55 protein-coding genes and 2 pseudogenes (2 of these 57 only partly in view) are annotated in these 57,671 nt (G+C 41.4%); 49 read left to right on the top strand and 8 right to left on the bottom strand.

The features are described from left to right. The 10 genes from pyrR to pyrE all read left to right on the top strand — a co-directional run. Positions 1 to 14: the end of a bifunctional pyr operon transcriptional regulator/uracil phosphoribosyltransferase PyrR gene (gene pyrR / locus MUG87_RS06220; RefSeq protein ID WP_247086541.1), read on the top strand. 523 nt of this gene lie to the left of the window's left edge; 14 of the gene's 537 nt are visible here — the last part of the coding sequence; its start codon lies off the left edge, out of view; it ends in the stop codon at positions 12 to 14. A 118-nt stretch (positions 15 to 132) separates the two neighbouring features. Then, on the top strand, positions 133 to 1,413 hold the full coding sequence (locus tag MUG87_RS06215) for a solute carrier family 23 protein (protein WP_247086539.1): 1,281 nt from the start codon (positions 133 to 135) through the stop codon (positions 1,411 to 1,413). Between the two features lie 151 nt (positions 1,414 to 1,564). Continuing rightward, the gene (locus tag MUG87_RS06210) at positions 1,565 to 2,470 is read left to right on the top strand and encodes an aspartate carbamoyltransferase catalytic subunit (protein WP_247086537.1); all 906 of its coding nucleotides are present in this window, start codon (positions 1,565 to 1,567) and stop codon (positions 2,468 to 2,470) included. Continuing rightward, entirely contained in the window at positions 2,454 to 3,737 is a 1,284-nt protein-coding gene (locus MUG87_RS06205; RefSeq protein ID WP_247086535.1) for a dihydroorotase, read from the top strand. Before MUG87_RS06210 ends, MUG87_RS06205 begins: the two co-directional genes overlap by 17 nt. Further along, positions 3,734 to 4,831 (top strand): carbamoyl phosphate synthase small subunit, encoded by a 1,098-nt coding sequence (locus tag MUG87_RS06200; RefSeq protein WP_247086534.1) that lies wholly within the window; start codon positions 3,734 to 3,736, stop codon positions 4,829 to 4,831. Before MUG87_RS06205 ends, MUG87_RS06200 begins: the two co-directional genes overlap by 4 nt. Next, a complete protein-coding gene (gene carB, locus MUG87_RS06195; RefSeq protein ID WP_247086532.1) occupies positions 4,816 to 8,025 on the top strand; it encodes a carbamoyl-phosphate synthase large subunit in 3,210 nt (1,069 codons plus the stop codon). The genes MUG87_RS06200 and carB overlap by 16 nt, the downstream gene beginning before the upstream one ends. Beyond that, on the top strand, positions 8,022 to 8,795 hold the full coding sequence (locus MUG87_RS06190; protein WP_247086530.1) for a dihydroorotate dehydrogenase electron transfer subunit: 774 nt from the start codon (positions 8,022 to 8,024) through the stop codon (positions 8,793 to 8,795). Before carB ends, MUG87_RS06190 begins: the two co-directional genes overlap by 4 nt. Then, positions 8,792 to 9,721 (top strand): dihydroorotate dehydrogenase, encoded by a 930-nt coding sequence (locus MUG87_RS06185; RefSeq protein WP_247086528.1) that lies wholly within the window; start codon positions 8,792 to 8,794, stop codon positions 9,719 to 9,721. The genes MUG87_RS06190 and MUG87_RS06185 overlap by 4 nt, the downstream gene beginning before the upstream one ends. Further along, positions 9,699 to 10,406, top strand: coding sequence for an orotidine-5'-phosphate decarboxylase (gene pyrF / locus MUG87_RS06180; RefSeq protein ID WP_247086526.1), 708 nt, complete (start codon positions 9,699 to 9,701; stop codon positions 10,404 to 10,406). The genes MUG87_RS06185 and pyrF overlap by 23 nt, the downstream gene beginning before the upstream one ends. Then, the gene (pyrE, locus tag MUG87_RS06175; protein WP_247086524.1) at positions 10,403 to 11,029 is read left to right on the top strand and encodes an orotate phosphoribosyltransferase; all 627 of its coding nucleotides are present in this window, start codon (positions 10,403 to 10,405) and stop codon (positions 11,027 to 11,029) included. Before pyrF ends, pyrE begins: the two co-directional genes overlap by 4 nt. A 35-nt stretch (positions 11,030 to 11,064) precedes the next feature. On the opposite strand, the gene MUG87_RS06170 is transcribed toward pyrE, so the two are convergent. The 6 genes and pseudogenes from MUG87_RS06170 to MUG87_RS06145 all read right to left on the bottom strand — a co-directional run bounded on the left by MUG87_RS06170 (position 11,065) and on the right by MUG87_RS06145 (position 16,042). Next, positions 11,065 to 11,364 (bottom strand): ArsR/SmtB family transcription factor, encoded by a 300-nt coding sequence (locus MUG87_RS06170; protein WP_247086522.1) that lies wholly within the window; start codon positions 11,362 to 11,364, stop codon positions 11,065 to 11,067. A 393-nt stretch (positions 11,365 to 11,757) separates the two neighbouring features. Beyond that, positions 11,758 to 12,710, bottom strand: a pseudogene (locus tag MUG87_RS06165) (hypothetical protein); the annotation flags it as partial. Between the two features lie 158 nt (positions 12,711 to 12,868). Then, a complete protein-coding gene (locus MUG87_RS06160) occupies positions 12,869 to 13,420 on the bottom strand; it encodes a hypothetical protein (RefSeq protein WP_247086520.1) in 552 nt (183 codons plus the stop codon). 232 nt (positions 13,421 to 13,652) lie between these two features. Then, on the bottom strand, positions 13,653 to 14,447 hold the full coding sequence (locus MUG87_RS06155) for a hypothetical protein (RefSeq protein WP_247086518.1): 795 nt from the start codon (positions 14,445 to 14,447) through the stop codon (positions 13,653 to 13,655). A gap of 388 nt (positions 14,448 to 14,835) precedes the next feature. Then, a pseudogene (locus MUG87_RS06150) lies at positions 14,836 to 15,288 on the bottom strand (hypothetical protein); the annotation flags it as partial. Between the two features lie 334 nt (positions 15,289 to 15,622). Next, entirely contained in the window at positions 15,623 to 16,042 is a 420-nt protein-coding gene (locus tag MUG87_RS06145) for a TetR family transcriptional regulator C-terminal domain-containing protein (RefSeq protein ID WP_247086516.1), read from the bottom strand. 273 nt (positions 16,043 to 16,315) lie between these two features. On the opposite strand from MUG87_RS06145, the gene MUG87_RS06140 reads away from it, so the two are divergent. After that, on the top strand, positions 16,316 to 16,651 hold the full coding sequence (locus MUG87_RS06140; RefSeq protein ID WP_247086514.1) for a hypothetical protein: 336 nt from the start codon (positions 16,316 to 16,318) through the stop codon (positions 16,649 to 16,651). Between the two features lie 224 nt (positions 16,652 to 16,875). On the opposite strand, the gene MUG87_RS06135 is transcribed toward MUG87_RS06140, so the two are convergent. Beyond that, complete coding sequence (locus MUG87_RS06135) at positions 16,876 to 18,579, bottom strand: Rqc2 family fibronectin-binding protein (RefSeq protein ID WP_247086512.1); 1,704 nt, start codon at positions 18,577 to 18,579, stop codon at positions 16,876 to 16,878. A gap of 392 nt (positions 18,580 to 18,971) precedes the next feature. Here MUG87_RS06135 and MUG87_RS06130 point away from each other — a divergent pair, with 392 nt between their 5' ends. The 16 genes from MUG87_RS06130 to spoVM all read left to right on the top strand — a co-directional run bounded on the left by MUG87_RS06130 (position 18,972) and on the right by spoVM (position 35,795). Further along, positions 18,972 to 21,683: a calcium-translocating P-type ATPase, SERCA-type gene (locus MUG87_RS06130; protein ID WP_247086510.1), complete on the top strand. Its 2,712-nt coding sequence runs from the start codon at positions 18,972 to 18,974 to the stop codon at positions 21,681 to 21,683. Positions 21,684 to 21,861: 178 nt separating this feature from the next. Further along, positions 21,862 to 22,143 (top strand): extracellular matrix/biofilm regulator RemA, encoded by a 282-nt coding sequence (remA, locus tag MUG87_RS06125; RefSeq protein WP_247086508.1) that lies wholly within the window; start codon positions 21,862 to 21,864, stop codon positions 22,141 to 22,143. A gap of 13 nt (positions 22,144 to 22,156) precedes the next feature. Beyond that, a complete protein-coding gene (gene gmk, locus MUG87_RS06120) occupies positions 22,157 to 22,774 on the top strand; it encodes a guanylate kinase (RefSeq protein ID WP_247086506.1) in 618 nt (205 codons plus the stop codon). A gap of 3 nt (positions 22,775 to 22,777) precedes the next feature. Continuing rightward, complete coding sequence (rpoZ, locus tag MUG87_RS06115) at positions 22,778 to 22,984, top strand: DNA-directed RNA polymerase subunit omega (protein ID WP_124563617.1); 207 nt, start codon at positions 22,778 to 22,780, stop codon at positions 22,982 to 22,984. 263 nt (positions 22,985 to 23,247) lie between these two features. Beyond that, positions 23,248 to 24,447 carry a bifunctional phosphopantothenoylcysteine decarboxylase/phosphopantothenate--cysteine ligase CoaBC gene (gene coaBC / locus MUG87_RS06110; RefSeq protein ID WP_247086504.1) on the top strand — a complete coding sequence of 400 codons (1,200 nt, stop codon included), beginning with the start codon at positions 23,248 to 23,250 and terminating at the stop codon, positions 24,445 to 24,447. Then, on the top strand, positions 24,444 to 26,840 hold the full coding sequence (gene priA / locus MUG87_RS06105; RefSeq protein WP_247086502.1) for a primosomal protein N': 2,397 nt from the start codon (positions 24,444 to 24,446) through the stop codon (positions 26,838 to 26,840). The genes coaBC and priA overlap by 4 nt, the downstream gene beginning before the upstream one ends. A 12-nt stretch (positions 26,841 to 26,852) precedes the next feature. Next, positions 26,853 to 27,320: a peptide deformylase gene (def, locus tag MUG87_RS06100; protein WP_247086500.1), complete on the top strand. Its 468-nt coding sequence runs from the start codon at positions 26,853 to 26,855 to the stop codon at positions 27,318 to 27,320. Positions 27,321 to 27,334: 14 nt separating this feature from the next. Beyond that, positions 27,335 to 28,276 (top strand): methionyl-tRNA formyltransferase, encoded by a 942-nt coding sequence (fmt, locus tag MUG87_RS06095; protein ID WP_247086498.1) that lies wholly within the window; start codon positions 27,335 to 27,337, stop codon positions 28,274 to 28,276. Further along, the gene (gene rsmB / locus MUG87_RS06090; RefSeq protein ID WP_247086496.1) at positions 28,273 to 29,607 is read left to right on the top strand and encodes a 16S rRNA (cytosine(967)-C(5))-methyltransferase RsmB; all 1,335 of its coding nucleotides are present in this window, start codon (positions 28,273 to 28,275) and stop codon (positions 29,605 to 29,607) included. Before fmt ends, rsmB begins: the two co-directional genes overlap by 4 nt. A 1-nt stretch (position 29,608) precedes the next feature. Further along, entirely contained in the window at positions 29,609 to 30,682 is a 1,074-nt protein-coding gene (rlmN, locus tag MUG87_RS06085) for a dual-specificity RNA methyltransferase RlmN (RefSeq protein ID WP_247086494.1), read from the top strand. Between the two features lie 4 nt (positions 30,683 to 30,686). Continuing rightward, positions 30,687 to 31,436 (top strand): Stp1/IreP family PP2C-type Ser/Thr phosphatase, encoded by a 750-nt coding sequence (locus MUG87_RS06080; protein WP_247086492.1) that lies wholly within the window; start codon positions 30,687 to 30,689, stop codon positions 31,434 to 31,436. Beyond that, entirely contained in the window at positions 31,433 to 33,391 is a 1,959-nt protein-coding gene (gene pknB / locus MUG87_RS06075; RefSeq protein WP_247086490.1) for a Stk1 family PASTA domain-containing Ser/Thr kinase, read from the top strand. The genes MUG87_RS06080 and pknB overlap by 4 nt, the downstream gene beginning before the upstream one ends. Positions 33,392 to 33,405: 14 nt before the next feature. Beyond that, a complete protein-coding gene (gene rsgA / locus MUG87_RS06070; RefSeq protein ID WP_247086488.1) occupies positions 33,406 to 34,287 on the top strand; it encodes a ribosome small subunit-dependent GTPase A in 882 nt (293 codons plus the stop codon). Between the two features lie 2 nt (positions 34,288 to 34,289). Continuing rightward, positions 34,290 to 34,934, top strand: coding sequence for a ribulose-phosphate 3-epimerase (gene rpe / locus MUG87_RS06065; RefSeq protein WP_247086486.1), 645 nt, complete (start codon positions 34,290 to 34,292; stop codon positions 34,932 to 34,934). Between the two features lie 84 nt (positions 34,935 to 35,018). After that, positions 35,019 to 35,660, top strand: coding sequence for a thiamine diphosphokinase (locus MUG87_RS06060; protein WP_247086484.1), 642 nt, complete (start codon positions 35,019 to 35,021; stop codon positions 35,658 to 35,660). Positions 35,661 to 35,714: 54 nt separating this feature from the next. Then, positions 35,715 to 35,795, top strand: a complete 81-nt coding sequence (spoVM, locus tag MUG87_RS06055; RefSeq protein WP_247087538.1) for a stage V sporulation protein SpoVM — start codon at positions 35,715 to 35,717, stop codon at positions 35,793 to 35,795. A gap of 157 nt (positions 35,796 to 35,952) precedes the next feature. On the opposite strand, the gene rpmB is transcribed toward spoVM, so the two are convergent. Next, positions 35,953 to 36,141: a 50S ribosomal protein L28 gene (rpmB, locus tag MUG87_RS06050; RefSeq protein ID WP_124563629.1), complete on the bottom strand. Its 189-nt coding sequence runs from the start codon at positions 36,139 to 36,141 to the stop codon at positions 35,953 to 35,955. A gap of 716 nt (positions 36,142 to 36,857) precedes the next feature. On the opposite strand from rpmB, the gene MUG87_RS06045 reads away from it, so the two are divergent. The 22 genes from MUG87_RS06045 to ylqF all read left to right on the top strand — a co-directional run. After that, positions 36,858 to 37,220 (top strand): Asp23/Gls24 family envelope stress response protein, encoded by a 363-nt coding sequence (locus MUG87_RS06045; RefSeq protein ID WP_124563630.1) that lies wholly within the window; start codon positions 36,858 to 36,860, stop codon positions 37,218 to 37,220. 23 nt (positions 37,221 to 37,243) lie between these two features. Then, positions 37,244 to 38,923, top strand: a complete 1,680-nt coding sequence (locus MUG87_RS06040) for a DAK2 domain-containing protein (protein ID WP_247086482.1) — start codon at positions 37,244 to 37,246, stop codon at positions 38,921 to 38,923. 265 nt (positions 38,924 to 39,188) lie between these two features. Continuing rightward, positions 39,189 to 39,851, top strand: coding sequence for an L-serine ammonia-lyase, iron-sulfur-dependent subunit beta (sdaAB, locus tag MUG87_RS06035; RefSeq protein WP_247086480.1), 663 nt, complete (start codon positions 39,189 to 39,191; stop codon positions 39,849 to 39,851). An 11-nt stretch (positions 39,852 to 39,862) separates the two neighbouring features. Continuing rightward, positions 39,863 to 40,744 (top strand): L-serine ammonia-lyase, iron-sulfur-dependent, subunit alpha, encoded by an 882-nt coding sequence (gene sdaAA, locus MUG87_RS06030; RefSeq protein WP_247086478.1) that lies wholly within the window; start codon positions 39,863 to 39,865, stop codon positions 40,742 to 40,744. After that, positions 40,741 to 42,777 (top strand): ATP-dependent DNA helicase RecG, encoded by a 2,037-nt coding sequence (recG, locus tag MUG87_RS06025; protein WP_247086476.1) that lies wholly within the window; start codon positions 40,741 to 40,743, stop codon positions 42,775 to 42,777. The genes sdaAA and recG overlap by 4 nt, the downstream gene beginning before the upstream one ends. Positions 42,778 to 42,864: 87 nt before the next feature. Continuing rightward, positions 42,865 to 43,419, top strand: a complete 555-nt coding sequence (gene fapR / locus MUG87_RS06020) for a transcription factor FapR (protein ID WP_247086474.1) — start codon at positions 42,865 to 42,867, stop codon at positions 43,417 to 43,419. A gap of 53 nt (positions 43,420 to 43,472) precedes the next feature. Next, on the top strand, positions 43,473 to 44,474 hold the full coding sequence (gene plsX / locus MUG87_RS06015; RefSeq protein ID WP_247086472.1) for a phosphate acyltransferase PlsX: 1,002 nt from the start codon (positions 43,473 to 43,475) through the stop codon (positions 44,472 to 44,474). Position 44,475: 1 nt separating this feature from the next. Then, positions 44,476 to 45,417 (top strand): ACP S-malonyltransferase, encoded by a 942-nt coding sequence (gene fabD, locus MUG87_RS06010; protein WP_247086470.1) that lies wholly within the window; start codon positions 44,476 to 44,478, stop codon positions 45,415 to 45,417. Positions 45,418 to 45,419: 2 nt separating this feature from the next. After that, positions 45,420 to 46,160 (top strand): 3-oxoacyl-[acyl-carrier-protein] reductase, encoded by a 741-nt coding sequence (fabG, locus tag MUG87_RS06005; RefSeq protein ID WP_247086468.1) that lies wholly within the window; start codon positions 45,420 to 45,422, stop codon positions 46,158 to 46,160. Between the two features lie 96 nt (positions 46,161 to 46,256). After that, entirely contained in the window at positions 46,257 to 46,490 is a 234-nt protein-coding gene (gene acpP, locus MUG87_RS06000) for an acyl carrier protein (protein WP_124563639.1), read from the top strand. A 69-nt stretch (positions 46,491 to 46,559) separates the two neighbouring features. Beyond that, positions 46,560 to 47,297, top strand: a complete 738-nt coding sequence (gene rnc / locus MUG87_RS05995; RefSeq protein WP_247086466.1) for a ribonuclease III — start codon at positions 46,560 to 46,562, stop codon at positions 47,295 to 47,297. Positions 47,298 to 47,347: 50 nt separating this feature from the next. Further along, entirely contained in the window at positions 47,348 to 50,908 is a 3,561-nt protein-coding gene (gene smc, locus MUG87_RS05990; RefSeq protein WP_247086464.1) for a chromosome segregation protein SMC, read from the top strand. Between the two features lie 15 nt (positions 50,909 to 50,923). Further along, positions 50,924 to 51,907, top strand: a complete 984-nt coding sequence (ftsY, locus tag MUG87_RS05985; protein ID WP_247086462.1) for a signal recognition particle-docking protein FtsY — start codon at positions 50,924 to 50,926, stop codon at positions 51,905 to 51,907. Between the two features lie 108 nt (positions 51,908 to 52,015). Further along, entirely contained in the window at positions 52,016 to 52,345 is a 330-nt protein-coding gene (locus MUG87_RS05980; protein ID WP_247086460.1) for a putative DNA-binding protein, read from the top strand. A gap of 12 nt (positions 52,346 to 52,357) precedes the next feature. After that, positions 52,358 to 53,701, top strand: coding sequence for a signal recognition particle protein (ffh, locus tag MUG87_RS05975; protein ID WP_247086458.1), 1,344 nt, complete (start codon positions 52,358 to 52,360; stop codon positions 53,699 to 53,701). Positions 53,702 to 53,816: 115 nt separating this feature from the next. Beyond that, positions 53,817 to 54,089, top strand: coding sequence for a 30S ribosomal protein S16 (rpsP, locus tag MUG87_RS05970; protein ID WP_124563645.1), 273 nt, complete (start codon positions 53,817 to 53,819; stop codon positions 54,087 to 54,089). A 4-nt stretch (positions 54,090 to 54,093) separates the two neighbouring features. Then, positions 54,094 to 54,321 (top strand): KH domain-containing protein, encoded by a 228-nt coding sequence (locus MUG87_RS05965; protein WP_247086456.1) that lies wholly within the window; start codon positions 54,094 to 54,096, stop codon positions 54,319 to 54,321. 141 nt (positions 54,322 to 54,462) lie between these two features. Beyond that, positions 54,463 to 54,975 carry a ribosome maturation factor RimM gene (rimM, locus tag MUG87_RS05960; RefSeq protein ID WP_247086454.1) on the top strand — a complete coding sequence of 171 codons (513 nt, stop codon included), beginning with the start codon at positions 54,463 to 54,465 and terminating at the stop codon, positions 54,973 to 54,975. Beyond that, the gene (gene trmD / locus MUG87_RS05955) at positions 54,975 to 55,706 is read left to right on the top strand and encodes a tRNA (guanosine(37)-N1)-methyltransferase TrmD (protein ID WP_247087536.1); all 732 of its coding nucleotides are present in this window, start codon (positions 54,975 to 54,977) and stop codon (positions 55,704 to 55,706) included. The genes rimM and trmD overlap by 1 nt, the downstream gene beginning before the upstream one ends. Before the next feature lie 245 nt (positions 55,707 to 55,951). Further along, positions 55,952 to 56,296, top strand: a complete 345-nt coding sequence (gene rplS / locus MUG87_RS05950) for a 50S ribosomal protein L19 (RefSeq protein ID WP_247086452.1) — start codon at positions 55,952 to 55,954, stop codon at positions 56,294 to 56,296. A gap of 62 nt (positions 56,297 to 56,358) precedes the next feature. Continuing rightward, a complete protein-coding gene (gene lepB / locus MUG87_RS05945) occupies positions 56,359 to 56,913 on the top strand; it encodes a signal peptidase I (RefSeq protein ID WP_247086450.1) in 555 nt (184 codons plus the stop codon). A gap of 12 nt (positions 56,914 to 56,925) precedes the next feature. Then, positions 56,926 to 57,671, top strand: the 5' portion of a protein-coding gene (ylqF, locus tag MUG87_RS05940) for a ribosome biogenesis GTPase YlqF (RefSeq protein WP_247086448.1). Its footprint extends 112 nt past the window's final position; 746 of the gene's 858 nt are visible here — the first part of the coding sequence; the start codon lies at positions 56,926 to 56,928; the stop codon falls past the right edge of the window.

Here is a 57,671-nt window from a genome sequence, read left to right as displayed (position 1 = left end):
TATTTGAACAATAAGAAGCCCTTTTAAAGGCAGTCCCGTGAGACTGACAAAGGGTCATGTTTCCCCATGCTTTTTGGGAGCAGGACTCTTTGTGCAGCGCACAAAGAGTTTTTTTATTAAGGAGGAAAAATCATGAAACCAGTACTAGATGTACATGAGATACCAAAGCCAGGACAATGGTTACTACTTAGTATACAACACCTGTTCGCAATGTTTGGTGCAACCGTTCTTGTACCGTTTCTAACCGGTTTGAATCCGGCTGTTGCGCTTATCACAAGTGGGATTGGAACGCTTACATTTTTAATCATCACCAAAGGACAAATGCCATCTTACCTAGGTTCATCGTTTGCTTTCATCGCGCCGATTATCGCTGCGAAAGCTGCTGGAGGACCAGGAGCTGCAATGGTGGGAAGCTTCCTAGCGGGACTTGTGTATGCGGTCGTAGCAATTATGATTAAAAAAACTGGGTCTGGCTGGGTCATGAAAATGTTACCGCCAATCGTAGTGGGACCGGTAGTTATGGTGATTGGTTTAGCCCTTGCAAGTACAGCAGTCAGCATGGCTATGAATGATACGGAAGGGAAATATAGTATAACAAACTTCACGGTTGCACTGGTTACACTGACAATAACAATCGTCTGCTCAATTTTTGCAAGAGGATTTTTCAGCATCGTACCAGTACTAATCGGTATTATCGGTGGTTATATCTTTGCCTATTCACAAGGTTTAGTAAACTTAAAGCCGGTTGCTGAAGCAAAATGGTTTACGATTCCGGAGTTCACAATCCCATTCGTAACCTATACACCCTCTGTGACGATGCAGCTTGTTCTCTTGATGGTTCCAATCGCAATTGTAACTATTTCAGAGCACATTGGTCACCAGGTGGTACTCGGAAATGTTATTGAAAGAGATTTATTTGAAAAACCAGGGTTACATCGCTCTTTATTGGGGGACGGAGCAGCAACGATGGTAGCTGCACTGCTTGGTGGTCCACCAAGTGTCACATACGGAGAAAACATCGGTGTGTTAGCAATTACGAGAGCATACAGTGTATATATATTCGCTGGTGCAGCAGCTATGGCCATTGCGTTTGGCTTTATCGGAAAAATTTCCGCACTTATTAGTTCGATTCCGACAGCTGTTATGGGAGGGATCAGTATCCTGTTGTTCGGTGTTATTGCTGCAAGCGGATTGCGCATGATGGTAGAAGATAAAACGGATCTTGGTGACAAGCGCAACTTAATTATAGCTTCTGTCATTCTAGTTCTAGGTATTGGCGGCGCGGTTCTTCACATTGGAAAGTCCTTCGCGGTTGAAGGGATGGCACTCGCTGCTATAATCGGTGTGATTTTAAATATGGTGTTGCCAAAGCATACAAAAGAAAAAGTACACATGCAAAAGAAAATATCATAATCACCTTTTAAATAAGCCCAGAGAGGCTCATAAGGGTGTAAAAATCAAAATGATTTTACACCCCAACTCTAAAAGGTTGGGGTATTTTTATTCAAAGATTGTTATAAAAATTCAAAGGTGTTACAATGAAAAACAGGGATGGGGGATTAAGATGAATCACTTGTTAACGATGGCAGATTTAACAGAACGAGAGATTTTAAACATTCTGCAAGATGCACAAGATTTCGCTGATGGAAAGCAGCTAAAGGCGAAGGAACAAATCTTTGTTGCAAATCTGTTTTTTGAAAACAGCACGCGAACAAGATTTAGCTTTGAAGTGGCTGAAAAACGCCTTGGACTTGAAGTGCTGAACTTTGCAGCAGAATCCTCGAGCGTACAAAAAGGAGAAACTTTGTACGATACAGTAAAAACATTAGAAGCCATCGGAACAAAAGCGGTTGTTATCCGTCATCAACAAGATCAGTATTTTGAAGAGCTGAAGGATAGAGTAGGTATCCCGATTTTAAATGCGGGGGATGGGTGCGGCAACCATCCAACACAAAGTTTGCTTGATCTACTAACAATTCAACAGGAGTTTCATAGATTTGAAGGTTTGCGAATTGTCATTGCCGGTGATGTACGTCATAGCCGCGTTGCGAGGTCTAACGCACAAGCACTTAGAAAGCTGGGCGCACATGTGGATTTTGCAGGGCCGGAGCAATGGAAGGATACAAGCATGGGAGGTCACTTTGCTTCTCTTGATGAACTGCTGCCACAAGCGGATGTTGTGATGTTATTGCGCGTACAACATGAGCGCCATGAGAGACAAGCGGAAATCATGGGATATCTAGAGAAGTACGGTTTAACAAAAGAACGTGAACAACGTATGAAGCCGGGCAGTATCATTATGCATCCAGCCCCTATTAACCGAGATGTTGAAATTGCAGGGGAATTGATTGAATGTGAGCGATCTCGCATCTTTAAGCAAATGGAAAATGGGGTATACGTGAGAATGGCAGTATTAAAGCGGGCTTTATCCAATATATTAGGAGGGGTTGCACATGAATTACTTGTTTAAAAACGGGCGATATATCAATGAGAATGGCGAGATAGAGTCAGGTGATATCTTAATCAAAGATGGGAAAATCGCTGCTGTAGATGCAAATTTACAGGCTGATATGACCGAGACAATAGACCTTGCTGGGAAATTAATTGCACCAGGATTCATTGATGTGCATGTGCATCTGCGTGAGCCGGGCGGTGAGCATAAAGAAACGATTGCGACAGGAACGCTTGCCGCAGCCAAAGGTGGTTTTACTACCATTTGTGCCATGCCTAATACAAAACCTGTGCCGGATTCAACTGAGCATATGGAGAGTTTACAAAAAAAGATTGCAGAAACAGCACATGTACGCGTACTTCCATACGCAGCAATTACAACAAGGCAGGCGGGTAATGAACTAACGAATTTTGAAGAACTGAAACGCTTAGGTGCATTTGCCTTTACTGATGATGGTGTAGGCGTACAGTCTGCAGGAATGATGCTAGCGGCAATGAAACAAGCAGCTAAGCTAAACATGCCAATTGTAGCGCATTGCGAAGATAACACATTAATTAATAAAGGCTGTGTACATGAAGGAAGCTTCTCCGCAGCCAATGGGTTACATGGTATTCCTTCTGTTTGTGAGTCTGTACATATCGCACGGGATATATTACTGGCTGAAGCGGCGCAATGTCACTACCATGTATGTCATATCAGTACGAAAGAATCGGTTCGCGTTGTACGTGATGCAAAACGAGCAGGAATCCGGGTAACAGCGGAGGTAACACCACATCACTTGCTGTTATGCGATGAGGACATTCCGGCACTTGACACAAACTTTAAAATGAATCCGCCTCTGCGCAGTATCAGCGATAGGGCTGCATTAATTGAAGGACTATTGGACGGCACAATTGACATGATTGCAACAGATCATGCACCACATACAGCAGAAGAAAAGAACATGGGGATGCAGCGCGCGCCATTTGGCATCGTAGGGCTAGAGACGGCATTTCCACTTCTATATACACACTTTGTAGAAACAGAGATTTTGACACTGCAGCAACTGATTAGGCTGCTCACTGAAAGACCTGCACAAATTTTTGGCCTAGAAAGCGGGCTTACAGTAGGTAAGGTTGCAGATCTAACTATTATTGATTTAAATACAGAGCAAGAAATCAATCCGGCAAAATTTGCATCTAAAGGAAAGAACACACCGTTTGCAGGCTGGAAATGTAAGGGATGGCCGGTTATGACATTACTAGAAGGTAAGATTGTATGGCAGAAGGAGAGTGTATTCGCATGAAACGACAGCTTATTTTAGAAGATGGAACAGTATTTGTAGGTCAGGCATTCGGGGGAGAAATAGATAAATCTGGTGAAGTGGTATTTAATACAGGAATGACAGGATATCAAGAGATTTTATCAGACCCTTCTTACTGTAGCCAAATCGTCACACTCACATATCCGCTAATCGGAAACTACGGTATCAATCGAGATGATTTTGAATCAATCAATCCATCCATCCATGGGTTAATTGTAAAAGAAATCTGCGATCATCCCTCAAACTTCCGAAATGAGCTGGCGCTTGATACATATTTAAAAGAGCGCAACATTCCGGGTTTATCAGGTATTGATACAAGAAAGCTTACTCGTCTCATCAGAGAGCACGGTGCATTAAAGGGACGTCTGTGCGGTATGGATGCAGATGTTGAGGACACGGTAAACCAATTGAAGGCGACTGTATTCAAGGATCATGTAAAGCGCGTATCAACGAAAGACCCTTACCCAAGTCCAGGGCGCGGATACCGAGTTGTTCTTGTCGACTTTGGAATGAAGCATGGTATTTTGCGCGAGTTGAACAATCGTGGCTGCGATGTCATCGTAGTACCTTACAATACAACAGCAGAAGAAATCTTGCGCCTGAATCCGGACGGTATTATGCTAAGCAACGGACCTGGAGATCCGAAAGACGTACCAGAGGCCATCGAAATGATTCAAGGAGTTCTTGGTAAAATTCCGTTGTTCGGTATTTGCTTGGGGCACCAATTGTTTGCGCTGGCTTGCGGAGCTAATACAGTTAAATTAAAGTTCGGACACCGTGGTTCTAACCATCCTGTTAAGCATTTAGAAACAGGAAAAGTAGCCATTACTGCACAAAATCATGGCTATACAGTAGAAGAGTCGTCTATTGTGGATACATCGCTTGAAATTACACATATTGCACTTAATGACGGTACGGTAGAAGGTCTACGTCATAAAACAATGCCAGCATTCACAGTTCAATATCATCCCGAAGCTTCACCAGGACCAGAGGATGCAAACGGATTGTTTAATCAGTTTTTAACTATGATTGAAAATTGTCAGAAAGAAGGGGAAGTATTATGCCAAAACGCCTAGATATTAACACCATTTTAGTAATCGGATCCGGACCTATCGTCATAGGGCAAGCTGCGGAATTTGATTATTCCGGAACACAAGCATGTCAAGCTTTGAAGGAAGAGGGCTACAAAGTTATTCTTGTTAACTCGAACCCGGCGACAATTATGACAGATACAGCAACGGCGGATAAGGTATATATTGAACCACTTACTTTGGAATTTGTGAGCCGCATCATCCGTAAAGAGCGTCCGGATGCAATCCTTCCAACTTTAGGCGGACAAACAGGTCTAAATATGGCTGTTGAATTAGCAAAATCAGGTATCTTGCAAGAGTGCGGCACAGAAATCTTAGGAACAAAACTTTCAGCCATTGAACGCGCAGAAGATCGTGATTTGTTCCGTACACTTATGCAAGAGTTGAACGAACCGATTCCAGAGAGTGTAATTATCCATACACTAGAAGAAGCGTATGCGTTCGTTGATAAGATCGGATATCCAGTCATCGTTCGCCCAGCTTTTACGTTAGGTGGAACAGGCGGAGGTATTTGCCACGATGAAGAAGAGTTGGTGGAAATCGTCTCAAGCGGCTTGAAGCATAGCCCTGTGACGCAGTGCTTGCTTGAGAAAAGTATCGCGGGCTTTAAGGAAATTGAATATGAAGTAATGCGAGATAGCAATGATAACGCAATTGTTGTATGTAATATGGAAAACATCGATCCAGTGGGTGTGCATACAGGAGACTCCATTGTTGTGGCGCCAAGTCAAACATTGAGCGACCGTGAGTATCAAATGCTACGTAATACATCATTAAAAATTATCCGTGCGCTAGGAATTGAAGGCGGCTGTAACGTACAGTTGGCGCTTGATACAGATAGCTTCCAATACTATGTAATTGAGGTAAACCCTCGGGTCAGTCGCTCTTCAGCTTTAGCGTCTAAAGCTACAGGGTATCCAATTGCGAAGTTGGCTGCAAAAATTGCAGTTGGTTTAACGCTTGATGAAATCGTAAATCCAGTTACGAAGAAAACATATGCGTGTTTTGAACCAGCGCTTGACTATGTTGTGTCTAAAATCCCGCGTTGGCCTTTTGACAAGTTCGAATCGGCGAATCGCTCTCTAGGTACGCAAATGAAGGCAACGGGAGAAGTTATGGCGATTGGACGTAATTTGGAAGAATCCCTGTTAAAAGCAGTACGCTCACTTGAACTAGGTGTCTATCATCTAGAAATGGAACACCTAAAGGCATTAGATAAAGAAACGATGGAGAAGCGAATTGCTAAAGCAGATGATGAGAGATTGTTTGTTGTGGCGGAAGCGTTACGACAAGGTGTTACAAAAGAGGAGATCAATGCTTGGAGTAAAATGGACTTCTTCTTCTTGCAAAAAATTGAGAACATCATTCGCATGGAACAACGCTTGGCTGAAAACAAAGGTTGCATGGAGACGTTGGAAGCTGCGAAGAAAATGGGCTTCAGCGATCGATACATTTCCCAAGCCTGGGACATGAGCGAGCTAGAAATCTATGAAACACGTAAATTAGAACAAATTGTACCTGTATATAAAATGGTAGATACGTGTGCGGCAGAATTCGAATCAGCGACGCCATACTACTACAGTACGTATGAAGAAGAAAATGAATCCATCGTGACAAATCGCAAAAGCGTTATCGTATTAGGTTCGGGCCCAATTCGAATTGGGCAAGGTATTGAGTTTGATTACGCAACAGTGCATTCTGTTTGGGCGATTAAAGAAGCAGGATATGAAGCAATTATTATCAACAACAACCCTGAAACGGTTTCTACAGATTTTAGTATCTCTGATAAGCTTTACTTCGAGCCTCTGACAATAGAAGATGTTATGCATATTATCGACCTTGAAAATCCAGAAGGTGTTATTGTTCAATTCGGTGGACAAACGGCAATCAACTTGGCTGCTCATCTAGAAGCGCGCGGAGTCAAGATTTTAGGAACGTCTTTAGAAGATCTAGATCGTGCTGAAGATCGTGACAAATTTGAAGCAACTCTGACTGCACTTGGTGTTCCGCAGCCGGTTGGTAAAACAGCAACAACTGTGGAAGAAGCGGTCATCATTGCAGATAGCATCGGCTATCCGGTGCTGGTAAGACCTTCTTATGTACTAGGTGGGCGTGCAATGGAAATTGTATATCATGAAAACGAATTGCTGCATTATATGAAAAATGCCGTAAAGGTCCATGCTGAGCATCCAGTGTTGATTGACCGCTACATGGTGGGAAAAGAAATTGAGGTAGATGCGATTTCGGACGGTAAAGATGTATATATCCCAGGCATTATGGAGCACATCGAGCGCGCAGGTGTTCATTCAGGAGATTCCATTGCTGTGTATCCTACCCAAAGCCTATCGCAAACAATCAAAAACAAAATCGTTGAACACACGATCTCATTAGCAAAAGGTCTAAAAATTGTCGGACTGCTAAATATCCAGTTCGTTGTGTACAAAGATGATGTATATGTACTAGAGGTAAATCCTCGCTCAAGCCGTACAGTTCCATTCTTGAGTAAAATTACAGGTGTACCAATGGCAAATCTTGCGACTAAGGTTATACTTGGAGCGACACTGGAGGGCTTGGGATACAGCACAGGCTACCACCCGGAGTGCAAAGAAGTATATGTGAAAGCACCGGTATTCTCCTTCGCGAAGCTTCGCTCTGTGGATACAACATTAGGACCGGAAATGAAGTCCACAGGTGAAGTAATGGGTAAAGACTTAACACTTGAAAAAGCGTTGTATAAAGGTCTTGTCGCATCAGGCATTAATATTCCGACACACGGATCTGTCATTGTTACAGTTGCTGACAAGGACAAGGAAGAAGCTATAGAAATCGCAAGAAGATTCCATGAAATCGGATATAACATTTTAGCGACAGATGGCACTGCAAAGCTGTTAATGCAAAATGGCGTTCCAGTACAAATCGTAAATAAAATCGATTCTGAGGATTATAATTTGCTGGATATCATTCGTCAAGGCAAAGCACAATTTGTAATTAACACATTGACGAAAGGCAAACAACCAGCACGTGACGGCTTCCGCATCCGACGTGAATCTGTAGAAAACGGAGTGGCTTGCTTAACTTCATTAGATACAACAAAGGCAATCTTACGAGTGCTGGAGTCCATGACATTCTCAGCGGTGGAAATGAAAGAAATTCCACGCCATGAGGTGGTCTACTCATGATCAAAAAGGAAATGATGAAGGTTGTTAGTCAACGAGAAATCGCGCAGAGCATCTATGAGCTCGTACTGAAGGGTAAGCTTGTAGAAGAAATGAATGAACCAGGACAATTCGTGCACATCAAGACGGCAGAGGGGAACTCCCCTCTTCTGCGCCGTCCAATCAGCATTTGCAACATCAATAGAGAGAAACAAGAATTTACGATGTTGTACCGTGCTGAGGGACAAGGAACAAAGCTGCTTGCTAGGCAAAGTGCGGGAAGTGAGATTGATGTACTGGGACCTTTGGGGAATGGATTTCCAGTTGAAGAAGCCGAAGCTGGACAAGTAGCCTGTTTGGTAGGGGGGGGAATCGGTGTACCTCCATTATATGAATTGTCACAAAGACTTGTTGCAAAAGGTGTGCGTGTTATCCATGTTTTAGGATTTCAAAGTGAGAATGCCGTGTTTTATGAAGAGAAGTTTGCGGAATTGGGAGAAACCTATATTGCTACTGCAGATGGTACTTACGGAACAAAGGGGTTTGTGACGGATGTGATAAAACAGTACGGTATTTCCTTTGACATATTGTATGCTTGTGGTCCAACGCCGATGCTACAGGCGCTCGCGCAGCAATACGAGGGACGTAAGGCATATATTTCATTGGAAGAAAGAATGGGCTGCGGTATCGGAGCTTGCTTCGCATGTGTATGTGAGACGCCTGCGGGAGGACACTCCTATAAAAAGGTTTGCAGCGACGGTCCGGTATTTAAGATAGGGGAGGTTGTTCTATGAGCTTGGAAGTGAAGTTACCTGGGTTAGCATTAAAAAACCCAATCATGCCGGCATCCGGTTGCTTCGGCTTTGGTAAGGAGTTCGCCAATTTGTATGATCTAAGTATACTGGGATCTATTATGATCAAGGCGACGACGACAGAGCCCCGCTTCGGAAACCCAACACCGCGTGTGGCCGAGACAGCAGCAGGGATGCTCAATGCCATTGGCCTGCAGAATCCGGGGCTTCATAAGGTGATGAACGAAGAGCTTCCTTGGCTGGAACAATTCGATGTTCCCATCATTGCCAATGTTGCTGGCTCCCAGGCTGAAGATTATGTAGCTGTAGCCAAAGAGATTTCAAAAGCGCCGAACGTCCATGCGCTTGAACTTAATATTTCATGTCCAAATGTGAAAACAGGAGGTATCGCTTTCGGAACTGTACCTGAGATCGCAGCGGATTTAACAAGGCAGGTAAAAGAGGTTTCTGAAGTGCCTGTATATGTGAAGCTTTCTCCCAATGTCGCAAACATTGTAGAAATTGCAAAAGCAATTGAAAACGCTGGTGCGGACGGGTTAACAATGATTAACACGCTGCTCGGCATGCGCCTAGATCTGAAAACAGGCAAACCAATTCTAGCAAATCGAACAGGAGGCTTGTCCGGTCCTGCAATTAAACCGGTCGCTCTTCGTATGATTTATGAAGTAAGTCAAGCGGTTAACATTCCGATTATCGGTATGGGCGGCATTGAAACAGCAGAGGATGTCGTGGAATTTTTCTATGCAGGAGCGAGCGCGGTGGCTGTTGGAACAGCAAACTTCGTAGATCCGTTCGTATGTCCAACTATTATAGAAGAATTGCCTGATGTATTGAAAAAGTTGGGGTTTGAACATATTTCAGAATGTCACGGAAGGAGCTGGAAACATGCCGCTTATAGTCGCGCTTGATTTTCCCAATAGGCAAGAAGTAGCAGGCTTTTTACAGCATTTTGGTGATGAAAGGCTGTACGTGAAAGTCGGCATGGAGCTCTTTTATAAAGAAGGTCCCTCTATCATTGCTTATTTGAAAGAAAAGGGACATGATGTGTTTCTTGATTTGAAGCTGCACGATATCCCTAATACGGTAAAAAGTGCGATGCGCAGCTTAGCTGATTTAGGTGTTGATATGGTAAATGTGCATGCTGCTGGTGGTACGGCGATGATGAAAGCAGCGCTGGAAGGTTTACAGGAAGGTACCCAAGGAAAGAAGCGCCCGCTTTGTATCGCAGTAACACAGCTCACAAGCACATCAGAAGAAATGATGAACCGTGAGCTGTGGATTGAAAAATCGCTTATAGATACAGTTTCGCATTATGCGAAACTGGCTAAAGAAAGCGGTTTAGATGGTGTTGTATGTTCAACACTGGAAGTCCCGATGCTTCGAGAGCATTGTGGACAAGACTTTATCACTGTCACGCCAGGAATTCGTATGGGTTCCGATGACACACAGGATCAGGTTCGTGTAGCGACTCCGGCGCGTGCTCGCGAATTAGGGTCTGACTATATTGTGGTCGGCAGAAGTATCACGAAAGCTGAAAATCCGTATCAAGCATATCAAACGATTAAAGAAGAATGGGAGGGACAGCGAGTATGAAACAACAAATCGCTTCACATCTATTAGAAATAGGAGCTGTGTTTTTACAGCCTAACAATCCGTTCACATGGTCATCAGGAATTAAGTCCCCTATTTACTGTGACAATCGTTTGACTTTGTCCTATCCGAACGTGAGAAAAGAGATTGCTAAAGGTTTGGCTGAGTTGATTGAAACACATTTCCCTGAAGCGGAAATGATTGCTGGAACAGCCACAGCAGGTATTGCACATGCCGCATGGGTAAGCGATATTTTAGATAAGCCGATGTGCTATGTGCGTAGTAAAGCGAAAAGCCACGGCAAAAGCAATCAAATTGAAGGTAAGGTAACAGAGGGACAAAAAGTCGTCGTAGTAGAAGATTTAATTTCTACTGGAGGTAGTGCAATTACATGTGTGGAGGCCCTGCGTGAAGCTGGTTGTGAAGTACTAGGCGTAGTAGCTATCTTTACATATGAATTGGATAAGGGGAAGCAGCTGCTTAACAGTGCGAAGATACAATCTCATACACTTAGTGATTATTCTACGCTAGTGGAAGTGGCAGCTGACAAAGGAATTATTTCTAGCGAAGACATTCAAAAACTGCAAGAGTGGAGACAAAATCCATCCGAATGGGCTCTTGTATAATGAAAAAACCTGTCTAGGACAGGTTTTTTTATTTATTATGCAATTGTTTTTAAAATAGTCTTCATTCTGCTTTGCATAGTTTCATCAAAGAAGTGGTAGTAAATTTCTAGACCTTTACGGTTTCCTCTAATAATACGTGCTTGTTTTAGTTTCGCTAAATGCTGGCTGATTGTACTTTGCGGCATTTCAAATTCTTGATATAAAGTAGTTACGTTAGTTGGACCATTTTCAAGAAGGAAATTCAATAAGCCCAAACGAACTTGGTGAGCTGTAACTTTTAAAAACTCAGCTCCATCTACATACTCTTGACTATCTATTGTTTTTTCTTTTTGCATTACGACATGCCCCTTTCAAATCTTTGTTTCTCTCTATATGCTCTTATTGTATAACAAATATCTATAATATTAGATTAAAATACTTTTAAAAGATATTACAGTATTTTTACAAAGAGTATTTTTAAATGAACTGTGTAATATTTTTGTAATAAAAAATCCATCTTAATGGGAAAATTCTATTCTTTTTGATGAGAAACCCCTACTTCAAGTAGTATAAGTATGCAATAGCGTACTTGTAATGACATCGCTTGATAGCGGTGAATGGAGACGTACTGGCAATACATCGCTAGCTGTATGGCATTTATAGAAGAAATAAGAAGTTTTCTAAAGTAAAAAGGCATCGTCTATGTAGTATAGACGATGCCTTTTGAGGATTTGAGGTATGTCGCTTCATTAAATGAGAAACATCGCAACGACAGTAGTTACAAGCAATCCAATCATAACTGGCAGAAAGTTGCGACGGGCAAGATCAAAAGGATCTACTTTACAAATCGCTGCCGCTGGAATAAGCGCCCATGGAATGAGCGTTCCACCGCCTACCCAAATGGCAGCCACTTGCCCAAGTGCAGTCAATGTTGCCACGCCGTGACCAATAGCATTTGCAAATAGGTTTGCAATAGACCCGACTAACGAAATACCAGAAAAGCCTGATCCATCAAGACCTGTAATTGTACCAATTGTGGTTAATGTGACGGCTGCTACATTTTCATTGATCGGCATCGCATGGGAGAGAGCAACACCTAGGTCGTTGATAATTCCATTCGAGCCTTTAGGTAAATATTCCCCAATAATTTTTGGGAATCCGCTATCTCCTAGGTAAAATAAAGCAGCAATCGGAATAACCGGACCAAAATTTTAAAGCCAAATTGTAAGCCTTCAATTAAATAACTTGTTGTTTTTTCAAGCGCTGCTCCTTTATAAGCAAGAAGCATAATGATTAGCATGATGGCAATTGTGGTGCCACCAATCAGTGCAGTGGCATCACCACCTTGTAGATTGAAGCGAACCATGAGATAAATATCAAGTGCATATAAAACAGGAATAAAAATGGCTAAGATACGTTTCCAAGCAGTTGATAAAAGCACTGGTAGTTGCGGCTCGTTAGTAATATCTGTATACGAAGGAGGGCCTAATGTACCGTTTTTCATATCGCGACGCAGAAAGAAAAAAGCAGTAAGTGTTGTTACAATTCCCATTACAATAACAAGGGGAACACTGGCAGCAACTACATCTGCAACAGGAATACCTGCTGCATCCGCCGTCAGCTTTGGTGCACCTTGAATCACAAAGTCTCCGGAGAGCGCTATGCCATGACCAAAGAGGTTCATTGCCATTGCTACTCCGATGGATAGCAAAGGAACCTATTTGTTTTAGCTAAAACTGAATTCTGTAATGGTCCACAGGCGGTGTTTGCCCTCTGCTATGAGAATGGCTTGGAGAGACATTTACAACATTTAACAGATATGCATTAAGGTTCCATCCATTGTTTAGAGCCTTGAATTTTCTAAAAAAGCACCGCCTCTAAAGAATGGAGTTGCTGTAAATTCTTTTTGAGTGCATCTTTATTAGGTAAATCATAGCTAATGAGTAAAGAGAAATACTCTTTCCCGGAGGAAATTAAATGTTTAACTAATATTTGCCCAACTAGTTCAAAGGATTTTGTTCTATCTTCCTCAAACTCATATATAACCTGCCAATTTACTTTTTCACTATTGATAGGTGTAATTTTAAGGATAACAGGAGTTGTTCCAAGAACCACCTCAGCCTCCTGATAGTCAGCATACTGCTGTAGAAGATTGATTATGTCTTCCCATAAATTTAAGCTACGTACATCCAATCCTAATACTGTAACATCTCGCAATTTCATCAAGATAGATGTATTAAGGTACTCAGGTGTTATTACTCCATTTTTTAAATACTCTTTAACTTCCCTCTCATTTCTAATATTTACGTAGCAAATATCAGGATGCTCAATGAAGCTGGTGTCGGAGTAAAACCCTAAAGCTTCTTCAATTTGCTTCTTAGGTCTTGCTAAATAAGTAGCTATTGTAAACAAATTATCTTCCTCCCAAATAGAATATGGCCCCGCTTTGTGGAGCCATATCAAGGTGTATTGGAATACGTTGATGCTTCTCATAAAGTACATACAAAGAGAGTTGAAGTAAAGTTTTCCGTAAGAATGCCCTGTTTAAGAAACGGGTATGATGATGCATTTTAGGGGACAATTGAAGTGCTAATATCTATAATGTTCGTCTCTATGCGCAAATTTCTAGCTAGAGAAAAGCATTTTATTGAGAAATTCCATAGTTCCACTTGTACGGGTAAACTGTAGTGATAGAGCCATTTGTAATAACAAGTCTGTATGCTTTGTTTTGATAGTAACCATCCAAAACAACTTTCTTGCTGTAATTATTTAAGATGGTTTTTTCATTATTCCCATAGTTTGCAACAGTAATAATTACGTTCTCAATGTCACTGAACGTAAAAGAGTCATCAAAGAAGGTATTAGTGGAACCGTACCCTAGACCTGTCCAGTATCCTGGATGGTGTTTAGAAAGAATATGCTCCATTCCCCAATCTTGTGTTCCATGTTCCAAGACAATGGTTTTACTTGAACCTTCAAGCTTAATCACTTTAAGGTCAGTGTACCTTGAAAAGCAAGACCCGTAGTAGTCTTCAATGGCTTGTTCTACCTTAGCTTCTTTTACTTTATAATAAGTCTTTACACCTTTCCAAGCAATTTGAGTAGCATAGATAAGAATTCTAGCGGCTGCTGGATTGTACTGAGGGTCTTTCATAGTCTTTATGCCCGGAATTGTGTATACCTCTTCTTCATGTACATCGGTAAATTCAGAGGTCTCTACAGGGAATCCATTTTCATCTATAGTCCCCCATACTTCCACAGGTTCTCCATTAACATCTGGGTGATTTACCTCACTGTCAGCAGACAAATGTTGAGGTGAAGTTACTTGTTCAACATTAGTTGAATCAGTTGATTCGGCTCTAGCGAAAGTGGGAGCTGTGGCTGAAAAGAACAATAGAGATGCCATTAAGGATACTATAAATTTTACAAGATGAGACATAAGTTACCTCTTTTCTCAGATTCCATGCAATATTTTTCCGTTAAATAAATTATACATAAATACGCGCAATAGTATATATATTTAGAAAATTTAAATTAGATTTACACTAAAGTCTGTTCTTGACGAAAAAAAATTCAATATAACTATAAAAAAATATCCGTATATCTGTTATGTTGAAAGTACCACCCATCAACGTAACGGGGTATACAAATGCGATCTCATTATATCGGTATTGTATGGAAGGAAGCTTTCATTAGGAGATGGAAGGTACAAAGTGAGGCTATTCTAGCCAATTTCACAGGGCGAATGTATATTCCTTTTTGGGGATATGTATAGATTGTTCTTATAAACAAAGGAACCTCTGATAACCAAAAGAGGTTCCTTTGCTTGCGTTCGCTACACCAATTGCGGGTAGTCCGACACGAAGAGCGACAGGAGGAAGTACGGCACCTATCAGCGCAACCGCCGGTGATGGCCAGAAGAAAAGGGAAATGACCATCATTAGCAAACCAGTCACCCAGTATGCGAGTGCTGGTGTGCGAATCAGACTAGCAAACGGAGAAATCATCACATCATTAATGCCCGTTCGAATCAGTAGATTGCTCATGGAGACGATGACTGAGATGATGAGAATGGTGGGGAGAAGTTCCGTAATTGCGTAAATGAAGTTGTTAAAAATACCAGATACAGCCATGCTGACAGAGCTTGTTGCGACAAGAGCTAGAATGAAAATCATAACAATGGAGATGAGAGTTGTATCTTTGCGGAAGAGAAAGAAGCCGATGATGGAAAGCAAGAAGAAAACGTACAGCCAGTGGAGGGCTGTGAGTTCAATGACCATAGGGATCACATCCTTTTGTGTGGTGTGATTATAGGATATGGGGGAATACGAAGATGGTGAGTGGGTGAACGGAGGAGGAATTTTACATTTTAGAAACAATGTGAGGCGAACACGAACGGCCTGCAGTCAGTGGTGAATAGGTTTCAACAGACATTATTGTAATTTCAAAGAAGCTCACGTGCCTTTCTGCGATAAAATCTGCAAAAAGGTACGTAAATAATTCTGCAGAACAAAGGTTTAGCTATATTATCTTTAGATTTAATAAATAATTATTCATTAATTTAACTTCCATATTAGTAATTAAAATGCTTGAGTGTAAATTGAAACTAAATTGTCAAGAACAATTAATTTCATCCATGAAAAGTAATTCTGAAACAACTTGAATTTGCTTGCGTACCTCTATGGTGTTATCTTGCTGATGCTGAATATTAAACCCATCAAAGATGGCTATAATTGTTGTTGCTAGCAAGTCTGAAGGGAGTTTAGATTGAATAACGTTTTCCTCTCGAAGTTTGTCAATAATTTGTACAAGCATGCCTCTCCACGCTTCATACATGCCTGACATGCGATTTTTCATTTCTTCAGACCGATGAGAGTTTGCCAAAAATTCAATGTACAGGGGTACCCACAATTCCTTTTGGGTAACTTCAATTATATACGACGTAACAAGATTAATGATGTCCGGAGAATTCTTAGTGTCAGAGCTGAAATTTTCATGTGCAATTTGCTGATGGAGTCGCATCCTTTCATCCATAATTATTAAAAAAATCTCCTCTTTATCCTTAAAATGCGCATAAAACGCACTTACTATTTTTTCATAAAGCCAAATATCAACTCCAGGAGATTCTTATGATAATGAAAGTCTGCACCTATTTTCTAGTTATTCTGTTTTTCCTCGTTGGATGTACACAATCGGGGAAAATCAAAAATGTTACAGAGTTTTCGCCAAGTAAGAAAGGCAATTATTTATTATTCCATCTTACTGACCCGTTCAAGGAAGAAGGGTATATAATTGAGATAAATGACAATGGAAAAGTTGTGGACAAGCACCGCATTACGGATAAGCGTTTTGCACCATCAGATGGATTTTTCAGAGCTCTCTGAGAATATTGCTGGTATTGCGTATAATAAAAATGTTTTAATTGATGACAATAAAATTCTTGTAGATATAGAAGTTCATGAAGCAAAAGATAAATCTGACAAAATTGCTTTCCTAGCAACAATTTCGTTTAAAGAGAAAGAGCCCAAAATAGAAATTATACCAAGTAGTCAAGGTGAGAAAGTGCTCAACAATGATTTAAGCGCTCAAGAGGCATACACTAGAATCACGATAAGACAACAGTCATTATTGTCAGAGACCTGAAAACGTTGAAGGTAAAGCGAAGAATAACACTAGAAAATAGTGATTCTATTTATCTTGTTGATTATTTAAAATCATAATACCCCTGTGGCAATGTCTTTAATCATAACGGGCGTTGCCACAGGGGTATTTTCATATGGGAAGTTTTTTTCAGTTAAGACTATAATACATTATTTGATTGTTTAGTAAGGCTTTATCATATATCACCCGTCGAGAATTCACCTGTTTCAACATTTCAGCTTCATGACCACATCTTCATCTGGTGTCACATAGAGAGTCTTTTGTTGGTCGTATGTCACAAATCCTAGTTTAGCGCCACTCGGTTTTTTTACGTTGCGAATTTTCGTGAAATCGACAGGAACAGAGCTGGAGTTTTTTGCTTTACTAAAGTAGGCAGCGAGAATTGCTGCTTCTTTTAGGGTTTGCTCACTCGGTTCTAGGGAACGGATTACAACGTGTGAGCCTGGGATATCCTTCGTGTGAAGCCAAATCTCATCTCGTCTAGCAAGCTTGTTGGTAAGAAAATCGTTTTGCTTATTATTCTTACCAACTAAAATTTCAGTACCATCGCTGGATTCATAGCGGTCTAAGACTGGCTTTGTTGGTTTTTGTTTTTTCTGTGTTTTGCCACGTGCGCGCATGTAGCCTTCTTCTACAAGTTCTTCGCGAATTTCCTCAATGTCTTTTTGCGAAGCGGATTCCATTTGCTGCATTAGGCCTTCAAAGTAAAATATTTCTTGTTTTGTTTTTTCGATTTGCTCCTCGACAATGGTGACGGAGTTTTTTGCTTTTTGATATTTTGAAAAATAATGCTGCGCATTTTCAGGTGGTGTTTTTAAAGGGTTAAGGGTAATTGTCACGGTTTTGCCGTTTTCGTCATAATAGTTAACGACAGTGGCTTCCTTATCTCCTTTTTTAATTGCGTACATGTTGGCTGTTAGCAACTCACCGTATAGCTGATATTGCTCGGCTTTTTCAGCATCTTTTAACGTTTTTATGAGCTTCTGGAGCTTTTTTTCATTTTTAGCAAGCTCATTGCTCATAAATTTTTCTAAGTCATGCGCCTGTTGTTTCACACGGTCACGTTCGCCCTTTCCAAAGAAAAATCGATCGAGAAGGGAGCTGATGGATGCGAAAGCTTTAATCTCCCCTTTTACGTGTGAAAGAGGAATCATATAAAAATGCTCCTTCGTTTCTGTTGTAATCATTACAGGATGATACCGATGCTCTTTAACAGCTGCGAGGACAGAAAAGAAAGCCGCTGCTAAAGCTGTTTCGTTTATGAGCTTGGCTGTTGCCGTTATTTCTTGTGCCAATAAGGGTGACAGTCCTGCAAAGCGATCAACGAGCTGCTTGTCCATTTTGCCGGCTAAAAAATCAAGTGGCATGAGAAATTCCTGTGTTGTTTCTATTGCAAGCGGGTTATACTTTTGCTGTGCTGGCGGAGTGATATAGGTGGTTCCTGGCATAACAGTACGGTGACGATTAACTGCTGGTGATAGATGCTTAATGCTATCAATAATTGTACCATCGGCATCTGTTAAAATAATGTTACTATGGCGGCCCATTACTTCTATAATAAGTGTTTTCACCGATTCATCCCCAATTTCATTGCGGCTTCTTACGGTGATATGTATAATCCGTTCTAGTTCAATTTGCTCTACGCATTCAATAATACCGCCTTCAAGATGTTTGCGAAGCAGCATGCAAAACATGGGAGGGGTAGCTGGAGATGTGTAGCTTTGCTCGGTCAGATGTATGCGTGCATAAGATGGATGTGCTGATAGTAACAGCTTTTGATTTTTCCCCTGCGCCCGAATGTGTAAGAGTACCTCGTATTTAGATGGTTGATATATTTTAGAAATTCGCCCAGACGTAAGCGGCTGTATTTCCTTGGTAAGTGCTCTTGTAAATAGTCCATCAAAAGCCATGATATTCCTCCTTCTCGTAAGGATGTCTTTGAATAAAGACCCTCATTATGCTATCGTATTTCATTTTAAAAAATTAATTTTGACAGTTGTTATTATGAAGAATGTTGCCAATACACTTTAACATATGGATTGGCAAAAAGCGCCTTTTTGTGTCGAGAACCTATGCCCTATGGAGCTGAACGAGCCGCTTCCGCTTTTCTTGATCCAGCTGCAGCGGCTAGCTCCTCCGGTCAGAGAACCTCGCCCCATAAAGGCAAAAAGCGCCTTTTTGTGTCGAGAACCTATGCCCTATGGAGCTGAACGAGCCGCTTCCGCTTTTCTTAACATTATAGCATGTTTTAGGACGAGTCTGAATAAGCTGTGAATAGAGTAGAGAAGGTTGAGGTGAGAGGATGAATTGGTATGGACTTCGCGTTCATGAGGTAGAGGAGAAGGCAAGGACGAATGTGAAGACAGGATTGACGGGACAGGAGGCGAATATGCGCCTTAAGCAGTTTGGGACAAATGAGCTGCAGGAGGGGAAGCGTTCATCTGCATTGGTAAAGTTTCTTGCGCAATTTAAGGATTTTATGGTGCTAGTACTGCTAGGAGCCACTGTTATTTCTGCTTTACTTGGTGAAATGGTAGATGCTGTGGCCATTGTTGCTATTGTTATTTTAAATGGAATACTGGGCTTTTTACAGGAACATCGCGCAGAAAAGTCAATGGATGCTTTAAAAGAACTAGCTGCGCCGCAAGCGACTGTGCTTCGTGATAATAAGTGGGTGAAGGTCGCCTCTAAGCAGCTGGTACCAGGAGACATTATTAAGTTTACAAGTGGAGATCGAATTGGTGCGGACGTGAGAATTATTGAAGCATCGAGTTTATACATAGAAGAGTCCGCTCTTACGGGAGAATCTGTCCCGGTTCAAAAGCGTATCGACGCTGTAAATGGTATTGATGTCGGTATTGGCGATCAAACGAATATGGCGTTTATGGGAACGATGGTTACACGCGGGTCGGGTATTGGTACTGTTATCGGTACCGGTATGAATACGGCAATGGGGCAAATTGCTGATATGCTTCAAAACGCTGAAGAAAACGAAACACCGCTGCAGCGCCGCTTGGAACAAATGGGGAAGATTTTGATTGTCGTCGCATTGCTTTTGACAGCGCTAGTAGTATTAATTGGCGTGTATCAAGGACATGATGTATATCATATGTTCCTAGCAGGTGTGTCCTTGGCTGTGGCAGCCATACCGGAAGGATTGCCGGCAATTGTTACCGTTGCTTTATCTTTAGGTGTGCAGCGCATGATTAAGAAAAAATCAATTGTTCGTAAACTACCAGCTGTAGAGACGCTTGGCTGCGCTTCTGTTATCTGTTCAGATAAAACAGGTACGATGACACAAAATAAAATGATGGTCACACATTTATGGTCAGGCGGGAAAACGTGGCAGGTCACCGGACAAGGCTACAGTCCAAGTGGTGAATTTACGGAGGATGAACGAAAGATTAATCCGAGTGTAGTAAAGCCTGTACAGCAGCTATTAATGTTTGGTTGTTTGTGCAATAACGCTAACATCTCAAAAAGAAAAAAAGAATACGTACTTGACGGTGATCCGACTGAAGGAGCACTTGTAGCAGCAGCCATGAAGGCGGGGTTTACACGCGAGGCACTGGCAGGACAATTCCAAATTATAAAAGAAATTCCGTTTGATTCGACACGTAAAATGATGAGTGTTGTTATTCGAGACAAGCAAGGCAAAGCGTTTCTTGTTACCAAGGGTGCACCTGATGTCCTACTTGGCGTGAGTAGTTCGATTCTATGGGGAGAAAAACAACAATCCATGACAACCTTGTATCAAGATGAAGTGCAAAGAGCCATCCATCATTTAGGCGGTCAGGCACTGCGCACGATTGCCATTGCTTATAAACCGCTTCGCAATGAACTAATCAATGAAAGAGATGCAGAAACCGACTTAATGTTTATCGGCCTGCAAGGTATGATTGATCCGCCAAGACCGGAAGTGAAACAAGCTGTACAGGAATGCCGTGATGCCGGTATCCGTACAGTTATGATTACAGGTGATCATAAGATTACAGCAATGGCGATTGCCAAGCAATTGGCTGTGTTGCCTGAAGGCGGCAAAGTGGTAGAAGGCACTCAACTTGCGGCCATGAGTGTAGAAGAACTTGAAGATATTGTAGAAGACACATATGTATTTGCACGTGTTTCGCCGGAGCATAAATTAAAAATTGTAAAGGCACTTCAAAATAAAGGACATATTGTTGCAATGACGGGAGATGGTGTAAATGATGCACCAGCAATTAAGGCTTCCGACATTGGTATTGCGATGGGCATTTCCGGAACAGATGTAGCAAAGGAAGCCTCTTCTCTTGTTCTTTTGGATGACAATTTTGCGACAATTAAAGCAGCTATTAAAGAAGGTCGTAATATCTATGAAAATATTAGGAAATTCATTCGTTACCTGCTTGCATCTAATGTAGGAGAAATTTTAGTTATGTTATTTGCGATGATTTTAGCGCTACCGTTGCCGCTTGTACCAATTCAAATTTTATGGGTAAATTTAGTAACGGACGGACTGCCGGCAATGGCGCTTGGACTCGACAAGCCGGAGGACGATGTAATGAAGAGGAAACCACGTAGTCCAAAAGAAGGAGTCTTTTCAAGAGGTTTAGGCTGGAAAATTTTAAGTCGTGGCTTTTTAATTGGGATTGTCACGTTACTGGCGTTTATTGTAGCTTATAACCAAAATCCAACTGAACTAAAATATGCACAAACTGTGGCTTTTGCAACACTTGTTTTATCACAGCTCATACTTGTATTTGATTGCCGAAGTGAGAGATCCATCTATCATCGCAATCCATTCGGCAATATGTATCTGGTAGGTGCAGTATTCATTTCTCTACTGCTTATGCTAGTGGTTATCTATTATCCGCCGTTGCAGCCTATATTTGACACATTACCTATTAAAGGGAGAGATTGGTTGCTGATTGGCGGTCTTTCTTCTATTCCAACATTCTTACTTGTAGGTGCTGTATTAACGAAGAAACCCAAAAAACAAAACAAACTTAAAATAGTCAATCAAAGTAAAATATGATATAATGAAAGAAGGTAGTAGGGAATGTCTCTATTACCTTTTTCGCTGTGTAAACAACAAGCCTGTGATGAAGGTGAAAAATAACCTTGAAAAAATCCGCAAACAAGTGCAAAATATGGAATAGTTGAGAAGTTTAGTGCATGAGGAATTCGGATAGACTTACTAGGAGGCACAGGGTATGACCATGCGTTTTTTGAATATTGGATACGGCAATATCGTGTCCGCCCATCGGATTATTGCAATTGTTAGTCCGGAATCTGCTCCGATTAAGCGCTTGGTGCAAGAGGGAAGAGAGCAAAATATTCTGCTTGACGCCACGTATGGCCGTAAAACAAGAGCAGTCATTATTATGGATGACGGTCATATTGTATTGAGTCCGATTCAACCTGAGACGATTGCGCAGCGGTTGAATGGCAATGCCCATAGCAAAGATGACTTAAAAGAAGAGAATGAAGGGTAGGTTTACATATATTATGAGAAGTGAAAGAGGATTGCTAATCGTTCTGTCTGGTCCTTCTGGCGTCGGAAAAGGAACGGTGCGCAAAGCGTTGTTTGAGCAAGAAGATATCCATTTAAACTATTCTGTTTCTGCTACAACGAGAAACCCGCGCGAAGGGGAAGTGAACGGCGTTGATTATTTCTTCAAAACACGCGAAGAGTTTGAAGAAATGATTCAAAACAACGGTTTATTGGAGTGGGCTGAGTTTGTAGGAAACTACTACGGTACTCCTGTGGAATATGTAGAACAAACATTGCAGCAAGGAAAAGACGTATTTTTAGAAATTGAGGTACAAGGTGCGTTACAAGTAAAAAAAGCTTTTCCTGAAGGTGTGTTTATCTTCTTGGCACCGCCAAGCTTATCTGAATTAAAAAGTCGTATCGTGGGGCGCGGCACAGAAACAGAAGAAGTCATCCAAAACCGCCTCACAATTGCCAAAGAAGAAATTGATATGATGGATGCATATGATTATGTTGTTGAAAACGATGAGGTTGCGCTGGCTTGCGAGCGCATCAAAGCAATTGTAACAAGTGAGCATTGTCGTCGAGACCGTGTTTCTAAATATTATAAACAAATGACGGAGGCTGAATAATTTATGTTAAACCCATCCATTGATGCGTTGCTGCAAAAGATTGATTCAAAATACACATTGGTAACCGTGGCATCTAAACGTGCGCGTGAAATGCAACAACATCGCGACTGTCGCTTAGACCGACCTGTATCTCATAAGTACGTAGGAAAATCTTTAGAAGAGATTGATGCAAAATTGCTAGGCTATAGACCGCTTGAGGGACAAAAATAAGCATTCATATGGAGAACAAACAACCTATGTACAAATAGGTTGTTCTTTTTTTACAACATAAAAATATGAATTTTTATAAAATAGACGATGTACAAGGAGTCGCTAGAAGAGAAACACTTGCGACTGTAGCTACAACCTTAAAAAGCACGTACCTATTAAGGCGGTAGGCAGGAGGCAAAGGCTTCTTAGCCTTACTGTTATGTTAGAAAAATAACGTGTACTGGTATAGAATAGTGTTACTTATAGGAGAAAGGGGCGCGAGTATGTTAACTGGAAAAAAGATTTTGCTTTGTGTAACAGGTGGTATTGCAGTATTTAAAGCAGCAGCTTTAACGAGTAAACTCACACAAGCAGGCGCTGCGGTGAAGGTTATGATGACAGAGTCGGCCTGTAGGTTTGTAACACCGCTCACGTTTCAAGCTTTATCACGACATGATGTATATACCGATACATTTGATGAAAAAGATTCATCTGTCATCGCACATATCGATTTGGCAGACTGGGCGGATGTCATCCTTGTTGCACCTGCAACTGCCAATATGGTTGGTAAGTTAGCCAACGGCTTGGCAGATGATATGATTTCTACCACAATATTGGCGGCGACCGCCCCTGTTTGGATTGCTCCTGCTATGAATGTACATATGTACGAACATCCTGCTGTGCAAAAAAATATGCAAACACTGCAGTCGTTCGGTTATCGTTTCATAGAACCGGGAGAAGGCTTTCTTGCTTGCGGTTATGTCGCGAAGGGGCGTTTGGAGGAACCAGAAACGATCGTAGCTTATTTGCAGGAATTTTTTAATGAGAAGCCTTTGCAGGGAAAACAGATCATTGTAACAGCAGGACCGACACGCGAGAAAATAGATCCCGTTCGATTCATGACAAACTTTTCGACTGGGAAAATGGGCTATGCAATTGCTAGTGAAGCAGCAGCAATGGGCGCGAATGTCCTATTAGTGACCGGACCTACAGCACTTCCGGTCCCTGCCGGTGTTGAGGTCAAGCGAGTTGAGTCAGCCGCAGATATGCTGCATGCGGTTTTATCTCGATATCATCAAGTGGACGCAGTCATAAAAACAGCAGCAGTAGCGGATTATCGTCCTAAGGTTATGCATAGTGACAAGTTAAAGAAGCGAGATGGAGAGCTTACGATAGAGTTAGAACGCACAACAGATATTTTACGAACGCTGGGGGAGAAAAAAGAGCGGCAAATTTTAATCGGATTTGCTGCTGAAACAAAGGATGTTGCGTCGTATGCAAAAGAAAAGTTACAAACGAAGCATTTAGACATGATTGTCGCAAATGATATAAAGGCAGAAGGTGCCGGATTTGGAACAGACACAAACATTGTAACAATGTATAAGAGAAACGGGGAGAGCATTGTCTTGCCGCTTTTGCCGAAAGTGGAAGTTGCAAGGCATATCTTGCATGAGCTAAAGGAAATGCTGGAGGAAGAAAAATGAAGGCCGCTCGTATTATTGTAGATGTACCAGCGCGTCAAACTGATCGCCCCTTCGACTACAAGATACCAAGCAAGTGGGACGCTTTTGTTCAAGTTGGTATGCGTGTGATTGTGCCTTTTGGACCAAGAAAGCTGCAGGGCTTTATCATTGATATTCGAGAGGTAGAAGAAAGCGAAAATATGAAGCTAAAAGAAGTTGAAGAGCTTCTTGACTTAACGCCAGTTTTAAACGAAGAACTGCTCGGTCTTGGCTTTTGGCTAAAAGAAGAAACGCTTTGCTTCACCATCTCAGCGTTTCAGGCTATGCTGCCGGCCGCTATTAAATCCGTGTATCAAAAGCGTCTGATTTTGAGGAATGAGACATCGAATGAACTGCAGACGTTGTTTGGAGAGAAAGATTCAATAGCGTGGAAGGATTTACCCGAAGCGTTGTATCGCGCTGTGAAAGCTGCGATTGCGGCGGAAGAAATTGAAGTGGTATATGATGTGAAGGATCGGGTACAAAGAAAAAGGCAGCGCGTAATTGGACCGGCAGCCTCCGAACGTACATTGGAAGAATTGGCAGCGAGCGTCCGTAGTGCTAAGCAACAAGATGTTCTGTATTATTTTATCGAAAATCATCAAGAGGTAGCGGCACATACTCTTAAAGAAGAGCTTAGCATGACAGATGCACCGATTAAAGCGCTTGTCAAAAAAGGCATACTATATGAAAAAGAGATTGAAGTGTATCGAAATCCCTATGATGATGAGCAGTTTGAGCGTACAAAGCCATTTCCATTGACCGTTGAGCAGCAAGCCGCCATTGCCCCGATTTTGTCTACTATTGAAAACGAGCAACAACGTACCTTTTTGATGTACGGTGTGACGGGAAGTGGCAAAACAGAAGTATATTTGCAATCCATTGAAGCGGTTTTACAGAAGGGAAAAGAAGCGATTATGCTGGTGCCGGAAATTTCGCTTACGCCTCAAATGGTAGAGCGGTTTAAAGGGCGTTTCGGTTCACAAGTGGCTGTACTCCACAGCGCATTGTCTGCTGGAGAAAAGTACGATGAGTGGCGAAAAATACAACGCAAGGAAGTGCGCGTTGTTGTGGGAGCACGATCGGCTGTATTTGCTCCATTCGAAAATCTGGGAATCATTATCATTGACGAGGAGCATGAGTCAAGCTATAAGCAAGAAGATAATCCGCGTTATCATGCAAGAGATGTAGCAATTCGCCGCAGTGAATATCATCGTTGCCCCGTGATTCTAGGGAGTGCAACTCCGACTCTTGAATCCTTTGCGCGTGCATCAAAAGGTGTATACACATTATTGACGATGACCAAGCGAATGAATGAACAAGCGCTGCCCAGCGTGGAAATTGTGGATATGCGTGAAGAGCTTAGAGAGGGTAATCGTTCTATGTTTTCGACGCTCCTTCATGAAAAGATTGCCGATCGTTTGCAAAAGCAAGAGCAAATTGTGTTGTTTTTAAATCGAAGAGGCCATTCTACATTTGTGATGTGCCGTGATTGCGGGTATGTAATGCAATGTCCGCACTGTGATATATCATTAACGTATCACCGGGCAACGCAGCGGTTGAAATGTCATTATTGCAGCCATGAAGAGTTTCTCCCTAAAGCCTGTCCAACCTGTCAAAGCCAATATATTCGTTTTTTTGGAACGGGTACACAAAAAGTTGAGGAAGAATTGACAAAGCTATTTCCACAGGCACGTGTGATTCGCATGGATGTAGATACAACAAGTAAAAAAGGGGCACACGAGAAATTATTGACTGCCTTTGGACAAAAAAAAGCAGATATTTTACTTGGTACACAAATGATTGCTAAAGGCTTGGATTTCCCAGATGTTACTCTTGTAGGCGTGTTGACGGCGGACACGATGCTTCATCTCCCTGATTTTCGGGCTAGTGAAAAAACATATCAGCTCCTTACACAGGTAAGTGGACGAGCAGGAAGACATCATTTGCCAGGAGAAGTCGTTATTCAAACGTATACACCGGAACATTACAGTGTACAGCTAGCAAAGAAGCAGCAGTATGATACATTTTTTGAACAAGAAATGCATATTCGAAAGCTGCATCAGTATCCGCCTTACTATTATTTAACGCTGATTACAGTATCCCATCCTAATTTACTGCAGGCTGTACAAGTTACAGAAAAAATTACAGCTATGTTGCGACAAAAATGTACGCCGCAAACCATTATTCTTGGTCCGGTCGCTTCACCGATCGCAAGGGTAAAAGATAGATATCGCTACCAATGCATGATAAAATACAAACGGGAACCAGGATTAAAGGAAGTATTGCGCTTTATTAATGAGCATTATCAAACTGCTATGATAAAGGAGCAATTACAAATATCAATCGATTTTAACCCAACTATGTTAATGTAAGTGGAGGAACACATGGCAATCTTAGAGATTATAAAGCACCCAAATGCGGTACTGGAAACCCCTTGCGACCGCGTTTTGGATTTTGATAAAAAACTGGTAAAGCTGCTTCAGGACATGTATGATACGATGGTTGCAGCAGATGGTGTAGGTTTAGCTGCACCACAAGTCGGCATTTCCAAGCAAATTGCGATTGTTGAAGCAGACGATAATGGTCGTATCGATTTAATTAATCCGGTTATTTTAGAAGCGCGCGGCGAGCAAGTGGGTCCGGAGGGCTGTTTAAGTTTTCCGGACTTATACGGAGACGTGCCGAGGGCTGAATATGTAAAAGTTCGTGCGCAAAACAAGCGTGGTAAAATATTTGTTTTAGAAGCACGCGGCTTTTTAGCACGTGCCATTCAACATGAAATTGATCATTTGAACGGTGTATTATTTACTTCCAAAGTAACAAAGTATTATGAGTCGGAAGAGCTGGAGTAGAAAGAGGGATATACATGGCTAAAATTGTATTTATGGGAACGCCGGATTTTTCTGTACCGGTGCTGCGTCAGATTATTACAGATGGACATGAAGTCATTGGAGTCGTTACACAACCGGATCGTCCGGTAGGGCGTAAAAAGGTAATGACAGCACCTCCTGTAAAGGTAGAAGCGGAAAAACATGGCATCCCGGTTTTGCAACCTTTAAGAATTCGTGAGCAAGGGGAGTACGAAAAAGTATTGGCGCTTCAGCCTGATCTAATCGTCACCGCAGCGTTTGGTCAAATTTTACCGAAAGAGATATTAGAAGCACCGCAGTATGGGTGTATTAATGTACATGCTTCTTTATTGCCAGAGCTTCGCGGTGGCGCACCTATTCACTACTCAATCATTCAAGGAAAAGAAAAAACAGGTATTACCATCATGTATATGGTTGAAAAATTGGATGCGGGTGATATTTTAACGCAAGTGGAAGTGCCAATTACAGAACGTGAAACAGTGGGCACCCTACATGACAAGTTGAGCAAAGCGGGTGCTGCATTGTTGTCCCAAACCCTACCGCTTTTACTAGAAGGAAAGCTTACCCCTGTACCACAGCGCGAGGAAGAAGCAACATTTGCGTATAATATTAAACGCGAGCAAGAAAAAATCAATTGGGGGCAGCCAGGAGAGGCGATTTACAACCAGATTCGAGGCATGCATCCATGGCCGGTTGCTTATACAACCTTAAACGGTCAAGTGATCAAGGTTTGGTGGGGCGAGAAGATTGCGACTTCAGAAGAGAGAGAGCCGGGCACTGTCCTTGCTCTAGAGGCAGATGGTGTTGTAATTGCAACAGGAAATACAACTGCAATTAAAATTACTGATTTGCAACCTGCTGGTAAGAAGCGCATGGACGGCAGTCAATTTTTGCGTGGCACGCAAATTGAAATCGGTATGAAGGCGGGAGAAGAATGACGAATAACGTGCGCGAACTTGCGCTCGAAGGCTTAATGCAAATTGAGAAAAATGGTGCATACAGTAATCTTCTTTTGAACAACATTATTGAAAAAAGCAACCTTGCCAGTAAAGATGTTGGATTACTAACCGAGATTGTATACGGAACTGTGCAAAGGCGAGATGCTCTAGATTTTTATCTGCAGCCATTTTTACGAAAAAAGGTAGAGCCATGGGTAAAAGTGTTATTGAGACTATCTCTATATCAAATGGAGTTTTTAGATCGTGTTCCTGCACATGCCGTTATTAATGAAGCAGTTGAAATTGCCAAAAAGCGAGGCCATAAAGGGATTGGCGCGATGGTTAATGGAGTACTTCGTTCGGTTCAGAGAGAGGGTGTACCTTCTCTAGAACATATCAAAAATCCGGCGGAGCGTTTGGCTATTCAGACAAGTCATCCACAATGGCTCGTTGAACAATGGATAGAAGCATACGGATTTGATACTGCACAGCGGATATGTGAAACGAACTTGCTTCCTCCGCTGTCTACGGCTCGTGTCAATGTTTCCAAAACGACAGTTGAAGAAGTTATTGAGATGCTTACTGCTGAAGGAGTTGAAGCGGAACGAGGCAGCTTATCAGAAGATGCGATTCAAATCAAAAGAGGTAATGTAGCACACACCAAGGCTTTTCAAGAAGGCTACGTGTCTGTGCAAGACGAAAGTTCAATGCTGGTTGCTCGTGCTCTTGGTCCAGAACAGGGAGATTATATACTCGACACGTGTGCGGCACCTGGTGGGAAAACCTCACATATCGCCGAGCGTTTGCTAGGCACGGGACATGTTGTATCACTGGATTTACACCCTCACAAAGTTCGGTTGATTCAAGCGCAAGCAAGACGCTTGCACTTGACAAATGTAGAAGCGCAGGCTCTTGATGCCCGGAAGGTAGGAGAAAAGTTTCAGAGTGAAACTTTTGATAAAATTTTAATTGATGCACCTTGCTCTGGGTTTGGGGTTATTCGCCGAAAGCCTGATATTAAACTGGGTAAAACAGAGGCTGATAGTGAAAGATTGGCGAAGATTCAGCTCGATATTTTAGAGGCAGCTGCCCCGCTTCTGAAAAAGAACGGGCGTCTTGTATATAGTACATGTACTATTGGTTCAACAGAAAATGAAGATGTCATACAAACATTTTTAAACAAACATCCAGAATATGAGATAGATAACACTATGCAAGAAAGATTGCCTCCTTCCTTGAAGTCATATATCGGCAAGGGAGATGTGCAAATCTTACCGCACTATTTTCTCACGGACGGATTTTATATAGCTTGTCTACGAAAGAAGGTATAACATGAAAACAACAAAACAAGATTTGAACAAAAAGCCATCCGTGTATTCTTTTGAATTACAAGGGCTACAAGAGTGGATGAAAGAAAATGATGAGCCCGCATTTCGTGCTGCTCAAGTTTTTGATTGGCTGTACAAAAAGCGAGTAGGTTCTTTTGAAGAAATGACGAACCTTGGAAAGGAATTGCGCGATAAATTGTCGAATTCCTTTGAGATTACGACTTTAAAAACGCTTGTAAAGCAAGTGTCATCTGATGGTACCATTAAATTCTTATTTGAGTTGTACGATGGATATTCAATTGAAACAGTATTAATGCGTCACGAATATGGAAACTCTGTTTGTGTGACAACGCAGGTTGGCTGCCGCATTGGTTGTACGTTTTGCGCTTCTACACTTGGGGGCTTAAAGCGCAATTTAGAAGCAGGTGAAATTGTGGCACAAGTAGTAGAAGTACAGCGTGCGATTGACGAAGAAGAAAGTCGTGTGAGCTCTGTAGTTGTAATGGGTATTGGTGAGCCATTCGATAATTATGATAACTTAATGGCATTTTTACGCATCATTAACCATGAAAAAGGAATTCATATCGGTGCACGTCATATCACGGTTTCCACCAGCGGTATCATTCCTAAAATTTATAAGTTTGCTGATGAGGATATTCAAATCAATTTTGCAATTTCTTTACATGCGCCGAACACGGAGTTGCGTTCAAAGCTGATGCCAATTAACCGTGCTTATAAATTACCTGACCTGATTGAATCCGTAAAGTATTATACAAAAAAAACAGGAAGACGTGTAACGTTTGAATATGGTTTATTTGGCGGCGAGAATGATCAAGTAGAGCATGCAGAAGAATTGGCGCAGCTTTTAAAAGGATTAAAATGTCATGTGAACTTGATCCCGGTAAACTATGTACCAGAGCGAAACTATGTAAGAACACCACGTGAACAAATCTTTAAGTTTGAAAAAACGTTAAAAAATCATGGAATTAATGTAACAATTCGACGCGAACAAGGCCATGACATAGATGCTGCTTGCGGTCAATTGCGAGCGAAGGAGCGCAAAGAAGAGACGAGGTGAGTGCATGAAAACCTTTTTTCTGTCCGATCGGGGGAGAGTACGACAATATAATGAGGACAGTGCCGGCGTATTTAAAAATTTGGACGGAGATATTTTAGCGGTTGTAGCAGACGGCATGGGAGGTCATCGAGCAGGCGATATAGCCAGTTCGATGGCTATCCAATTGTTTCATGATTACTGGGAACAAACCTATAATATGAAAACACCTAAAAAAGCGGAAAAATGGCTTCTGGATTATGTAGAAATTATTAACGAACGAATTTATAAGCATGCCTTTGAAAATCCGGAATGTCAAGGGATGGGAACCACAATTGTAGCTGCAATCTGCACAAATCAGTTTGCAACCATCGGACATGTTGGTGACAGCCGTTGCTATATGGTATCGGAGAATAACATGAGTCTAGTGACAGAAGATCATTCGCTTGTAAATGAGCTTGTGCGACATGGGGAGATATCAAGAGAGGATGCGGAGTCCCATCCTCGTAAGCATGTGCTGTTACGTGCATTGGGGACGGAACAAAAGGTAGAAATTGATGTCAAAACACTTGTTGTGGAGCATGGTGATAGGCTACTTTTATGTTCAGATGGTTTATCGAATAAAGTAACTGTGTCGCAAATGGAAGAAATTTTGCAAACAGGTGATACTTTGCAGGACAAAGGAGTAAAGCTTATTGAAACTGCCAATAATATGGGCGGCGAAGATAATATTACACTCATTCTCGTTGATATAGAGGACGGGGGTGAAGTCATTTGATGATTGGAAAGCGCCTTAATGGTCGATATAAGCTACTAAAAATGATTGGCGGCGGCGGTATGGCCAATGTTTTTTTGGCGCGTGATGCTATCTTAGATCGAGATGTGGCTGTCAAAATATTAAGGCTCGATTATGCCAATAATGAAGAATTTATTAAGCGTTTCCACCGTGAAGCACAATCAGTAACAAGCTTATCCCATCCAAACATCGTAAACATATATGATGTAGGAGAGGAAGATGGTATTTATTATTTGGTTATGGAATATGTGCCAGGACAAACTTTAAAGCAATACATACAACAAAAAGGGATGCTTCCGGTTGCAGAAGCTTTACATATTATGAAGCAGCTTACTTCTGCTATGGCGCATGCTCATCACTTTGAAATTGTGCATCGTGATTTGAAGCCCCAAAATATCTTAATTCGAGATGATGCGACAGTCAAAGTTACCGATTTTGGGATTGCGACTGCTACAAGCGCAACGACTATCACGCACACCAATTCTGTTCTCGGGTCTGTACATTATTTGTCACCTGAGCAAGCGCGCGGCGGTATAGCAAATAAACAATCCGACTTATATTCACTAGGTATTGTAATGTTTGAGCTATTGACAGGAAGACCGCCTTTTTCAGGTGAGTCTGCTGTGTCGATTGCTTTAAAGCATTTGCAGAATGAAACACCTTCTCCCAAGCGGTGGAATCCGAACATTCCCCAAAGTGTGGAAAATATTATTTTAAGGGCAACAGCAAAAGATCCTTTTCATCGCTATCAATCCGGCGAAGAAATGGAGAATGATATTGTTACAGCGTTAAACCCAGAACGGATTAATGAGCAGCCTTTTAGTGTTCCGCAAGATGAAGATGCAACGAAGCAAATTCCGATCATTCGTGAAGAACTATTTGTAAAAACAGGAATGGATGAGACCATCGTAAATACAGGAAAATTGCCTGTTGAAGTGAAATCGGAAGAGAAATCACAAGCAAAACCGAAAAAAAATTGGTGGAAGCGTGTGTTTATTGTTCTGTTTTTGCTGTTATTAAGTGGGATTGCGGCAGTAACAGTAATTCCAGGGTTATTTGTTCCAAAGAATGTTGAGATTCCAGATGTGGCTGGTGAAACATATGCAGATGCTGTTAATATTTTAAGTAAAAAAGGATTTCAGGTTGCCTCCACGCCAGAGATTGTGTACACAGACGAAGTAACCGAAGGGGAAGTTATTAAAACAAGCCCTGAGGCTGGTCGAGTTGTGAAAGAAAATACAAAGATTACAATTTTTCAATCAGGTGGAAAAAAGAAAAAGAAAATGAAAAATTACATTGGGGAGAGCTATGAAACTGTACGCTCTGAACTTGATAGTACATATGCCAGCGTTGTGTCATATGCACAGGTTAGTGACAAGCCAAAAGGTGAAATTATTGACCAACTTCCTAAATCGGGTGAATTTATTGTAGAAGAAGAACAAGATGTTCGAATTTGGATTAGTGAGGGACCGAAGCGAGTAACGCTTGCAGACTTTACAGGATGGACCGAAAGTAGCGTGCGCAGTTATGCGGCAGAGAGAAAACTAACTCCTGTTGTTACAAAAGAAAATTCAGAGACAGTAGACAAAGGACTGGTGACTTCGCAATCTCCAAAGCCGAATACACCTTTAAAAGAGGGGGAAAGGTTTACTGTAATCATTTCAGATGGACCTAAGGAAAAACCACCGAAAACCGTGGCTATTGATAATATCCAGGTCCCATACGAACCAGAAGTACCTGGACAAGCGCAAACAATTGAGATATACAAGGAAGATTTAGATAATACTATGGCAAAGCCAGTAGAAACGAGAACAATTACAGCGCCTGTTACAATTTCATTAAAGCTGACCGTACCGTACGGCAAATCAGCGCGCTACAAGATTGTTAGGGACGGAAAGACATTTATAGAAAAAGATGTTCCGTATCCGTATGATTAACAAGGAGTGAGTGTATGCCTGAGGGAAAAATTATCAAAGCATTAAGCGGATTTTATTATGTCGCGCACGAAGGAGGCATTACGCAATGCCGGGGGCGCGGTGTATTCCGCAAAAATAAAATTACCCCTCTTGTCGGCGATTATGTTGTATTTCAGGCAGAAAACGAAACAGATGGTTATATTTTAGAGGTAGGAGAGAGGAAGAATGAGCTTGTACGTCCTCCTATTGCTAATGTAGATCAAGCGATCCTTGTCTTTTCTGCCGTAGAACCGGATTTTAGCACGACTCTATTAGATCGTTTTTTGACACTGATTGAGTTCAATTTCATTGAGCCTATTATTTGTATTAGTAAGATGGATTTAATAGATGAAGCGCGATTGCCTGATATCCAGGCATATGCAGCGGATTATGAAAGAATGGGCTACCGGGTTATATTTACTTCAACAACAATGCAAGACAGTGTGGATCGATTATGGCCCCTTTTACGAAATAAAGTATCAGTTGTGGCTGGGCAGTCAGGTGTGGGTAAATCATCGTTATTGAATCAATTACGTCCTGAACTTGCACTAAAAACAAGTGGTATTTCATCGCATCTTGGGCGTGGTAAGCATACGACAAGGCATGTAGAGCTCATTGAGGTTGGAGCAGGCCTTGTTGCTGATACACCAGGCTTTAGTTCTCTAGATTTTACAGATATGAGCGTTGAAGATTTAACGGATTGTTTTCCAGAGTTCAAGTTGCGTAAGCACGCTTGTAAATTTAGAGGATGTACCCATTTGGCCGAACCAAAATGTGCTGTGAAAGCAGCGGTAGAAAACGGAGAAATTCCTTCTTATCGTTATGAGCACTATACACAATTTGTACAAGAAATAAGAGATAGAAAGCCGAGGTATTAACCATGATTAAAATTGCACCTTCTATTTTATCAGCAGACTTTGCAAAATTGGGTGAAGAAGTGCGAGAGGTAGAGCGTGGCGGAGCAGATTATATACATGTAGATGTCATGGATGGTCACTTTGTACCTAATATTACGATTGGACCGCTTATTGTTGAGGCAATCAGACCAGTTACAAATCTACCCTTGGATGTCCATCTGATGATTGAAAATCCGGATGCTTATATCGAAACATTTGCTAAGGCAGGAGCAGATATTATCACTGTACATGTAGAAGCGTGTCCGCATCTTCACAGAACTATTCAACTTATTAAATCATACGGTGTGAAAGCTGGGGTAGTTTTAAACCCTCATACCCCTGTATCAATGATTGAACATATTATCGATGAAGTAGATATGGTTCTTTTAATGACTGTTAACCCAGGCTTTGGAGGTCAGACGTTCATTGCATCAGTTTTACCAAAGATTGAGCAGGTGGCGGATATGGTCAGAGAACGTGGTTTAAACGTAGAAATTGAAGTAGACGGCGGTGTAAATACTGAGACGGCAAAGCTTTGTGTAGAAGCGGGAGCCAACGTCCTAGTTGCAGGCTCAGCTGTCTACAACAAAACGGATCGTGTCGAAGCAATTCGCAGTCTACGCGGTTAAAGAAGAGGGTGCCTCAAACAATGATGGGGGCATCCTCTTTGATATGCATTGAAATGAGTGCTTCCGAATACTAAGGAGAATGACATGAAAATATTCCATATTTTGGCAGGTGGACCTGTCGATCATTATCCAGACTTCTCTTATTACGAAAATGATGATGTGCAGTGGGTGGCTGCGGATCGAGGGGTGTTTTATTTGCTGCAGCGAAATATCACGCCTATTGCAGCTTTCGGAGATTACGATTCAGTGTCAGAAGAAGAACTGCGGTGGATGCGTGAACAAACTACTTTACACATTCTGCCGAAGGAAAAAGATGAGACAGATTTAGAGCTCGCAGTAACATGGGCATTGAAACAAAAGCCGGATATCATACGCATCTTCGGAGCAACAGGTGGCAGATTAGATCATGGATTAGCCAATATTCAACTGTTGGTGAGAAGTTTAGATGTTGAAACAGAAATGATACTGGTAGATCATAAAAATGAAATTGGTATAAAACGTGCAGGAACCTATGTAATTGAACAAAATCAACGATTTCCATACATATCTTTCTTGCCTTTAACAGAAACGGTTACAGGCATTACATTACAAGGTTTTAAATATCCTCTTCACAATCAAACCATTCAGTGGGGCTCTACTTTATGTGTAAGTAATGAACTCAGTACTAAAAAAGGTACTTTTTCATTTACGAGCGGCATATTATTGGTGATAAGTAGTACTGATTAATACAATTCTTGTCAACCATACATTATGTGAGCAATGGGGAGTGGGAGGGAAACCATGAGATTTTATACAATTAAATTGCCAAAGTTTCTGGGTGGCCTTGTACGTGCGATGCTGAATACATTTAAAAAAGATTAAAAAAAGCACCGCAAACGGTGCTTTTTTTAATCTTGTGCTGTCTTAAACTCCAACTTGCAAATAATCTCAATCAACATCTAGTTACAGTATATAATAATAATATATACAATAGATTGTCTCAAATAAAAAAGAGCCGAATTTTCCGGCTCTTTTTTTATTATACGCGTTCGATTTTGCCTGATTTCAATGCTCTGGCAGAAACGTAAACACGTTTCACTTTACCGTTCACAACGATGCGAACTTTTTGAAGGTTAGCACCCCATTTACGCTTAGTAGCGTTCATAGCGTGAGAGCGTGAGTTACCAGTGCGAGCTTTTCTTCCTGTAATTGCACATACACGAGCCATCTATATTTCCCTCCTAACTCTACGGAACATACCAAATTTTACATACTCAGTCTGTAAGCTGAAAACACTTCTATAATTTATCACAAGTAGTGAGAGAATGCAATACAGTTAAATAAAGAAATCAAGAAAAATTACTTGACATAACATAGGAGACTATGTTGTATAATAACAATGGACTATTTTGCTTATCATAGTAATAACAGGTGCTAGAATCACACATTAGGTAACGTGTGGCTGTATTGCAAGTAACTTTTATCTAATTTCCTACAGAAGACTCTCACGGCAAGGAATGTGAAGAGATAGCTCAATGAGTAGACGGGAGATGAATGTCGGTAGGTGTTCGCCTGAATTTTTGGTATAATGGGCATCAAACGAATTCAAGCGTGGTTTCTTGTTGCGTAAAGAGAACTTGTCGGGTGGGTGTCGTTCGCCCATATCTTTCAAAAGTCGCAAAGAGGATAAAACAGTGAAATTACAGCACGAAGACTAAGTGAAAACAAAGTTGTAATAGCATGCGAAATTCGTATCAACCGTAGGGACTACGGGGGTAGCCTTCTAAATAACCGATGGTACATCGGTGTTTGTAGGAATCCTGCACTTCAAGCGTTAGCTAAGTGAGGGGAGTTCAAAAAACGAAAATTGGAATTTTTGCCGCAAACAGTATATGATAATGATAGTCTAGCTCACTTTGACTATAACCAAAGGGGGAAACACATATGTCAATCGAAATTAAAACGCAGTACGGTCAAATTGATATCAGCACAGATGTAATTGCAACCATTGCAGGCGGTGCTGCTGTGGATTGCTACGGTATTGTCGGAATGGCTTCCAAAAATCAATTAAAAGACGGACTAACGGAAATCCTAAGAAAAGAAAACTTCACACGCGGGGTTATCGTTCGAAACGAAAACGATGAAGTACATATTGACATGTATATTATTGTAAGCTATGGTACAAAAATCTCAGAAGTAGCACACAATGTGCAAACAAAAGTCAAGTACACATTGGATCAAACAGTAGGACTAGCAGTGGATTCAGTGAACATTTATGTACAGGGCGTTAAAGTAACGAATTTGTGATGTGCAAGTAAGGAGGAAGGTCAGTGTCAATGAAACAAATTGATGGACAGCGTTTTGCGCAAATGATCATACAAGGTGCAAATAACTTAACAAACAACATGAAATTGGTAGATGCGCTGAACGTCTTCCCGGTTCCTGATGGCGATACCGGTACCAATATGAACTTATCCATGACATCGGGCGCCAAGGAAGTAAAAAATAACAGTTCTGATCACGCTGGTAAAGTAGGCGCTAGCTTAGCAAAAGGACTTTTAATGGGTGCTCGTGGTAACTCAGGCGTTATTTTGTCACAGCTATTCCGCGGTCTTTCTAAATCGATTGAACAAAAGGCAGTTCTAACAACAGTTGATTTTGCGCAAGGGTTAGAAGCAGGTGTAGAAACGGCATATAAGGCTGTTATGAAACCGATTGAAGGAACGATTTTGACGGTTGCAAAAGATACAGCAAAAAAGGCTGTGGCTATTGCAAAAAAACAAGATGATTTTGTATTGTTTATGGAAGAAGTTGTTAAAGAAGCAAATGCGTCATTAAACCGTACGCCTGATTTATTGCCTGTACTAAAGCAAGTAGGGGTAGTAGATAGCGGTGGTAAAGGACTTTGTGTTGTATACGAAGGGTTTTTGGCAGAGTTAAAAGGTGAGAAAATTACTTTATCTGCAGGGCAACCTTCTATGGAACAAATGGTACAAACAGAGCATCGCAATGTACAAAGTCATTTAAGTACAGAAGATATCGAATATGGCTATTGCACAGAGTTTATGGTGAAGTTTGATGCTGAGAAGCTTAAACAACATCCATTTTCTGAGGAAAAGTTCCGCAATGATATTAGTGTGTATGGAGATTCTCTTCTAGTTGTTGCTGACGAGGAAATTGTAAAGGTTCATATTCATGCGGAGCATCCTGGCGATGCAATGAACTACGGCCAGCGTTATGGAAGTTTAATCAACATCAAAGTCGAAAACATGCGTGAACAGCACACTCATCTGCTCCATGATGAGGCAGAGGTAATGGCTGCCATGGAGGCATCTAGCAAGCCAAAGGAAAAGCAGCCTTATGGTATTGTTACAGTAGCGATGGGCTCCGGTATTAAAACACTATTTGAAAGCATCGGTGCAACCCAGGTTATTGAAGGCGGCCAAACGATGAATCCAAGCACAGAGGATATCGTAAAAGCAATCGAAGAGGCAAATGCAGAAAAAATTATCATTTTGCCTAACAACAGCAACATTGTTATGGCTGCGCAGCAAGCTGCTTCTGTGGCTGAGGCTGAAGTTATCGTGGTTCCTTCTAAAACAGTACCACAGGGTATGGCGGCCATGCTTGCATTTAATCCGGGGGCGGCCTTGGAAGAAAACGCAGATGCAATGAAAGAAGCATTAGCTCATGTAAAAACAGGGCAAATCACATATGCAGTACGCGATACACAAATGGATGGAATTGATATTAGAAAAGATGATTTTATGGGTATTGCTGAAAGTAAAATTGTAGCGACTGACAAGGATAAAGTGGAAGCTGCGAAAAAATTACTTGTGCGTTTACTGGATGAAGATTCTGAAATTCTAACGATTCTACAAGGTGAAGATGCAACAGACGAAGAAGTGCAAACGTTGCTCACATTTATGGAAGAGGAATTTGAAGACGTTGAAGTTGAGATTCACAAAGGGAATCAACCCCTATACGCCTTTATTTTCTCTGTTGAATAATACAGAAAAGTCTTTCCTTTTAACAGGAGAGACTTTTTTTATGATTTTTGGTTAACAAAGCGACCGTTTCCCTATATACTTATATACGAAATCGCGCCTTATTTTATGGGGAAAGCGTTTTCAAGTGTGACTTTAGGGCTAAGTACTCTTTGTGAAGTGAATGTTGGAGCATTAGTTTCTCCAATATAGTTGTGCTTATGACAAGAGATTGAATTTATCTTGCTGTTTTACAAGTATATAGGGTGAAAATGAGGGAGGAGAAACCGTGAAGTATAAATCTGTATTTGATATTATAGGTCCCATTATGATTGGACCTTCCAGTTCCCATACTGCGGGTGCTGCTAGAATTGGAAGAGTTGCTCGCACGTTGTTTGGCGTTCGTCCTGATAAGGTGGTTGTTTCTTTTTATGGCTCGTTTGCACAGACCTACCGTGGTCATGGTACGGATGTGGCCATTATTGGAGGAATTTTAGACTTTGATACGTACGATCCGCGCATTCCTGAATCCATTGCACTCGCTCAGCAATTAGGGATGGATATTACCTTTGTAGAAGAAGAGGCAATAGTTGATCATCCTAATACAGCTCGAATTTGGATGACAGACGGTCAAAAAGAGATTGAGGTTGTAGGTATCTCTATCGGTGGTGGAAAAATTGAAATTACAGAATTAAATGGATTTGAGTTAAAGCTGAGTGGTATGCACCCGGCTATTTTAGTTGTGCACAATGATAAATATGGTGCCATCTCTTCGGTTACAAATATATTGGCCAAATATCAAATTAATATTGGGCATATGGAAGTGGCTCGTAAAGAGATTGGTAAGACAGCTTTAATGGTAATAGAAGTTGATCATAATATTGAAGAGCATGTTATGCAAGAAATTCAATCTTTACCTAATATTATCCAAGTTACCCGTATGGTAGAATAGGAGGAGCAGGGATGTTCAGAAATGTTGCAGAGTTGGTACAACTTGCAGAAGATGCAGGCATAAAAATTGCAGAAGTAATGATTCAACAAGAAATGCGTGTGACGGGTTTATCACGGGAGGCAGTTTTGGAAAAGATGGATCGAAACCTAACCGTGATGGAGCAAGCGGTTGAACGCGGTTTACAGGGGGTGCAATCTGTTTCAGGCTTAACAGGAGGAGATGCAGTTCTACTGCAGAACTATATTAAAAGTGGTAAAGCGCTATCGGGTAACTTGCTTTTAGATGCTGTGAGTAAAGCGGTAGCGACGAATGAAGTGAACGCTGCAATGGGTACTATTTGTGCTACGCCGACAGCTGGCTCAGCTGGTGTTGTCCCTGGTACGTTGTTTGCTGTGAAAAACAAGCTAAATCCAACGCGTGAACAAATGATTGAGTTTTTATTTACGGCTGGTGCATTTGGCTTTGTTGTTGCAAATAATGCTTCGATTTCAGGTGCAGCAGGAGGCTGTCAGGCGGAAGTTGGTTCAGCGAGTGGTATGGCTGCTGCTGCTATTACCGAAATGGCAGGGGGAACACCGCAACAAAGTGCAGAAGCGATGGCAATTACACTAAAAAATATGCTGGGTCTTGTTTGTGATCCTGTAGCTGGATTGGTAGAGGTTCCTTGTGTGAAGCGAAATGCGATGGGAGCGGCAAACGCGATGGTTGCGGCAGATATGGCTCTAGCAGGTGTAACTAGTAGAATACCGTGTGATGAGGTGATTGATGCAATGTATAGAATTGGTCAAACAATGCCGGTTGCGTTAAGAGAAACAGCGCAAGGGGGGTTAGCGGCTACGCCAACGGGGCGAGCACTGGAAGCGAAAATCTTTGGTGTGTCGCTCAAGAAGTGAGTCTCCAGGATGCGGTTGTAGCTGTTAAAGGTATTGGTGAAGAGACGGCACTACAACTGAATGAAATGGGTATTATTACTGTTAGTGATTTATTACACTATTTACCGTATAGGTATGAAGATTATGCCATGAAAGATTTAGCTGAAGTCAAACATGAAGAACGTGTTACGATAGAAGGCAGGGTTCATAGCCTGCCTCTTTTGCAATATTATGGGAAGAAAAAATCTCGTTTGACGTTTCGTGTGCTTGTAGATCGTTATTTAATCAATGCTGTCTGCTTTAATCGCCCTTATTACAAAGAAAAGCTAAACATGGATGAGGTCGTTACGGTTACAGGAAAGTGGGATCAACACCGACAAACAATATCTGTGACAGAATTGCATTTCGGTTCACTTGCCAAACAGCGTGAGATAGAGCCGGTATACTCTGTAAAAGGAAAAATAACCGTTAAGCAACTACGACGGTATGTATCGCGTGCTTTAGAGCAGTATGAGGATAGTATACAAGATGCTTTACCTGAGGGGTTGCTTTTACGTTATAAATTATGGTCTAGTAGAGAAACGCTGCGCGCGTTGCACTTTCCTCCTGGACAAGAAGAGCTGAAACAAGCGCGGCGACGATTTGTATACGAAGAATTTTTCTTCTTTCAATTAAAAATGCAGGCGCTGCGCAGGATTGAACGAGAACAGTCCGCAGGTATTGCAAAGGTATTTTCCGAATCTGCATTAAATAGATTTGTACAATCCTTACCGTTTCCCTTAACGGGTGCGCAGCAACGCGTTGTATCAGAAATTGTGTCTGATTTGAAATCGCCGTATCGCATGAATCGCTTACTGCAAGGTGATGTAGGTTCAGGTAAAACAGTTGTAGCTGCGATTGGTTTATATGCAGCAAAGCTAGCTGGCTATCAAGGGGCGCTTATGGTTCCTACTGAAATATTAGCGGAACAGCATTTTCATTCGCTAAGAGAATTGTTTCAAGATGCATTGCAAGTACAACTGCTAACAAGTTCAATAAAGGGGACTAAGCGTCGTGAGGTGTTAAGTCAGTTAGCTAACGGAGAGATTGATGTGCTTGTTGGAACGCATGCGCTCATTCAAGATGAAGTAAATTTTGCGCGGCTTGGTTTTGTCATTACGGATGAACAACACCGATTTGGTGTAGCGCAGCGCCGTGTGCTACGAGAGAAAGGTGAACAGCCAGATGTTCTATTTATGACGGCTACCCCTATTCCGCGCACGTTGGCTATTACAGCGTTCGGAGAGATGGATGTGTCGGTTATCGATGAGATGCCTGCCGGAAGAAAAGTTATTGAAACGTACTGGGCAAAACACGATATGTTTGAACGTGTTTTAGCATTCGTGCAAAAGGAAATAGCTAAAGGGCGACAGGCGTATGTGATTTGTCCGCTTATTGAGGAATCAGAGAAGTTAGACGTACAAAATGCAATTGATTTACACAGTATGCTAACTTATCATTTCCGCACGTTTCGAGTTGGCTTGATGCATGGGCGCTTATCTGCACAAGAAAAAGAAACAGTCATGCAGGCGTTTAGTCAAAATGAAATACAAGTCCTAGTGTCTACTACCGTTGTTGAGGTAGGTGTAAACGTACCGAATGCTACTGTGATGGTTATTTATGATGCGGAACGATTCGGGCTTTCACAGCTTCACCAGCTACGTGGCAGGGTAGGGCGTGGTAGTGAACAGTCGTATTGTATCTTAATTGCAGACCCAAAGTCAGAGGTTGGTAAAGAACGCATGCGTATTATGACAGAAACCAATGACGGATTTGTACTTTCTGAAAAAGACTTAGAGTTGCGCGGACCAGGTGATTTCTTTGGCAATAAGCAAAGTGGATTACCGGAATTTAAAATGGCTGATATGGTGCATGATTATCGGGTATTGGAGATAGCGCGAACAGATGCGACATTGCTTGTTAATTCGCGAGCGTTTTGGGAAGACCCTCAATATGAAAGGTTGCGCAAGAATTTAGAAGAAGCTGGTGTGTTTCAGGGTGAAAAACTGGATTAAAAATGAGGGGAAAATTTTTGTTGCATTCTCTCTCGGTAAATCATATACTACTATTAGTACCTAGTCATAAATGGAAGGTGCAGAGACATGAAAAGAACTAAAAAGGAAAGGCAACAACTATTACAGGAAACGATTTCTGAAAATCCGTTCATAACGGATGAAGAGTTGGCTGAAAAGTTTCAGGTCAGCATTCAAACCATTCGGCTAGATCGATTGGAATTATCCATTCCTGAGCTAAGAGAGCGAATTAAAAATGTTGCCGCTAAGCAGTTTGAAGAAAACGTAAAATCTCTATCATTAGAAGAGGTTGTAGGAGAAATTATAGATATAGAAACAGATCGTTACGCAATTTCACTATTTGATGTGAAAGAAGAGCATGTATTCGCAAGAAATTCAATTGCCAGAGGACATCATTTGTTTGCGCAAGCGAATTCACTTGCTGTTGCGGTAATTGATGCAGAAGTTGTCTTAACAGCGAAAGCTAGTATTCAATACGTTAGACCGGTTCGTTTGGGTGAACGTGTTGTTGCTAAAGCGAAAATAAATGAGATAAGTGCAGCCCGAACAATTGTAGAAGTGATAAGCTCTGTTGGTAATGAAACAGTATTTATGGGCACCTTTAATATGCATCGTTCGATGTAGTTTTTACACTCAAAATCAGCGCTGTATTCAGACAGAAAAGTGAGGAACAAGTCATGAAAATTGCAATTGATGCTATGGGAGGCGATCATGCACCTAAAACAGTTGTTCTTGGTGCGATGAAAGCAATTCAAACATACAGAGATTTACATATTACTCTAGTGGGAAACGAACAAGAAATTCGTAAGTATTTGCAACAAACGGAGCGTATTTCTATTTTGCACACAGATGAGGTCATTGAGGCAACAGAAGAGCCAGTACGTGCGGTAAGAAGAAAAAAAGGTGCATCCTTAGTACTGATGGCGCAAGAAGTAAAAGAAGGTCGAGCTGATGCTTGCATTTCAGCTGGTAGCACCGGAGCATTAATGGCAGCGGGGTTATTTGTTGTCGGACGTATAGCCGGTATTGAACGACCAGCCTTGTCTCCTACCATGCCGACAATTGACGGTAGAGGATTCGTTATGCTTGATGTGGGTGCTAATGTGGATGCAAAACCAACGCATTTATATCAATATGCAGTTATGGGTTCTATTTATGCGGAAAAAGTGAGGGGCGTTGCGAAGCCACGAGTTGGTCTTTTAAATGTTGGCACGGAAGATGGGAAGGGAAATGAGCTAACAAAAAAAGCATTTGCAATGCTCAAAGAGTCCGATCTCAACTTTATTGGCAACATAGAGGCACGTGACTTATTGCAGGGAGTTGCCGATGTTGTCGTGTGTGATGGCTTTACAGGGAATGTAGCGCTTAAATCCATTGAAGGTACGGCTTTATCTGTTTTTTCAATGCTGAAAGCACAACTCACAAGCTCGTTCACCAGCAAGCTGGCAGCTGCTGTTTTAAAGCCTAAGCTAATGGGGTTAAAGCAACAAATGGATTATTCAGAGTACGGCGGAGCTGCCTTATTTGGATTAAAGGCACCGGTGATTAAAGCCCACGGTTCTTCAGATGAGCAGGCTATTTTCAGCGCGATCCGTCAAACAAGAGAAATGGTTGAAAAACAAGTTACGCCAACGATTACAACAATGATTGAGGAGGCGTCACTAAAAGAGGAGGAATAATATGGGGAAACTGGCATTTCTATTTCCAGGACAAGGCTCACAGGCCATCGGTATGGGCAAGCAGTTAGCTGATGTATCTAAAGAAGCGGCATCTGTGTTTCAACAAGCAAATGAAGTGCTGCAAACAAATTTGAGTGAGCTGATGTTTGCAGGGTCGCAGGAAGAGTTGACAAAAACAACAAACGCGCAGCCTGCTTTATTAACAGTGAGTGCGGCCATTCTTGCGGCAATGGAACAATATGCTGTTACACCGGATTATGTGGCAGGTCACAGTCTGGGGGAATATAGCGCACTTGTGGCGGCGAAGGCTATTTCATTTGCTGACGGCGTATATGCTGTCCGAAAACGAGGAGAGTACATGGAAGAAGCAGTTCCTGACGGTCAAGGTGCTATGGCTGCTATATTGGGTATGGATGTTGCCAAACTTGTTGATGTCACGGAAACGGTGACAAAGTCCGGCCATTCTGTGCAAATTGCCAATATGAACAGTGCAAGTCAAATTGTCATATCTGGTACAAAAACCGGAGTAGAGCTCGCAGCTGCAGCGGCAAAAGAGAAAGGAGCAAAACGTGCTATTATGCTTCGTGTCAGCGGACCGTTTCATTCTGAGTTGATGCGCCCTGCGGCAGATAAATTTCGTTCTGTCTTATCGGATATTACCATTAGAGATGCAGAGGTACCAGTTATTAGCAATGTGACAGGAGAAATTGTAACTGCTAAAGAAGAGATTCAAGAACGCTTAGTACAACAATTATACTCACCCGTTCAATGGTATCCGTCCATTGAAAAAATGGTTGCACTTGGCGTAGATACTTTTGTCGAAATTGGACCTGGAAAAGTACTTGCCGGTTTAATGAAATCTATTGCTCCTTCCGCTAAGACATATGCAATATACGATGAAGATACGATGAAATACACAATTTCCCAGTTGAGAGGAGAATAAGCATGCTAACAGGTCAAGTTGCATTAGTGACGGGGGCATCTCGAGGAATTGGACGTGCTGTCGCTCTTGATTTAGCCAGACAGGGTGCTAGCATCATTGTTAACTATGCAGGGAATGAAGTAAAGGCTAACGAAGTAGTTGATGAAATAAAAGCTCTAGGATCAGCAGCAATTGCAGTCAAGGCTGATGTGGCAAATGGAGAAGAAGTTGCAGAACTGATTAAAACAGCCACAGACGCATTCGGTAAAATTGATATTTTAGTCAATAATGCTGGTATTACGAAAGATAATTTGCTCATGCGAATGAAAGAAGAAGAATGGGATGCAGTCATCAACACGAATTTAAAAGGCGTGTTTTTATGTACAAAAGCTGTATCTCGTCTGATGATGCGTCAACGCTATGGTCGCATTATTAATGTAGCATCAGTAGTGGGTGTAACAGGAAATCCGGGACAAGCAAACTATGTGGCAGCAAAAGCTGGTGTTATTGGCTTTACAAAAACAGCTGCAAAGGAATTGGCAGCTCGTAATATCACGGTAAACGCCATTGCGCCCGGCTTTATTGTAACCGATATGACGGATATATTATCTGAAGGTATTAAAGACGACTTGTTAAAGCTTATTCCACTCGCCAAGCTTGGTGCAGCTGAAGATATTGCAAATGCTGTTACGTTCTTGGCGTCAGAAAAAAGCGGCTATATCACCGGGCAAACCTTGCATGTAGATGGCGGAATGGCTATGTAAAAGTTTTTATTGTATGATTGTTTCAATGGAACATTGATTTCGCCTAGTTTTTTTGTAAAATATTTAATATAATGACTTGAGGGGAGGTGAACAGGCATGGCAGATGTTTTAGAGCGTGTAACGAAAATTATCGTTGACCGTCTAGGTGTAGACGAGACTGAAGTGGCACCTTCTGCAAGCTTTAAAGAAGATTTAGGGGCAGATTCCCTTGATGTTGTAGAACTTGTAATGCAATTAGAAGACGAGTTTGAAATGGAAATTTCTGATGAAGACGCAGAAAAGATTGCTACTGTTGGTGATGCTGTTTCTTACATAGAGAGCCACCTATAAGAGTATGAGCAAGTCCCTTGATACAGGGGGCTTGCTTTTAGCATATTGCGGGCGGATATGGAGGGGCCTATGCCGTACAGACGACAGAGAGATAAGAGAACTGAATTGAAATATCGAGAAGCATTTAAAAAGTTTCAAGACGACATTGGGATTGTATTCAAAAATGAAAGATTGCTAATTCAAGCTTTCACGCATTCATCGTATGTGAATGAGCATCGTAAAAAACCTCATGAAGATAACGAGCGTTTGGAATTTTTGGGTGATGCAGTGCTTGAGCTCACAGTTTCACAATATTTGTTTCAAAAGTACCCGACAATGAGTGAAGGAGAATTGACAAAAATGCGCGCAGCTATCGTGTGTGAACCATCGCTTGTGCGATTTGCCAATGAGCTTTCCTTCGGTAACCTAGTTCTTCTTGGTAAAGGTGAGGAAATGACTGGAGGACGAGAACGTCCAGCGTTGCTAGCTGACGTATTTGAGGCGTTTATCGGCGCTCTGTACTTAGACCAGGGGCTTGAAACGGTATGGGGCTTTTTGAAAAACATTGTATATCCAAAAATCAACGATGGTGCTTTTTCTCATGTGATGGATTTTAAAAGTCAGCTTCAGGAACTCATTCAGCGTGACGGAAGCGGTAGCATTGAATATCAGATTTTGCAAGAAAAGGGTCCAGCACATAATAGAGAGTTTGTGTCGCGTGTGACATTAAACGGGTCCGCTTTAGGACTTGGCAGCGGTAGATCGAAAAAAGAAGCGGAGCAACATGCTGCTGAAGAAGCTTTAAAAAAATTAAAAGAACATCAATAGTGCAATCCCCCTTGTGAGAGGGGGATTCGTTGCGATAGGGGGAGTACATCATGTTCCTCAAAAGATTAGAAATAGCCGGATTTAAATCTTTTGCTGAAAGAGTGTCCATTGATTTCGTTCCTGGTGTCACAGCTGTAGTGGGACCAAACGGAAGTGGGAAAAGTAATATAACAGATGCAATCAGATGGGTTCTTGGCGAACAATCTGTAAAGTCTTTGCGCGGTGCCAAAATGGAAGATGTTATTTTTGCAGGAAGCGATTCCCGCAGGGCCCTAAATGTGGCTGAGGTGACACTGACACTTGATAATGAAGATGAACGCTTACCGGTAGCGTATAGCGAAGTCAGTGTAACGAGACGAGTGTATCGTTCTGGTGAGAGTGATTTCTTTATAAATAAACAGTCATGTCGCTTAAAAGATATTGTGGACTTATTTATGGATTCCGGTATGGGACGGGAAGCTTTCTCTATTATTAGTCAGGGGAAAGTAGAGCAAATTTTAAGCAGCAAGGCAGAGGATAGACGCAGTATTTTTGAGGAAGCAGCAGGTGTATTAAAGTATAAAACACGCAAAAAAAAGGCAGAAGCGAAGCTTGAAGAGACCCAAGAAAACTTACATCGTGTAGAAGACATTATTCATGAGCTGAGCGCACAAATTGAGCCGCTTCGCATGCAGGCATCCGCAGCAAAGGATTATTTAGAGCAAAAAGAAGCGCTGGAACAAGTAGAGGCTGCTTTGATTGTACATGAGATTGAAGAATTGCATAAAAAGTGGGAGAAGTTACTTGCAGAGCTGGAACAAAACAAAGAAAGAGAATTGCAGCTAGCTACAAAACTGCAAAAAGATGAAGCTTTTATTGAAGAATTACGCTCTCAGGTACAGGCTGTAGATGAATCAGTTGCTTCTTTGCAGGAAGTTTTGCTTTTAACAAGCAAAGAGTTGGAGAAATTGGAGGGACAGCGGGAGCTTTTAAAAGAAAGAAAGAAAAATGCAAGTGCCCATTCAGTGCAACTGCAAGAAAGTATTGATGCGTTAGTGTCCAAGCTTGCTGGATATGAGAAAAATATTGTCTACGAGAATCAAGTGTTGCATAGGATGAAAGAACATGTGGCAGAGATTAAGCAGAAATTAGAGGAAAAAGAAATTGCAATTGCCAATTTAGAACAGAACTTAGATGAGCAAATTGAGTCATTAAAAGCAGATTATATTGAAGTTTTAAATGAACAGGCTGGCTATCGCAATGAATTGGTGATGCTTGAGGAACAAGCGGGACAATATGCATTTAAAAATAAGCGCCTAGATGAAGAAAACGCCAAGTATCTTCAGTTAAGAAAGGAAGTGCAAGCCAAAAAAGAGCGCTTAATTTTCCAATATCAAGAAATGGAAACCAATACGCAAAATACCATGCATTTGTTGCGAGAAACAGAACATGCATTAGAACAGCGCAAAAAGCAATGTGCGATAGATGAAAGCAAGCTGTATCAAGCATATCAATTTTTACAACAAATGCGTTCCAGAAAAGAAATGTTGGAAGAAATGCAAGAGGATTACGCCGGATTTTATCAAGGTGTGCGTGAAGTGTTAAGAGCACGAGGCACTGCGCTACAAGGAATTGAAGGAGCTGTTGCGGAACTCATTGCAGTACCTCAAAAATATGAAGTTGCGATTGAAACGACACTAGGTGCTGCTATGCAACATGTTGTAGTAGAAACAGAAGCGCATGGTCGTGCAGCCATCGCTTTTCTAAAAACAAATCAATACGGGAGAGCAACATTTTTGCCGCTGCGTGTAATGAAAGGAAAGAATATTGGTGCAGAAGTATTACATACAGCTCAGCAGCATCCGGCATTTTTAGGTGTAGCTGCCGATTTGGTTCAATATGATCCAAAATATAAAGCAATTGTTTACAATTTGCTAGGTACTGTTTTAGTAACAGCGGATTTAAAAGCAGCGAATGAATTAGCACGTCTCATACAGTATCGCTATCGTATTGTTACTCTAGACGGAGATATTGTAAATCCAGGAGGTGCTATGACTGGTGGTGCTGTAAAGCAGGCACGCACATCGCTGCTTGGCAGACAGCGTGAGCTGGAAACAACTGTTGAAAAGCTAAAAGATATGGAGGCAAAAACGCATGCTCTAGAGAAGCTGGTTCGTGAAGCAAAGCGTGAGATAGAAGAAAAGGAAATTCTTCTTGCCAAGCTTCGTCAGCAATTGGATGAAATACGCCCGAATGAGCAAAAGCTAGTAGCTGAGTTGGCACAGGTAGAATCTGAGGAACAAAGGGTGAACGAGCGCCTTTCTATGTATGATTTAGAGATGGAAGGGTTCCAAGAAGATGAGTTAAAGGTAAAAGAGCGTCAGAGTCAATTAAAAGACAAGCTCGTACTCATTCAGAAAAATCTTCAAAATATGGATGAAAACCTTGCTAAGCTGACTAAACGAAAGCAGGAACAAGCTGCCTTGCGGGATAGACTGCAAGCGGAAATAACTGATTTAAAGGTACAAGATGCACAACAACAACAAAGGTTGTCTAATCAACAGGAAAAAACAATTCGACTGAGAGAAGAGCAAAACGAAACAACCGAATTGCTGACAAAAACACGAGAAGACCTCTTGTTCTTAAAGCAAGAGATGAGCTCAAATTCAAGTGGCGAGCAGCAAATTGAAAAGCGTATCATGCAGAAAGCACAGGATAGTGAGCAAACAACAGAATTAATAAGTACGCGGCGTAAACAACGTTTTGAGATGCAGGGCAAATTGGAAAGTTTAGAATTGGAAACGCGTGAAACAAAACGAAATCATAAGTACTTGTTGGATGTCACCAAAGATCAAGAGGTACAAGCAAATCGTTTAGACGTAGAGCTTGAAAATAGGTTACAACACTTGCGTGAAGAATATGGTGTATCATTTGAAGCTGCCAAAGTAAAATATCCAATGCTAATAACTGCCGAGGAAGCGCGTAAAAAAGTCCGCCTTGTCAAAACATCAATTGAAGAGTTAGGCACTGTAAACTTAGGTGCAATCGATGAATATGATAGAGTTTCAGAACGTTATACGTTTCTTCTTACACAGCGCGACGATCTGCGTGAAGCAAAGGAGACGTTACACCAGGTCATTGGAGAAATGGATGAAGAAATGAAAAAGCGTTTCTCTTTTACGTTTGAGGCCATTCGAGCAGAATTCCAATTTATCTTTAAAGAATTGTTTGGCGGTGGGCGCGCTGACCTTGTTTTGACTGATACAAAAGATATTCTGCATACAGGAGTTGATATTGTAGCACAACCTCCTGGTAAGAAGCTGCAGAATCTTGGGCTGTTATCAGGCGGAGAGCGTGCTTTGACTGCAATTGCGCTACTGTTTGCTATTTTAAAGGTACGACCTGTACCGTTTTGTGTACTAGATGAGGTAGAAGCCGCTCTTGATGAAGCAAATGTAGCACGCTTTGCACAGTATTTAAAGCGATTCAGTAATGAAACGCAATTTATTGTTATTACGCACCGAAAAGGTACAATGGAAGAATGTGATGTTCTCTATGGTGTGACAATGCAAGAGTCGGGTGTGTCTAAGCTGGTATCAGTTCGATTAGATGAGCCGGTTACAAATGAATAGAGAGGAAGAATATGCATGAGTTTTTTTAAAAAGTTAAAAGAAACGATTTCACGACAAACAGATGCTGTTACGGAGAAATTTAAAAGTGGGCTTGAGAAAACCCGTAATTCCTTTTCAGAAAAAGTGAACGATCTCGTGTTTCGTTACAGAAAAGTAGATGAAGATTTCTTTGAAGAGCTGGAAGAAATCTTAATTGGTGCGGATGTTGGTATTACAACAGTTATGGATTTAATAGATCAGCTGAAAGAAGAAGTGCAGCGTCGTAATATTCAAGACCCACGTGATTTACAAAGTGTTATTTCTGAAAAACTCATTGCCATTTATAGAGGCGGTGAAGAATTTAGTAATGAATTGAACATGCAAGACGGACTAACTGTTATCTTATTTGTTGGGGTAAACGGTGTAGGGAAGACGACAACCATTGGCAAGCTTGCACATAAGCTTAAGGGTGAGGGGAAATCGGTCGTAATGGCAGCTGGGGATACATTCCGGGCCGGTGCAATTGAGCAATTAGAGGTATGGGGAGAACGCGTTGGTGTAGATGTTATTAAACAAGCGCCCGGTTCAGATCCGGCGGCTGTGATGTATGACGCAATTCAAGCAGCGAAAGCGCGCAAGGCAGACGTACTTCTTTGTGATACAGCAGGTCGTTTGCAAAATAAGGTAAACTTGATGAAAGAGCTTGAAAAAGTAAAACGTGTTATTGAACGTGAGGTGCCTGGTGCACCGCATGAAGTACTGCTAGTAATTGATGCGACAACAGGCCAAAATGGATTGAGCCAAGCGAAAACATTCCGTGAAGCAACAGACGTGTCTGGGATCGTCTTAACAAAGCTTGATGGTACAGCAAAAGGCGGTATTGTGCTAGCGATTCGCAAAGAAATGAGTGTACCTGTTAAGTTTGTAGGGTTAGGGGAAAAAATGGATGATCTGCAACAGTTTGATCCAGAGCAGTATGTATACGGATTGTTTGCAGATTTAGTGGAGACAGCGGAGTAAAGAGACATTCTTTTATAAAGAGTGTGCAAGGGAAAAAGCTTGACAGTGTATTCGACAACTTGTAAACTAAGTTTGTAAAGGTAATTCACTTAACAAAGGATGATAACCATGCTCGAAAAAACAACGAGAATGAACTATTTATTTGATTTTTATCAATCGTTGTTAACACCGAAGCAACGGAGCTATATGTCGCTGTATTATCTAGACGACTATTCACTTGGAGAAATTGCTGAGGAATTTGAAGTAAGCCGTCAAGCGGTGTATGATAATATAAAGCGTACAGAAGCAATGCTTGAGGAGTATGAAGATAAGCTGTTACTGTTGAAAAAGTTCCAAGATCGTAAGCAGCTTCTTGTAAAACTTAAAGACTTAATCAGCAACGAGCATGTACATGAAGAAGTGAAACAAGTTGTTGAAGCTATTGAAAAATTAGAATAGGAGGGCGGCACTATGGCATTTGAGGGATTAGCCGACCGACTTCAACAGACATTACAAAAAATTCGCGGCAAAGGGAAAGTAACCGAGGCTGACGTAAAAGAAATGATGCGCGAAGTGCGCCTTGCTTTATTAGAAGCAGACGTAAATTTTAAAGTAGTAAAAGATTTTGTCAAACGGGTATCAGAGCGCGCAATTGGACAAGACGTAATGAAGAGTCTTACGCCGGGACAACAAGTCATCAAGGTTGTTCAAGAAGAATTAACCGAGTTGATGGGTGGATCTGAGAGTAAGATTGCCGTTGCTAAGCGTCCGCCGACAGTCATCATGATGGTCGGATTACAAGGTGCCGGTAAAACGACAACAACGGGAAAACTTGCAAATTTATTACGTAAAAAGTATAATCGTAAGCCTTTACTTGTTGCTGCTGATATTTATCGTCCTGCTGCCATTAAGCAGCTTGAAACACTTGGTAAGCAGCTTGATATGCCTGTATTTTCACTAGGAGATAAAATAAGTCCTGTGGAAATTGCAAGACAAGCAATTGAAAAAGCAAAAGAAGAGCATCATGATTATGTTCTGATTGATACAGCAGGGCGTCTGCATATTGATGAAGAGCTAATGGATGAATTACAACAGGTTAAGGAATTGTCTAAGCCTGACGAAATCTTCCTTGTTGTTGATGCAATGACAGGACAAGATGCTGTAAATGTTGCCCAAAGTTTCCATGATCAACTTGGCTTAACAGGGGTTGTTCTTACAAAACTAGATGGTGATACACGCGGTGGTGCGGCCCTTTCTATTAAAGCAGTAACAGGAACACCGATTAAGTTTGTTGGTATGGGTGAAAAATTGGATGCACTTGAAACCTTCCATCCGGAGCGCATGGCTTCGCGTATTTTAGGTATGGGGGACGTACTTACGCTTATTGAAAAAGCGCAGTTTGCAGTTGACGAAGAGAAAGCAAAAGAATTAGAACAGAAAATGCGTTCTTTATCCTTTACACTTGATGATTTCTTGGAGCAACTCGGACAAGTACGTAAATTGGGACCTTTGGATGAAATTCTTGGTATGCTTCCGGGAGCAAATAAAATCAAAGGTTTAAAAAATGCCCAGGTTGATGAAAAACAAATTGGGCATGTTGAAGCTATCATTCGTTCTATGACAACAGCGGAACGAGAACAGCCAGAAATCATTAATGCTAGTCGTAAAAAACGAATTGCAAAGGGAAGCGGTACAACTGTACAAGAAGTGAATCGCTTGCTGAAGCAATTTGAAGACATGAAAAAGATGATGAAGGCCATGACAAATATGCAAAAAGGTAAGAAAAAAGGCGGATTTAAGTTTCCGTTCATGTAAGAAAGAAAGAAAGTATAGAAAAAATGATGCCTGTTAAGAAATTTTACTTTACAAAGGGTCATCACTTTTGCTAATATTATTATCTGTGTGAAACATATTCGGAGGTGCTTTATAAATGGCAGTTAAAATTCGTTTAAAACGTATGGGAGCTAAAAAATCTCCTTTCTATCGTGTAGTTGTTGCAGATGCTCGTTCTCCTCGTGACGGACGTTTCATCGAAGAAATTGGTTACTACAATCCAGTAGCACAACCAGCTGAAGTTAAAATCAACGAAGAACTTGCGTTGAAATGGTTACAAAACGGTGCGAAGCCATCTGATACAGTTCGCAACTTGTTCTCTAACCAAGGAATTCTTGAGAAATTCCATTTAGCTAAACAAGGTAAGTAATCTGATGACAGGGTTAATCGAAACGATTGTAAAAGCCCTTGTGGATCATCCTGAAGATGTATTGGTTACACAAGATTCCAATAACGGAAGTATCACGTATCGATTAACTGTACATCCTGAGGATGTAGGGAAAGTCATTGGAAAGCAAGGGCGTATCGCGAAAGCTATTCGAACAGTCGTTTATGCGGCTGGTCATAGCAAAAGTGAAAAAATTACGCTCGAGATTATGTAAAAGGGAGAGGACTTACGTGCCTCTCCCTTTTATTAATTGTTTTATTGTTTGGACAACCTAAATGAGAGATACTACAAACAAGCTTAATTACAGTGTGCAAGTGTAGCATACTATACATATAAAAGCAGGAGTTGAGATCGCATGACAAAGTGGTTTAACGTAGGAAAGATTGTAAATACACATGGCATTCGCGGGGAGGTTCGTGTTATTTCTCGTACAGATTTTCCGGAAGAACGCTATAAAGTAGGAAATATATTGTATATTTGGAGAGAAAAAAATGAGCCGCTTCCTGTAACAATCACCTCCCATCGCCGCCATAAAAATTTTGATCTATTAACCTTTGAAGGCTATACTAATGTAAATGAAGTGGAAGTATTTAAAGGTTCTATTTTAAAGGTACCTGATAGTCAGCTTGGTGAATTGCCTGAGAACGAATACTACTATCACGAAATTATTGGATGTACTGTAGTGACCGAAGACGGAGATGAACTGGGTAAAATCAAAGAGATTTTAGCGCCAGGTGCGAACGATGTATGGGTTGTAAAACTGACGAATGGTAAAGAAGCATATATTCCATATATTGAACAGGTTGTGCTTAAAGTGGATGTAAAAGAAAAGATGGTAACAATTCATCTGATGGAAGGCTTGCTGTGATGAAAATTGATATTTTAACGCTGTTTCCTGAAATGTTTTCCGGTGTATTTGGATCATCCATTTTAAAGAAGGCACAAGAAAAAGAAGCCGTTTCAATTAATGTAATTAATTTTCGTGACTATTCTACAAGCAAGCATGGCAGTGTGGATGATTATCCTTATGGCGGAGGTGCCGGTATGGTGTTAGCTCCGCAGCCTATTTTTGATGCTGTAGAGGCAACAAAAGGTGACAGTGCCCCTCGTGTTATCTTGATGTGTCCGCAAGGGGAAAGATTAACACAGCAAAAGGCTGAGGAACTCGCTAAGGAAAAGCATCTGATTTTTATATGCGGTCATTATGAAGGGTATGATGAGCGCATTCGCGAGCATCTTGTTACGGATGAAATTTCAATTGGGGATTTTGTGCTGACTGGCGGAGAATTGGCTGCTATGGTTGTGACTGACAGTGTCGTCCGTCTTTTGCCTGAAGTCATTACAGCGGAGTCACATATGAAGGATTCCTTCAGTACTGGCTTGCTTGAACACCCTCATTACACACGTCCAGCAGAGTTTCGCGGTTTGAAGGTGCCCGAAGTATTAACATCTGGTAATCATAAAAAAATAGATGAATGGCGCCATAAAGAATCGTTGCGACGTACATACTTGCGTCGCCCTGACCTATTAGCAGGAAAAGAGCTAACAAAGCAAGAAAAGCAATGGGTGGAAGAATTTAAATATGAATCCAAAGAGTAAATAGCAGTTGAATAGTTTGTCTGTATTATCGTTCGTGCCGAGAATCGTACTCTCAAGCTACGTTAACCCATAGAGAAGCAGCTTGGTATGTATTAAAAAAGTGCAAGTTTTTCACCTTTACACCTCTTGCAACCTATTTTTAAATATGCTATTATAACACTTGTGACTTATAGAGTCCGTAACCACGATGTTCCGCTGCGGCATAAGACTGGTAAGAGCATCCGTTTGGAAGGAGAGAAAGAAACATGCAAAATTTAATCGCAGAAATCACGAAAGGTCAATTGAAAACTGATCTTCCTAGCTTCCGCCCTGGTGATACAGTACGTGTACACGTTAAGGTAGTTGAGGGAACTCGTGAGAGAATTCAGCTTTTTGAAGGTGTTGTAATTAAGCGTCGCGGTGGCGGCATCAGCGAAACTTTCATCGTTCGTAAAGTATCTTACGGCGTGGGCGTTGAGCGTACATTCCCTGTACACACACCAAAAATTGCTAAGCTTGAAGTATTGCGTCGCGGTAAAGTACGTCGCGCGAAACTGTACTACTTGCGTAACCTTCGCGGTAAAAAAGCACGTATTAAAGAAATTCGATAAGATAAGTATGGGAGCTTGTGTTTGCAAGCTCCCTTTTTCCAATCATATTGGAGGTACAGCATATGGCTAAAAAAAGTCAAACATGGGAATGGATAAAGGCGGTTATTATTGCAGTTGCGCTAGCTTTCGTAATTCGTTACATATTTTTTGCTCCTATTTTGGTTGATGGCGTATCTATGATGCCAACATTGCACGATCGTGACCGTATGATTGTAAATAAGATTGGCTACCGAATTGGCGAACCAAAACGATTTGATATTATTGTTTTTAAAGCAACGGAAGAAAAAGACTATATCAAGCGTATCATTGGCTTGCCTGGTGATCAAATTGAATATAAAAATGATCAGCTCTATGTTAATGGAAAACTATATAAAGAGCCTTATTTAGACGAATATAAGAAAGAGGTTACGGACGGCCCGTTAACGTACGACTTTACACTAGAAGAAGTAACTGGCGAGAAAACTGTACCAAAGGGACAATTGTTTGTTTTAGGTGATAATCGTCGTTTTAGCAAAGACAGTCGTACAATTGGGACGATTTCCATGAAACAAGTAATTGGAAAAACCAATATTGTATACTGGCCTATTCCTGATATACGTATTATTAAACAACCGTAAGAAGGTGACAACATGACAATTCAATGGTTTCCGGGACATATGGCGAAAGCGAGAAGGCAGATTACAGAGAAACTAAAGTTCATTGATGTGGTAATTGAACTCGTAGATGCTCGTTTGCCTGCTTCGTCAAGAAATCCGATGATAGATGAAATTGTTTCCCACAAGCCCCGTTTAATCGTGTTAAATAAGGCGGATATGGCAGATGAAACAATGACTAGAAAGTGGCTTCAACATTTTGAGAGTAAAGGTTTTAAAGCAATCTCTATTAATGCACAAGCTGGACAAGGTATGAAAGAGATTGCTGCAGCATCAAAAGATCTTGTCAAAGAAAAATTTGATAAGCTTATAGCTAAGGGAGTAAAGCCGCGTGCGGTGCGTGCACTTATTGTTGGTATTCCGAATGTTGGAAAATCGACATTGATTAATAAGCTGGCCAAGAAAAATATTGCAAAAACCGGAGACCGTCCCGGTGTAACGACTGCACAACAATGGATTAAGGTAGGAAAGGAACTAGAACTTTTGGATACCCCAGGTGTACTTTGGCCTAAGTTCGAAGACCAGCTTGTTGGACAACGACTTGCGGCAACAGGTGCAATCAAAGATTCCATTTTAAACTTACAAGATGTTGCAGTGTATGCACTTCGTTTTTTAACGGAACACTATCCAAAACAACTGCAAGAACGATTTGGACTGGATGTTATTCCAGAAGATATTGTCGAACTGTTTGATGAAATTGGAAAGCGCCGCGGTTGTTTAAT

The organism is Ectobacillus sp. JY-23 (genome assembly GCF_023022965.1).
Taxonomy (GTDB): Bacteria; Bacillota; Bacilli; order Bacillales; family Bacillaceae_G; genus Ectobacillus.
Note: the sequence above shows the minus strand (reverse complement) of the source record. Positions and strands in the feature narration are given on the sequence as shown.

Coding starts and splice junctions, on each gene's coding strand:
- rlmN (WP_247086494.1), top strand. CDS start 29,609: ATGAAAACAACAAAACAAGATTTGAACAAAAAGCCATCCGTGTATTCT.
- MUG87_RS06185 (WP_247086528.1), top strand. CDS start 8,792: ATGAGCTTGGAAGTGAAGTTACCTGGGTTAGCATTAAAAAACCCAATC.
- MUG87_RS06045 (WP_124563630.1), top strand. CDS start 36,858: ATGTCAATCGAAATTAAAACGCAGTACGGTCAAATTGATATCAGCACA.
- def (WP_247086500.1), top strand. CDS start 26,853: ATGGCAATCTTAGAGATTATAAAGCACCCAAATGCGGTACTGGAAACC.
- MUG87_RS06200 (WP_247086534.1), top strand. CDS start 3,734: ATGAAACGACAGCTTATTTTAGAAGATGGAACAGTATTTGTAGGTCAG.
- MUG87_RS06130 (WP_247086510.1), top strand. CDS start 18,972: ATGAATTGGTATGGACTTCGCGTTCATGAGGTAGAGGAGAAGGCAAGG.
- rimM (WP_247086454.1), top strand. CDS start 54,463: ATGACAAAGTGGTTTAACGTAGGAAAGATTGTAAATACACATGGCATT.
- fabD (WP_247086470.1), top strand. CDS start 44,476: ATGGGGAAACTGGCATTTCTATTTCCAGGACAAGGCTCACAGGCCATC.
- rsgA (WP_247086488.1), top strand. CDS start 33,406: ATGCCTGAGGGAAAAATTATCAAAGCATTAAGCGGATTTTATTATGTC.
- MUG87_RS05965 (WP_247086456.1), top strand. CDS start 54,094: ATGACAGGGTTAATCGAAACGATTGTAAAAGCCCTTGTGGATCATCCT.
- plsX (WP_247086472.1), top strand. CDS start 43,473: ATGAAAATTGCAATTGATGCTATGGGAGGCGATCATGCACCTAAAACA.
- fapR (WP_247086474.1), top strand. CDS start 42,865: ATGAAAAGAACTAAAAAGGAAAGGCAACAACTATTACAGGAAACGATT.
- MUG87_RS06210 (WP_247086537.1), top strand. CDS start 1,565: ATGAATCACTTGTTAACGATGGCAGATTTAACAGAACGAGAGATTTTA.
- carB (WP_247086532.1), top strand. CDS start 4,816: ATGCCAAAACGCCTAGATATTAACACCATTTTAGTAATCGGATCCGGA.
- rpsP (WP_124563645.1), top strand. CDS start 53,817: ATGGCAGTTAAAATTCGTTTAAAACGTATGGGAGCTAAAAAATCTCCT.
- rpmB (WP_124563629.1), bottom strand. CDS start 36,141: ATGGCTCGTGTATGTGCAATTACAGGAAGAAAAGCTCGCACTGGTAAC.
- rpoZ (WP_124563617.1), top strand. CDS start 22,778: ATGTTAAACCCATCCATTGATGCGTTGCTGCAAAAGATTGATTCAAAA.
- rsmB (WP_247086496.1), top strand. CDS start 28,273: ATGACGAATAACGTGCGCGAACTTGCGCTCGAAGGCTTAATGCAAATT.
- sdaAA (WP_247086478.1), top strand. CDS start 39,863: ATGTTCAGAAATGTTGCAGAGTTGGTACAACTTGCAGAAGATGCAGGC.
- MUG87_RS06145 (WP_247086516.1), bottom strand. CDS start 16,042: ATGGATGAAAGGATGCGACTCCATCAGCAAATTGCACATGAAAATTTC.
- rpe (WP_247086486.1), top strand. CDS start 34,290: ATGATTAAAATTGCACCTTCTATTTTATCAGCAGACTTTGCAAAATTG.
- trmD (WP_247087536.1), top strand. CDS start 54,975: ATGAAAATTGATATTTTAACGCTGTTTCCTGAAATGTTTTCCGGTGTA.
- MUG87_RS05980 (WP_247086460.1), top strand. CDS start 52,016: ATGCTCGAAAAAACAACGAGAATGAACTATTTATTTGATTTTTATCAA.
- MUG87_RS06135 (WP_247086512.1), bottom strand. CDS start 18,579: ATGGCTTTTGATGGACTATTTACAAGAGCACTTACCAAGGAAATACAG.
- MUG87_RS06190 (WP_247086530.1), top strand. CDS start 8,022: ATGATCAAAAAGGAAATGATGAAGGTTGTTAGTCAACGAGAAATCGCG.
- MUG87_RS06060 (WP_247086484.1), top strand. CDS start 35,019: ATGAAAATATTCCATATTTTGGCAGGTGGACCTGTCGATCATTATCCA.
- pyrF (WP_247086526.1), top strand. CDS start 9,699: ATGCCGCTTATAGTCGCGCTTGATTTTCCCAATAGGCAAGAAGTAGCA.
- MUG87_RS06170 (WP_247086522.1), bottom strand. CDS start 11,364: ATGCAAAAAGAAAAAACAATAGATAGTCAAGAGTATGTAGATGGAGCT.
- MUG87_RS06080 (WP_247086492.1), top strand. CDS start 30,687: ATGAAAACCTTTTTTCTGTCCGATCGGGGGAGAGTACGACAATATAAT.
- MUG87_RS06155 (WP_247086518.1), bottom strand. CDS start 14,447: ATGTCTCATCTTGTAAAATTTATAGTATCCTTAATGGCATCTCTATTG.
- spoVM (WP_247087538.1), top strand. CDS start 35,715: ATGAGATTTTATACAATTAAATTGCCAAAGTTTCTGGGTGGCCTTGTA.
- priA (WP_247086502.1), top strand. CDS start 24,444: ATGAAGGCCGCTCGTATTATTGTAGATGTACCAGCGCGTCAAACTGAT.
- lepB (WP_247086450.1), top strand. CDS start 56,359: ATGGCTAAAAAAAGTCAAACATGGGAATGGATAAAGGCGGTTATTATT.
- coaBC (WP_247086504.1), top strand. CDS start 23,248: ATGTTAACTGGAAAAAAGATTTTGCTTTGTGTAACAGGTGGTATTGCA.
- rplS (WP_247086452.1), top strand. CDS start 55,952: ATGCAAAATTTAATCGCAGAAATCACGAAAGGTCAATTGAAAACTGAT.
- MUG87_RS06205 (WP_247086535.1), top strand. CDS start 2,454: ATGAATTACTTGTTTAAAAACGGGCGATATATCAATGAGAATGGCGAG.
- remA (WP_247086508.1), top strand. CDS start 21,862: ATGACCATGCGTTTTTTGAATATTGGATACGGCAATATCGTGTCCGCC.
- fmt (WP_247086498.1), top strand. CDS start 27,335: ATGGCTAAAATTGTATTTATGGGAACGCCGGATTTTTCTGTACCGGTG.
- pyrE (WP_247086524.1), top strand. CDS start 10,403: ATGAAACAACAAATCGCTTCACATCTATTAGAAATAGGAGCTGTGTTT.
- MUG87_RS06140 (WP_247086514.1), top strand. CDS start 16,316: ATGGAAAAGTTGTGGACAAGCACCGCATTACGGATAAGCGTTTTGCAC.
- rnc (WP_247086466.1), top strand. CDS start 46,560: ATGCCGTACAGACGACAGAGAGATAAGAGAACTGAATTGAAATATCGA.
- smc (WP_247086464.1), top strand. CDS start 47,348: ATGTTCCTCAAAAGATTAGAAATAGCCGGATTTAAATCTTTTGCTGAA.
- MUG87_RS06215 (WP_247086539.1), top strand. CDS start 133: ATGAAACCAGTACTAGATGTACATGAGATACCAAAGCCAGGACAATGG.
- acpP (WP_124563639.1), top strand. CDS start 46,257: ATGGCAGATGTTTTAGAGCGTGTAACGAAAATTATCGTTGACCGTCTA.
- ftsY (WP_247086462.1), top strand. CDS start 50,924: ATGAGTTTTTTTAAAAAGTTAAAAGAAACGATTTCACGACAAACAGAT.
- gmk (WP_247086506.1), top strand. CDS start 22,157: ATGAGAAGTGAAAGAGGATTGCTAATCGTTCTGTCTGGTCCTTCTGGC.
- ffh (WP_247086458.1), top strand. CDS start 52,358: ATGGCATTTGAGGGATTAGCCGACCGACTTCAACAGACATTACAAAAA.
- fabG (WP_247086468.1), top strand. CDS start 45,420: ATGCTAACAGGTCAAGTTGCATTAGTGACGGGGGCATCTCGAGGAATT.